Source organism: Streptococcus sp. 2154 (genome assembly GCF_013277255.1).
Classification (GTDB): domain Bacteria; phylum Bacillota; class Bacilli; order Lactobacillales; family Streptococcaceae; genus Streptococcus; species Streptococcus pseudopneumoniae.
In genome coordinates this window covers 1-57,671 of the sequence record NZ_VMMK01000028.1, presented here as the reverse complement: position 1 = coordinate 57,671, position 57,671 = coordinate 1, and the positions used below count along the sequence as shown (strand labels likewise).

55 protein-coding genes, 5 pseudogenes and 1 riboswitch (1 of these 61 running past the window's edge) are annotated in these 57,671 nt (G+C 37.9%); of the genes and pseudogenes, 11 read left to right on the top strand and 49 right to left on the bottom strand.

Features of this window, described 5'->3' with window-relative positions:
* From HT693_RS04785 to HT693_RS04690, 19 genes and pseudogenes are all read right to left on the bottom strand, one after another.
* A protein-coding gene (locus tag HT693_RS04785; RefSeq protein WP_001216175.1) for an iron ABC transporter permease crosses the window boundary here: on the bottom strand, positions 1 to 1,473 show its 5' portion. Its footprint begins 219 nt before the window's first position; the window shows 1,473 of its 1,692 coding nt (coding positions 1-1,473); its start codon is at positions 1,471 to 1,473; its stop codon lies off the left edge, out of view.
* Positions 1,474 to 1,484: 11 nt separating this feature from the next.
* A complete protein-coding gene (locus HT693_RS04780; protein WP_172924967.1) occupies positions 1,485 to 2,495 on the bottom strand; it encodes an ABC transporter ATP-binding protein in 1,011 nt (336 codons plus the stop codon).
* Positions 2,496 to 2,598: 103 nt separating this feature from the next.
* Positions 2,599 to 3,666, bottom strand: coding sequence for an extracellular solute-binding protein (locus tag HT693_RS04775; protein ID WP_023941553.1), 1,068 nt, complete (start codon positions 3,664 to 3,666; stop codon positions 2,599 to 2,601).
* Between the two features lie 24 nt (positions 3,667 to 3,690).
* Entirely contained in the window at positions 3,691 to 4,350 is a 660-nt protein-coding gene (locus HT693_RS04770; RefSeq protein ID WP_023941554.1) for a DUF1868 domain-containing protein, read from the bottom strand.
* 163 nt (positions 4,351 to 4,513) lie between these two features.
* Positions 4,514 to 5,524, bottom strand: a complete 1,011-nt coding sequence (galE, locus tag HT693_RS04765) for a UDP-glucose 4-epimerase GalE (protein ID WP_172924965.1) — start codon at positions 5,522 to 5,524, stop codon at positions 4,514 to 4,516.
* A gap of 12 nt (positions 5,525 to 5,536) precedes the next feature.
* Positions 5,537 to 7,012: a UDP-glucose--hexose-1-phosphate uridylyltransferase gene (gene galT / locus HT693_RS04760; protein ID WP_023932602.1), complete on the bottom strand. Its 1,476-nt coding sequence runs from the start codon at positions 7,010 to 7,012 to the stop codon at positions 5,537 to 5,539.
* A gap of 12 nt (positions 7,013 to 7,024) precedes the next feature.
* Positions 7,025 to 7,666, bottom strand: a complete 642-nt coding sequence (locus tag HT693_RS04755; protein WP_000945329.1) for a phosphate uptake regulator PhoU — start codon at positions 7,664 to 7,666, stop codon at positions 7,025 to 7,027.
* Between the two features lie 57 nt (positions 7,667 to 7,723).
* Complete coding sequence (locus HT693_RS11910) at positions 7,724 to 8,107, bottom strand: hypothetical protein (RefSeq protein ID WP_232036082.1); 384 nt, start codon at positions 8,105 to 8,107, stop codon at positions 7,724 to 7,726.
* A gap of 72 nt (positions 8,108 to 8,179) precedes the next feature.
* Positions 8,180 to 8,470 (bottom strand): annotated as a pseudogene (locus HT693_RS04745) (protein phosphatase 2C family protein); the annotation flags it as partial.
* Complete coding sequence (pfbA, locus tag HT693_RS04740; protein ID WP_172924964.1) at positions 8,454 to 10,580, bottom strand: multi-ligand-binding adhesin PfbA; 2,127 nt, start codon at positions 10,578 to 10,580, stop codon at positions 8,454 to 8,456. The gene pfbA and the pseudogene HT693_RS04745, both read right to left, overlap by 17 nt.
* Before the next feature lie 1,164 nt (positions 10,581 to 11,744).
* The gene (locus HT693_RS04730) at positions 11,745 to 12,971 is read right to left on the bottom strand and encodes a DegT/DnrJ/EryC1/StrS aminotransferase family protein (protein ID WP_172924962.1); all 1,227 of its coding nucleotides are present in this window, start codon (positions 12,969 to 12,971) and stop codon (positions 11,745 to 11,747) included.
* Between the two features lie 42 nt (positions 12,972 to 13,013).
* Positions 13,014 to 13,706 carry a sugar transferase gene (locus tag HT693_RS04725; RefSeq protein ID WP_000922205.1) on the bottom strand — a complete coding sequence of 231 codons (693 nt, stop codon included), beginning with the start codon at positions 13,704 to 13,706 and terminating at the stop codon, positions 13,014 to 13,016.
* Positions 13,707 to 13,889: 183 nt separating this feature from the next.
* The gene (locus tag HT693_RS04720; protein ID WP_001180122.1) at positions 13,890 to 15,632 is read right to left on the bottom strand and encodes an ABC transporter ATP-binding protein; all 1,743 of its coding nucleotides are present in this window, start codon (positions 15,630 to 15,632) and stop codon (positions 13,890 to 13,892) included.
* Positions 15,622 to 17,367 (bottom strand): ABC transporter transmembrane domain-containing protein, encoded by a 1,746-nt coding sequence (locus HT693_RS04715; RefSeq protein ID WP_000022577.1) that lies wholly within the window; start codon positions 17,365 to 17,367, stop codon positions 15,622 to 15,624. The genes HT693_RS04720 and HT693_RS04715 overlap by 11 nt, the downstream gene beginning before the upstream one ends.
* Before the next feature lie 54 nt (positions 17,368 to 17,421).
* Positions 17,422 to 18,053 (bottom strand): annotated as a pseudogene (locus tag HT693_RS04710) (DUF421 domain-containing protein).
* Positions 18,050 to 18,505: a DUF3290 family protein gene (locus tag HT693_RS04705; RefSeq protein WP_000675346.1), complete on the bottom strand. Its 456-nt coding sequence runs from the start codon at positions 18,503 to 18,505 to the stop codon at positions 18,050 to 18,052. Before HT693_RS04705 ends, HT693_RS04710 begins: the two are co-directional and overlap by 4 nt.
* A 126-nt stretch (positions 18,506 to 18,631) precedes the next feature.
* Positions 18,632 to 19,273, bottom strand: a complete 642-nt coding sequence (locus tag HT693_RS04700) for an SdpI family protein (protein ID WP_079247579.1) — start codon at positions 19,271 to 19,273, stop codon at positions 18,632 to 18,634.
* Positions 19,254 to 19,541 (bottom strand): autorepressor SdpR family transcription factor, encoded by a 288-nt coding sequence (locus HT693_RS04695; protein ID WP_050222921.1) that lies wholly within the window; start codon positions 19,539 to 19,541, stop codon positions 19,254 to 19,256. Before HT693_RS04695 ends, HT693_RS04700 begins: the two co-directional genes overlap by 20 nt.
* Positions 19,525 to 20,424, bottom strand: a complete 900-nt coding sequence (locus tag HT693_RS04690) for a type II CAAX endopeptidase family protein (RefSeq protein WP_172924960.1) — start codon at positions 20,422 to 20,424, stop codon at positions 19,525 to 19,527. The genes HT693_RS04695 and HT693_RS04690 overlap by 17 nt, the downstream gene beginning before the upstream one ends.
* Before the next feature lie 219 nt (positions 20,425 to 20,643).
* Between HT693_RS04690 and HT693_RS04685 the strand changes: the two genes are divergently transcribed.
* The 4 genes from HT693_RS04685 (at position 20,644) to HT693_RS04670 (ending at position 24,441) form a co-directional block, all read left to right on the top strand.
* Positions 20,644 to 21,471, top strand: a complete 828-nt coding sequence (locus HT693_RS04685; RefSeq protein ID WP_172924958.1) for an exodeoxyribonuclease III — start codon at positions 20,644 to 20,646, stop codon at positions 21,469 to 21,471.
* An 11-nt stretch (positions 21,472 to 21,482) separates the two neighbouring features.
* Positions 21,483 to 21,869: a VOC family protein gene (locus HT693_RS04680; RefSeq protein ID WP_050207413.1), complete on the top strand. Its 387-nt coding sequence runs from the start codon at positions 21,483 to 21,485 to the stop codon at positions 21,867 to 21,869.
* Between the two features lie 233 nt (positions 21,870 to 22,102).
* Positions 22,103 to 22,198, top strand: a riboswitch (purine riboswitch).
* A 399-nt stretch (positions 22,199 to 22,597) separates the two neighbouring features.
* On the top strand, positions 22,598 to 23,179 hold the full coding sequence (locus HT693_RS04675; RefSeq protein WP_172924956.1) for a xanthine phosphoribosyltransferase: 582 nt from the start codon (positions 22,598 to 22,600) through the stop codon (positions 23,177 to 23,179).
* The gene (locus tag HT693_RS04670; RefSeq protein WP_050207412.1) at positions 23,179 to 24,441 is read left to right on the top strand and encodes a nucleobase:cation symporter-2 family protein; all 1,263 of its coding nucleotides are present in this window, start codon (positions 23,179 to 23,181) and stop codon (positions 24,439 to 24,441) included. Before HT693_RS04675 ends, HT693_RS04670 begins: the two co-directional genes overlap by 1 nt.
* Positions 24,442 to 24,496: 55 nt before the next feature.
* Here HT693_RS04670 and HT693_RS04665 read toward each other — a convergent pair whose 3' ends face one another.
* Positions 24,497 to 25,987 carry a Sau3AI family type II restriction endonuclease gene (locus tag HT693_RS04665; RefSeq protein WP_172924954.1) on the bottom strand — a complete coding sequence of 497 codons (1,491 nt, stop codon included), beginning with the start codon at positions 25,985 to 25,987 and terminating at the stop codon, positions 24,497 to 24,499.
* A 116-nt stretch (positions 25,988 to 26,103) separates the two neighbouring features.
* Here HT693_RS04665 and dcm point away from each other — a divergent pair, with 116 nt between their 5' ends.
* Positions 26,104 to 27,369 carry a DNA (cytosine-5-)-methyltransferase gene (gene dcm, locus HT693_RS04660; RefSeq protein ID WP_172924953.1) on the top strand — a complete coding sequence of 422 codons (1,266 nt, stop codon included), beginning with the start codon at positions 26,104 to 26,106 and terminating at the stop codon, positions 27,367 to 27,369.
* A 63-nt stretch (positions 27,370 to 27,432) separates the two neighbouring features.
* Here dcm and HT693_RS11905 read toward each other — a convergent pair.
* The 21 genes and pseudogenes from HT693_RS11905 to HT693_RS04550 form a co-directional block, all read right to left on the bottom strand.
* A pseudogene (locus HT693_RS11905) lies at positions 27,433 to 27,813 on the bottom strand (DpnD/PcfM family protein); the annotation flags it as partial.
* Positions 27,809 to 28,571, bottom strand: a pseudogene (locus HT693_RS04645) (DpnI domain-containing protein). The pseudogenes HT693_RS04645 and HT693_RS11905, both read right to left, overlap by 5 nt.
* Before the next feature lie 139 nt (positions 28,572 to 28,710).
* Positions 28,711 to 29,049: pseudogene (locus HT693_RS11900) on the bottom strand (hypothetical protein); the annotation flags it as partial.
* 256 nt (positions 29,050 to 29,305) lie between these two features.
* A complete protein-coding gene (rbfA, locus tag HT693_RS04635; RefSeq protein WP_001273597.1) occupies positions 29,306 to 29,656 on the bottom strand; it encodes a 30S ribosome-binding factor RbfA in 351 nt (116 codons plus the stop codon).
* A 165-nt stretch (positions 29,657 to 29,821) separates the two neighbouring features.
* Entirely contained in the window at positions 29,822 to 32,623 is a 2,802-nt protein-coding gene (gene infB / locus HT693_RS04630) for a translation initiation factor IF-2 (RefSeq protein WP_023938704.1), read from the bottom strand.
* 16 nt (positions 32,624 to 32,639) lie between these two features.
* Positions 32,640 to 32,939, bottom strand: coding sequence for a YlxQ-related RNA-binding protein (locus HT693_RS04625; RefSeq protein WP_001041390.1), 300 nt, complete (start codon positions 32,937 to 32,939; stop codon positions 32,640 to 32,642).
* Positions 32,932 to 33,225 carry a YlxR family protein gene (locus HT693_RS04620; protein ID WP_000857562.1) on the bottom strand — a complete coding sequence of 98 codons (294 nt, stop codon included), beginning with the start codon at positions 33,223 to 33,225 and terminating at the stop codon, positions 32,932 to 32,934. The genes HT693_RS04625 and HT693_RS04620 overlap by 8 nt, the downstream gene beginning before the upstream one ends.
* Positions 33,226 to 33,246: 21 nt before the next feature.
* Positions 33,247 to 34,383: a transcription termination factor NusA gene (gene nusA, locus HT693_RS04615; protein WP_000032273.1), complete on the bottom strand. Its 1,137-nt coding sequence runs from the start codon at positions 34,381 to 34,383 to the stop codon at positions 33,247 to 33,249.
* A gap of 43 nt (positions 34,384 to 34,426) precedes the next feature.
* The gene (gene rimP, locus HT693_RS04610; RefSeq protein WP_007284956.1) at positions 34,427 to 34,906 is read right to left on the bottom strand and encodes a ribosome maturation factor RimP; all 480 of its coding nucleotides are present in this window, start codon (positions 34,904 to 34,906) and stop codon (positions 34,427 to 34,429) included.
* A gap of 125 nt (positions 34,907 to 35,031) precedes the next feature.
* Positions 35,032 to 35,667 carry a tRNA (guanosine(46)-N7)-methyltransferase TrmB gene (gene trmB / locus HT693_RS04605; RefSeq protein WP_138704688.1) on the bottom strand — a complete coding sequence of 212 codons (636 nt, stop codon included), beginning with the start codon at positions 35,665 to 35,667 and terminating at the stop codon, positions 35,032 to 35,034.
* Positions 35,664 to 36,458: a phosphotransferase family protein gene (locus HT693_RS04600; RefSeq protein WP_138704687.1), complete on the bottom strand. Its 795-nt coding sequence runs from the start codon at positions 36,456 to 36,458 to the stop codon at positions 35,664 to 35,666. The genes trmB and HT693_RS04600 overlap by 4 nt, the downstream gene beginning before the upstream one ends.
* A gap of 162 nt (positions 36,459 to 36,620) precedes the next feature.
* Positions 36,621 to 37,232, bottom strand: a complete 612-nt coding sequence (locus HT693_RS04595; protein ID WP_172924951.1) for a type II CAAX endopeptidase family protein — start codon at positions 37,230 to 37,232, stop codon at positions 36,621 to 36,623.
* 29 nt (positions 37,233 to 37,261) lie between these two features.
* Positions 37,262 to 37,510, bottom strand: coding sequence for an immunity protein BlpZ (blpZ, locus tag HT693_RS04590; RefSeq protein ID WP_119919873.1), 249 nt, complete (start codon positions 37,508 to 37,510; stop codon positions 37,262 to 37,264).
* A gap of 42 nt (positions 37,511 to 37,552) precedes the next feature.
* Positions 37,553 to 38,242: a CPBP family intramembrane glutamic endopeptidase gene (locus tag HT693_RS04585; protein WP_138704685.1), complete on the bottom strand. Its 690-nt coding sequence runs from the start codon at positions 38,240 to 38,242 to the stop codon at positions 37,553 to 37,555.
* A gap of 51 nt (positions 38,243 to 38,293) precedes the next feature.
* On the bottom strand, positions 38,294 to 38,677 hold the full coding sequence (locus HT693_RS04580; RefSeq protein ID WP_165778272.1) for an immunity protein: 384 nt from the start codon (positions 38,675 to 38,677) through the stop codon (positions 38,294 to 38,296).
* Between the two features lie 625 nt (positions 38,678 to 39,302).
* Complete coding sequence (locus HT693_RS04575) at positions 39,303 to 39,707, bottom strand: immunity protein (RefSeq protein ID WP_138704684.1); 405 nt, start codon at positions 39,705 to 39,707, stop codon at positions 39,303 to 39,305.
* Complete coding sequence (locus tag HT693_RS04570; RefSeq protein ID WP_049511538.1) at positions 39,704 to 39,868, bottom strand: hypothetical protein; 165 nt, start codon at positions 39,866 to 39,868, stop codon at positions 39,704 to 39,706. Before HT693_RS04570 ends, HT693_RS04575 begins: the two co-directional genes overlap by 4 nt.
* Positions 39,869 to 40,260: 392 nt before the next feature.
* Positions 40,261 to 40,380 (bottom strand): PncF family bacteriocin immunity protein, encoded by a 120-nt coding sequence (locus HT693_RS04565; RefSeq protein WP_001829206.1) that lies wholly within the window; start codon positions 40,378 to 40,380, stop codon positions 40,261 to 40,263.
* Positions 40,381 to 40,657: 277 nt separating this feature from the next.
* On the bottom strand, positions 40,658 to 41,014 hold the full coding sequence (locus tag HT693_RS04560; protein WP_100104319.1) for a hypothetical protein: 357 nt from the start codon (positions 41,012 to 41,014) through the stop codon (positions 40,658 to 40,660).
* 68 nt (positions 41,015 to 41,082) lie between these two features.
* Positions 41,083 to 42,432, bottom strand: coding sequence for a sensor histidine kinase (locus HT693_RS04555; protein WP_138704683.1), 1,350 nt, complete (start codon positions 42,430 to 42,432; stop codon positions 41,083 to 41,085).
* A gap of 13 nt (positions 42,433 to 42,445) precedes the next feature.
* Positions 42,446 to 43,183, bottom strand: coding sequence for a response regulator transcription factor (locus HT693_RS04550; RefSeq protein ID WP_172924949.1), 738 nt, complete (start codon positions 43,181 to 43,183; stop codon positions 42,446 to 42,448).
* A gap of 295 nt (positions 43,184 to 43,478) precedes the next feature.
* Here HT693_RS04550 and HT693_RS04545 point away from each other — a divergent pair, with 295 nt between their 5' ends.
* Positions 43,479 to 43,808 carry a helicase BlpT gene (locus tag HT693_RS04545; protein ID WP_119919866.1) on the top strand — a complete coding sequence of 110 codons (330 nt, stop codon included), beginning with the start codon at positions 43,479 to 43,481 and terminating at the stop codon, positions 43,806 to 43,808.
* Positions 43,809 to 43,868: 60 nt separating this feature from the next.
* On the opposite strand, the gene HT693_RS04540 is transcribed toward HT693_RS04545, so the two are convergent.
* Both HT693_RS04540 and HT693_RS04535 read right to left on the bottom strand, forming a co-directional pair.
* Positions 43,869 to 44,918 carry an ABC transporter permease gene (locus tag HT693_RS04540; protein ID WP_172924947.1) on the bottom strand — a complete coding sequence of 350 codons (1,050 nt, stop codon included), beginning with the start codon at positions 44,916 to 44,918 and terminating at the stop codon, positions 43,869 to 43,871.
* Positions 44,915 to 45,646 carry an ABC transporter ATP-binding protein gene (locus HT693_RS04535; protein WP_138704681.1) on the bottom strand — a complete coding sequence of 244 codons (732 nt, stop codon included), beginning with the start codon at positions 45,644 to 45,646 and terminating at the stop codon, positions 44,915 to 44,917. Before HT693_RS04535 ends, HT693_RS04540 begins: the two co-directional genes overlap by 4 nt.
* Before the next feature lie 67 nt (positions 45,647 to 45,713).
* On the opposite strand from HT693_RS04535, the gene HT693_RS04530 reads away from it, so the two are divergent.
* Positions 45,714 to 46,124, top strand: a complete 411-nt coding sequence (locus tag HT693_RS04530) for an HIT family protein (RefSeq protein ID WP_001278317.1) — start codon at positions 45,714 to 45,716, stop codon at positions 46,122 to 46,124.
* A gap of 9 nt (positions 46,125 to 46,133) precedes the next feature.
* Positions 46,134 to 46,421 carry a hypothetical protein gene (locus tag HT693_RS04525; RefSeq protein WP_064276243.1) on the top strand — a complete coding sequence of 96 codons (288 nt, stop codon included), beginning with the start codon at positions 46,134 to 46,136 and terminating at the stop codon, positions 46,419 to 46,421.
* A gap of 412 nt (positions 46,422 to 46,833) precedes the next feature.
* On the opposite strand, the gene dnaJ is transcribed toward HT693_RS04525, so the two are convergent.
* From dnaJ to HT693_RS04495, 6 genes are all read right to left on the bottom strand, one after another.
* Positions 46,834 to 47,973: a molecular chaperone DnaJ gene (gene dnaJ, locus HT693_RS04520; protein WP_138704680.1), complete on the bottom strand. Its 1,140-nt coding sequence runs from the start codon at positions 47,971 to 47,973 to the stop codon at positions 46,834 to 46,836.
* A gap of 216 nt (positions 47,974 to 48,189) precedes the next feature.
* Positions 48,190 to 48,603, bottom strand: coding sequence for a tRNA (guanine-N7)-methyltransferase (locus HT693_RS04515; RefSeq protein ID WP_138704679.1), 414 nt, complete (start codon positions 48,601 to 48,603; stop codon positions 48,190 to 48,192).
* Between the two features lies 1 nt (position 48,604).
* Entirely contained in the window at positions 48,605 to 50,428 is a 1,824-nt protein-coding gene (gene dnaK, locus HT693_RS04510) for a molecular chaperone DnaK (protein ID WP_000034669.1), read from the bottom strand.
* A 366-nt stretch (positions 50,429 to 50,794) separates the two neighbouring features.
* Entirely contained in the window at positions 50,795 to 51,319 is a 525-nt protein-coding gene (gene grpE, locus HT693_RS04505; protein WP_138704678.1) for a nucleotide exchange factor GrpE, read from the bottom strand.
* Between the two features lie 26 nt (positions 51,320 to 51,345).
* On the bottom strand, positions 51,346 to 52,380 hold the full coding sequence (gene hrcA, locus HT693_RS04500) for a heat-inducible transcriptional repressor HrcA (protein ID WP_138704034.1): 1,035 nt from the start codon (positions 52,378 to 52,380) through the stop codon (positions 51,346 to 51,348).
* A 160-nt stretch (positions 52,381 to 52,540) separates the two neighbouring features.
* Positions 52,541 to 53,053, bottom strand: a complete 513-nt coding sequence (locus HT693_RS04495; RefSeq protein WP_023932562.1) for a DUF2812 domain-containing protein — start codon at positions 53,051 to 53,053, stop codon at positions 52,541 to 52,543.
* A 607-nt stretch (positions 53,054 to 53,660) separates the two neighbouring features.
* Here HT693_RS04495 and HT693_RS04490 point away from each other — a divergent pair.
* The 3 genes from HT693_RS04490 to HT693_RS04480 all read left to right on the top strand — a co-directional run.
* The gene (locus HT693_RS04490; RefSeq protein WP_138704676.1) at positions 53,661 to 55,994 is read left to right on the top strand and encodes a DEAD/DEAH box helicase family protein; all 2,334 of its coding nucleotides are present in this window, start codon (positions 53,661 to 53,663) and stop codon (positions 55,992 to 55,994) included.
* Between the two features lie 12 nt (positions 55,995 to 56,006).
* Positions 56,007 to 57,470 (top strand): class I SAM-dependent DNA methyltransferase, encoded by a 1,464-nt coding sequence (locus HT693_RS04485; protein WP_172924945.1) that lies wholly within the window; start codon positions 56,007 to 56,009, stop codon positions 57,468 to 57,470.
* Positions 57,470 to 57,671 (top strand): type I restriction endonuclease (locus HT693_RS04480; RefSeq protein WP_172924943.1); only part of this gene is annotated, 202 nt, incomplete at its 3' end. The genes HT693_RS04485 and HT693_RS04480, both read left to right, overlap by 1 nt.

Sequence of the window (57,671 nt, the reverse complement as noted above, 5' to 3'; positions counted from 1 at the left end):
AATAACAGAGAGAACAACCGGTAAAATAAATGGAATGATAACCTTCATCATAGTATAAAAAGGTGAAGCACCCATACTTCTTGCTGCATCTTCCATCTCATCATCAACACTAAATAAAATAGCACGTACCATTCTATAAGAAAATGGGATTTTTACAACTATATATGCAATAAGTAGAATTACCAAACTACCTACCAAAATCTGATTCAAGACAAGAAATTGTGGCTGATTAAAAGTAAATAATAAACTTACTGCTAAAAGTGTACTTGGTAGTAACCAAGGAAGTAGAGCACCATATTCAAATAAGAAATCAAAACGAGATTTATGTTTTCTGACAACACGAGCAAATACAACTGCGAGAATTGTTGCTGTTGTCGCAGCAATAATAGAATAAATAAAGCTGACCAAGAATGGAGAGAATGCCGCACTATTACTAAAGAATAAGCGATAATTTTCTAAAGTAAAGTTTGATAATGTTAAGTTACCTGTTTGAATTGCAACTGGATCTGTAAATGAGTATAATACTATAAAAATTAGTGGAAGCATGAAAACTGTGAACAATCCATATGCTACAATGTGAGCAATGATATTCCAAGGCTTAGACGCAATTTTTTGTTTTTTAAGAGGCGCTTTAGTCTTAGAGATAGAAATATAATTTCCACCTTTTTCTATCTTATTCATGATAGTAAGCAAAATTGTAGTTGCAATACCTAAAATAATTGCAAGTAAGGCAGCTAAATCACGAGAATTCCCCATCCCTGCAAATGTAATAATCATTGGATTTATAGTTTGAAATTCTTTACCACCAACAATCATGGGTGCTGCTACTGCAGATAAACCACTAAGAAAAACCATAATAGTAAGTGCAAATAGAGTTGGAATTAAGGTTGGTAACACTACTTTTCGGAAAACAGTAAATGGTTTTGCTCCCATATTTCGAGCAGCCTCAATAGTGTGATAGTCAACGCTTCGAATTGTATTTGTTAAAAACAATGTATGATTAGCCGTTCCTGAAAATGTCATAATGAATAAGACTGCACCATACCCAATAAACCAGTTAGGGTCTAAAGAAGGGATAATATTTTGTAAAAATTTTGTAATCAATCCATAAGGACCATAGACAAATTTATATCCAGTCGCTAAAACCACTCCTCCATAAATTAAAGAGGTCATATAACCTAATTTTAAAATTTTAGCACCTTTAATATCAAAGTACTCTGTAAATAGAACACAAAGAATACCTACGACATTAACTGTAATAATGAGTGAAAATGCTAACTTAAAACTGTTCATAATACTCTGAAGTGCCCTCTGAGATTTTAGAACACGATGTACAGCATCAAGGGAAAATTCTCCTCCTTTTACAAATACATTCACTACTAGATCAAAGTTTGGATAAATAATAAATGTTACTAAGAACCAGATTAACCCTAAACGAATAAGCCAATCTTTTAAATTTAATTTATGACGCATACTGCACCTCCTTAAAATTGCAGAACGTCTGATGGAGTGATAAATAATTCCACACTTTCTCCGACAGATCTAATAACAGCCTGACTATCAATACTTGTTACATTAAGAATCTGACTTTCAGAAACTTTTATTGTATAGTGAATTGTAACTCCAGAAAACTCAACATCAATAATTGTCCCTTTTAGAGTGAAATCTTGTTCAGTTTCACGATTGAATCGAACTTTCTCTAATCGAATGTATCCTTTTTTATCTTCTAAGAAAACGCTTGTATTTTTCAATAATACTTCGTGGACTGTTTCATCGGTCAAAACATTAATATCTCCAATAAAATCACATACAAATTCAGTTTGAGAATTATGATAAATTTCTACTGGTGTACCGACCTGTTCGATGTATCCATTGTTAAAGACTGCAATTCTATCAGATAAAGTCAAGGCTTCCTCTTGATCATGAGTAACATATAAAGTAGTAATACCTAACTCTTTTTGAAGTCTTTTCAACTCTTTTCTCAAATCTACACGTAATTTTGCGTCAAGGTTTGACAATGGTTCATCTAGACAAAGAATTTTAGGTTCAAGAACCAGAGCACGAGCCAATGCTACCCTTTGTTGTTGACCCCCAAATAATTCTGATACATTACGCTGTAACTGTTGATCAGAGATCTTAATTTTTGCTGCTACTGCTGATACTTTAGCTTTAATAACATCTGGAGCTACCTTCTTAACTTTTAAACCAAATGCAATATTATCAAAAACAGTCATAGTTGGAAATAGCGCATAAGATTGAAATACAATACCAATTCCACGCTTTTCAGGTTCCAAATGAGTGACATCTGTTCCATTAACTTCAATACTTCCTGATGATGGATTTAGAAAACCTACCAAAGCTCTCAAAGTAGTTGATTTACCACATCCTGAAGGCCCAAGAAATGTAAAGAATTCCCCTTCATGTATATCTAAATTCAGATTATCAATTGCAACAAAATCACCATATTTAATTTGAATATTATCAAATTTAATCATCTCACTAACTCCCTCTATCACTAAAGCCAAAAGCCTCTCTTTATTTCTTCCATAAATTTAGAAATAATAGAGAGACTTGGACATAAAAAATAACTCTTATTTCTTATTTTACGTATTCTAATTCAGCTTTTTCTACCCATTCATCCAAATGCTTTCCAACAGCTTCCCAGTCAATATTTTGTGGTTTCACTTGATCAACAAATTTTTTCGTATCTTCAGGTAACTCTTTTAGGGCATCTTTATTGGCAGGAATAGATCCAAATTTTTTACTATATTCTACTTGAATTTCTGTTTGACCAAACCAATCAATAAATTCTTTAGCTAACGCTTGTTTTTTACTAGTGCTTAAAACCATAGTTTGTTCAGTTACAAATGGTACACCAATCTCAGGAGTCATAACTTTGAATTCAACATTTTGTTCTTTTTGTCCGATTAACGCTCCAGAACCCCAGATCATACCGTATTGAATTGGGCTTTCTTTATCTAACGCTTTAACAACTGAGCTTTCACCTTTTTGAAGAGTATAGGCATTTGCAAAGTATTCTTTTGCAACTTCCCAGCCCTTTTCCGATACTCCTAAATCACCTTTTTCATCAAGATAACGAACTAAGATACTTGCTAGAATTGCCCGTCCTGTACCACCTTGAAGACCATAAATTGAATATTTACCTTTATACTTACTACCTAATTCAGTCCAATCTTTAGGCATTTCTTTTACATCAGGCGCCCCAATTAAAACTAATGGTTGAACAATCACAGGATTATAATAATTATCTTTATCTGATAAAGATTGATCAATCTTATCTAACCATTTAGGCTTGTACTGTACTAGTAATTTTTGATCTCTAATTTTATTTGAATCAACAGCACCAATTCCAAATACCATATCTGCAACTGCATTATTCTTCTCAGCAATAACACGGTCTGCTAATTGAGCACCAGCGATATCAACCATTTTTATATTAAAACCAGCTTCTTTTGCTTTAGCAGTTAACCAATCACCACGACCATTTGAGACTGAGTTCGAATAGATTACTAATTCTTGACTTTTATCAGCTTTTTCTTCAGATGAAGAAGCAGTCGTAGAATTTGAACCTCCAGAGCAAGCAGCAAGTGTAGTAAGAGCAACTCCCGTTGCAAGTACAGTAGACCAAACTTTCATTTTTTTCATGATAAGTTCTCCTTTTTTATTATTTTATTTAAATTTTTCGTGATATGGAACAAATTGTCTCATATCTTCAAATACAGTATAGTCAATACGGTTTACAGTAATAGTTGAAATCTTCTCTAATAAGATTTCAGTTAATTCTGCTCTGACTTTAGTAAACTCTTCTTCCTCCTCTTCGGTTAGAGGAATCCGAAGATACCCAATTGAAATATGGAATTGATATCTATCATGATTAGGGAAACGAACACCTGCTTTTTCTGAGACATAAGTACGAATTTCTTCTAATCTCTTTGCAGAAGCTTCATCTGCAGGTTCAACTAGTATGTTTTGTTTTCCCATTTCAGTTATACGCATATGAATTTCTTCATCCAACAATGGAAAAATTTCAAGTTGTTTAGCAAAGTAATCATGTATTTCCTGTAAAGGTGTATCTAGAGGAAGATTACTGCTCCAAAACTCCGTTTCACGATTTTCATGGCACAACAATTCAATTACAGTCATGTGAATAGAATTCCTTGGAGTTAAAGTAAACTTATCGATAAATGGTAATTCTCTATAACGTGATTGAATAATATCAACAACTTCCATCAAATCTTGTTTAGTATAAAGATTTGCTACAACTGTATTCCCAGGGAAATGATTAAATTCCCCATTCTCTTTGAACTTAATTTTTGTTAAGTTTTTCATATAAAGACCTTCTTTTTTTATATTTGACATCGGTGTCACCATGTTTACATTATACAATGAAACCGTTTCCTTTGTCAAGCGCTGTCAAACATTTTTTTAATTTATCTTTCATTAAAAGGTTAAGTAATTTTTCCAAAATACAGCACTCATATAGACAGTATCATCAATTATAGCCATTGGGATTTTTTGATTGCCAATTCCATGTATCTCTACACATGTCTTCAATCGATTTTGTTGTTCTCCAATTTAATTCCTTATATGCTTTGTCTGCATTTGCATAACAAGTTGCAACGTCTCCTGAACGTCTTGGAACTATTTTATAAGGAATAGGGATCTTATTAACACTTTCAAATGTATTTACAAGTTGTAATACACTAGTGCCTTCTCCCGAGCCTAGGTTATAGATATAAACATCTGTTTTTTCAGATACTTTTTCTAAAGCTTTTATATGTCCTATTGCTAAATCTACTACATGGATATAATCACGCACACCAGTACCATCAAGCGTATCATAATCATTTCCGAACACACTTAGCTCTGACAGCTTACCTACCGCTATTTGTGCAATATAAGGCATCAAGTTGTTAGGAATTCCTGAGGGATCTTCCCCAATAAGCCCAGACTCATGAGCACCAATTGGATTGAAATAACGAAGCAACGCAATACTCCATTCTGAATCTGCCACATGAACATCTTTTAAAATTTGCTCAAGCATCACTTTCGTATACCCATAAGGATTTGTCGCACTTGTTTGCATCGTCTCAATTAGAGGTGACTGATTGTTAATTCCATATACAGTCGCACTTGAAGAAAAGACAATCTTTTTAACATTAAATTCTGACATCACTTCAACAAGTGCCAATGTACTCATAATATTATTTTTGTAGTACACCACAGGCTTTTGCACGGATTCTCCGACAGCTTTATAACCTGCAAAATGAATTGCAGCATCAATCGATTCTTGTTCAAATACCTTTCTCAATGCTTGTTTATCACAAACATCTAATTCGTAAAACACAGGACGTATTCCTGTAATTGCTTCAATACGGTCTAGCACCAAGATGCTAGAATTCGAAAGGTTGTCGACAATGATAACTTCCTTTCCTAAATTTAGTAATTCTACTACGGTATGGCTACCAATATAACCAGCTCCGCCTGTTACCAATATTGCCATTTGGGTTTCCTCCTAATTAATTCCAACCGACTTAACAAATCTCATAAACGCTTCATGTCCAGATGAAGTATTCTTATAAACACCTGCATCTTCTAGGACTCTCGCAAATGCTTGTCCTACTTCGTGTTGAACTACGCTATTAACCTCTTCTTTTTTAATGTTAGGATATTTTTCTTTCAATTGGTCGGCCCATTCTAAATGATAATCCGCAATTGCGTTTTCCTCTCCTAAAAGATATTTTCCAACTTCTTCTAACTCTGGTTTCAAACGAGGTGGTAATATCGCAAGTCCCATCACTTCGATTAATCCGATATTTTCCTTTTTAATATGTTGTACATCTTGATGAGGATGGAAAACACCATCTGGGTATTGTTCAGTAGTATGATTATCTCTTAGAACAATATCTAATTCATATCTCCCGTCCACTTTACGAGCAATAGGAGTCACCGTATGGTGTGGGACATCTTCAGTCATAGCAATGATGTCTACTTCTAAATCTGAATATTCTCTCCACTTATTTAAAATTTTAGTAGCTAAATCTAACAAGCGATTTTTATTTTCACTTTGTAACCTAATTACTGACATTGGCCATTTTACAATACCAGCATTAATATCCTCAAAGTCTTTAAAACGAAATTCACTCTCAAATTTTGCTTTTTCCATTGGGAAAATATATTTCCCTCCCTGATAGTGGTTATGACTAAGAATGGAGCCTCCTGAGATAGGAAGATCAGAATTTGAACCAGCAAAATATCCTGGCAAAATATCAACAATCTCCAATAATTGTTCAAATGTTTTAGAGGTAATAGCCATTGGTACATGTTGACTATTCAAAAATATCGCATGCTCATTAAAGTATGAGTAGGGAGAATACTGGAATCCCCATACTTCGTCACCAAGTTTCAACCGAATAATTCTATGATTCGAACGTGCTGGATAATTTATTCGCCCCTGATATCCTTCATTTTCCATACATAGTAAACATTTGGGATAATTAGTTGCTTTTACTAATTTTTCAGCAGCAATTGTTTTTGGATCTTTTTCGGGTTTTGACAAATTTATCGTAATCTCTAGCTCTCCATATTTAGTTGATGCTCTAAACTCAATATTCTTAGCAATAGCAGAAGTTTTAATATAATCACTATCTTTACTTAACTTATAAAACTCTTCAACTGCTTCTTGAGGTGATATATCATATGAACTCCAAAAAATATCATTTAATCGACTAGGTAAAGGAACTATGAAATTCATTAACTCTGCTCCTAAACATTCCTTTTCCTCGATTAAATCTTTAATTTTACCGTTTTTTAAGGCGATTTCCACTAAGTAATCTTTTATTTGTTTCAGGTCATTTTCATCGGAAATGCGATCAGTTCCCTCCTCACCTATTAACGCTAATACTCTATTTTTCACATATATTTTGTCAATTTCATTATACATTCCGTATTCAATTACTCTATCAACAAAATTATCAATAATTGTTTTCATATATTTTTCTTTCTAATTTATGTTCCCATATTTTCTATACATTATCCATTTATAAATTGCTTGCGTAGTATGAGCAATTTTATCAAGGTGATGAATAATATCTAAAGCACCAATTACTTCAGAAACATTCCCATCATCTTCAAATATGTAATTCATTATTTTCTTTTCAATATTTATACTAAGCTCTTCTATCTCATTCTGTTTTTGTATAACAACCATATCTAAACATCCAGATTGTTCCTCTCTATAACAAGATATAGCCCTATTCATATGCTGTCCGATAACTTCATGAAGTATTTTTATTTCTGAAATAATTTTCTTCAAATTTTCATTATTTTGAATAATCTGTAGATTTTTTAAAATTTCAACAATTCTATCCCCAATACGTTCAATGTCAGTTGATATTTTTATTACACTAATAATTCTTCTTAAGTCATATGAAACAGGATGTTGTAAACAAATTAACTCAAATCCTTTTTTATCAATATTTAGAACTGACTCATTTATGATTAAATCTTCTTTAATCAATTCTACTCGTTCTTCATTTGATAAATATTCAAATAACTTCTCGTATTTATCAAGCACAGATACCCAAATGGTCTCTAAATTATTTGATAATTCTATAATTTCATTTTCTAAATATAACCTTAACATTTAGGTACCTCTTCTTAACAAAGTTCAATAGTAACAATTAATATTTTAAACAATATATCAAACATCAATAACTAGAATACTTGCATCATCCTTCTTTCCATAGATTGGATCAATAGCAGAAGAATTAAATCTCATCTTAATTAACTCTTCAAAAGTCTTATTTTGATTATTTTGATAGAATTCATAAAAGCCATCACTCATTAAAACAATTTGTTCACTAGTAACATCTATTTGATTAATAATAGCATGGTCTAAAAATCTCTCATCCAACGAACCTATCCAGTACCCACTCGGTTGATTAGATAATTTTCTGATTTTTTGTAAAATAATTTTTTTATTTAAAGCACTATTTGTACCAATTGAATCTTTTATCTCATTTTTTCCTTTTTCAAATAAGTTATCTACTCTATGATCAGTTATTTCCATTTCGTTTACTAACATGACGCAGTCACCTAGCATCATATACTCCAACTTTTTTTCTGAAAGTTTAGCAAATATAAAAGCAAATGTTGGTAAGCGATAATACTCTGTTAATTCATATGAGTTTAAACCGATTTCATCTTTACCCTCGAATAAAGCAGTTTCAAATATTTATTTAAGAGTTTTTGATTCTTTACAATTAACCGACAAACTTTCTGATAAAATATGTACAACTTCTGAGACTGAATAACCTATCTCCTCTTTAGAATTATATAAATCTGTAGCTCCATCGATAATCCAAAAATACTGATTTTGTGAACCTACAGTATCCTCATTTTCTACAGAACTTCCTTGTATCGAACAAATTTTATTTATCTTTACCATAATACTTCAACCCTTTTAGTGTCAAAAGTAAACCAATTCCTGTCACTGTTAAGAATAGTTCCATAATCTTGTTCGAACCAGTCTTTGGTAATTTTTGTTTTACATCTACTATTTCTTTAGATTTATTAATATGATTTTCAGTTTCTCTGCCATCTCCAACTATTTTATAGTTTACTTCTTCTGTCTTATTATCTTGTTTATTGTCGATCTTGTCATTCATTTGTCTATTATCTTTACTTGAGTTAAACTCTCCGTTCTTCTGGTTACTATCAATTACATTATTTGAATTAGATTGTTTTTCCTCTTTGTTTTTTTCTTTTTCGTTTTTATCACTTAAATTATTTGTTACAATTTTGTAAAGCCCATTCTCCGTTACAATATTGAAATTACCATCGCTATCACGTATAACAGGTTCTTTCTCATTTGCATTAGATTTGATGAATGATATATACTTACCGGATAAATTATAAAATTGGTTATTTAAAACGGTTATTTTACCCTTTGAATCCTCAATAACAATTCCTTCTTTACCACCGAATATACTATTCTCTGAGACTACTAAATTATCACTAACTCGTAATAATTCAATATTTGGTTGTTCTGTTTCCTTAGAATTATTATTAATTACATTTTTTGTTACAGTAATATCTGATACTTTTCCTAAATATTCTGCACTATCTTTTGCAACTCGTATCGCTTTTGTTTTAGGATCGGCAATATTAAATATATTTTCGGCGATAACCACCTGTTTATTTAAATCTAATAGGTCTTTAGTGTTTTTATAGCTATAAGCATTTACTAAAGCTGCTCCGCTTTCTCGATAATGTACACTCTCTCCTTTAACTTTCTTATCAAAGCGATTTCCTTTGATTAATACATCAGTGAATCCTGTAAAACGTACACCTGCATACATCATGTTATCAAAATGATTATTTAAAATTTTAATATTAGAGGGGTTCTGTGTCGACAATGTTTGATAGTGTGTGCCAATTGCTGTTACTAATTCCCCAGATTTATCACTTTTGCCAAAATAGGAATTTTGAATAGTCACATTTTCAGATTTTTTCCCATCATCATTCAAGGCATAAGGAAAACCTTTTCTAGTTAATGGTTCAATCTGAATGCTCTCCTTACTTATGATTTGCCCATCCTTCATCGTTTTGGGTAAGGCTTGCCCAAGAAAACGAGAATTATCAACTAATACATTTTTCGAACCTGCAATTTGAATAGCATGCCCTTGATAACTATCCTTGAATGTTACATTTTTTATAGTTACGTTATTTGAATTCCCAATAGCAAATGCACCTGAAGAATTTATAAGTGGTAGATTTTTTGCTTTAGTTCCTTCTTCATTCAAAGCACCGTTCATATCAATAGTACCACCAGAATAACTAATATCTTCTGTTGGGCCCCATTCTACTTGCGCACCATCATCCGTAAATAAACCTGTCATAAAAACAATAGAAGGGTGATTCTTAATATTTATACCATTTAGAATGGTAGCTTTCTCATTCAATTCTAAGTGTGTATGACTTTTAAAAAAAACAATTTCTTTTACTAAATAAGTTCCTTCCGGAAAATATACATTTCCTCCACCTAGCCCTTGAGCTGCAGCATCTATTGCATCTTGAATTGCTTGTCGATCATCATTAACCCCGTCACCTATTGCTCCATAATCTTTAACATTTAAAGCAGTATCTTCAAATTCTTTTTTGATAATTCTGTCACTTATAACATCTTCCTTATAACTCTTATTTTCATTAGTAGATGTTACTGTAGATTCAACTGTTCTGTTGTCTAATTGTGAATTAGAACGAATAGTACCATTAGAGCTGATACTATTAACACTTAACGAATTATCTAAACCATTAGTGGTTGAATTAGAGGCAATCATTTCAGCAGAACGATTCTGATTAACAGTTGGTGAATTATCTAAATCATTAGTAATTGCATTAGAAGACTCTTTTGTAGCCATCGGTGAAGAACTAGTAACAACTTCATCCGATAAAATACCTTGGCTTCCCAAAATTGAAATTGCCAATAGTACCGAGCAAGTCCCCACCTTTAATTTACGAATACTGAATACCTCATTAGGAACAAAATATTTCATCAGAACCTCCAATTTTTTTACTATTTTTTAACAATTGATTATTACTTTTCTTAAAATAGATAGAATGACACCGCTGTCATTATCTTTATCATATATTTTCCAAATTGAATTGTCAAGGAATAACACAAGAAAATATTAAAATTTATACTCTTCGGAAATCTCTTCAAACTAGGTCAGTGCCGCCTTGCCCTAAGTCTAGGTTACTGACTTGGTCAGTTCTATAGTAGATTGAAACTAGAATAGTACACCTCTACTTATAAAACATTGTTAGAAATCGATTTGACTATCCCGATCGATTTGTCCTATTCTTATTTCATTTTACTATATCTACAACCTCAAAGCAGGGTTTTGAGCTATCTATGGCCAACTTCCTAGTTTGCTCTTTAGCCTTCCATTCAAAAGTGATGCTATCTTTCTTAGCTTGAATATAAAATATCCCATTTACTATATTTAAATTTATTGATATGTTGTAAATTATAAATGAAAGAACAAATACCTTGTCATACAAGCATTCGCCAGGGATATTTACCTGAATATCGCTCATATGGCGGATTGAAACTAAAACACTACAATATATTTCTTAAATAGACCTTCTATAAAAGCTAGATTTAACCTCGATAAAAATAGATGCAGTGCTTCTAAAATACTGGAATAGGGCATATAGGTAATCGTAGACAAGTGTTTTATAGATTGTCTCGCAGGAGATCTAATGATGTATAGCAAGCATCACTAAACATATAGAATATCTGTATTATTATAATATCAACATGCTATAAATTCTATCATGCAAAAGAATGACTAGAACATGAAAGACAGGCACAAAACTTTGAACAATATTCTGAAAACAAAAAAAAGACGCGAGTTTCCACAATCTCACTCATGGAAACTCACGTCTTTCAAAAAATAGGGTGAATTGAAAACTAGAACAAGACACTAGATTTTCTAAATGATGTCTAGTAAGGATTCTAAATGCTACACTAAATTGCTCACATCTTATTTCAAACCACGGGACTCCCACAAGAAAGGAAAATCCTATAAAAATTCTCTCTCTGAGGAGAAAGGAGCCTCAACTACAGGTGTAAACTATTATCAATTGAAAACAACAGTTTTTACACTCAATTAGACTTTTTAGGGACAGGATCACTTTCGCTTGACTGTAGTTTGTCATTTTTTTGATAAAGTTAGCACTTTTTCAGAAACTGTTTTGAAAGTCTCAATGATATAGTCCACTTCTTCATCGCTTAATTTAGTGTGAAGAGGGAGCGTAATTTCATTTTCAAAGAAGGCATAGGCTCTTGGATAATTCGCCATATCAAAGCCAAGATTCTTATAGGCTGTCAAGAGCGGAAGCGGTTTGTAGTGTACGTTACTTGCAATTCCTGCTTTAGCTAATTCTTGGATGATAAGATTGCGTTCTTCTAGGCTTGCTCCTTTTACACGGGTGATGTAGAGGTGGCGTGAAGATTCGACAGTTTCAGTCTTGTGTGCCAAAGGATGGATGCGAGAACCTGCAAAACCACTATCATAGCGGTCCACAATGTCCTTACGGCGTTCCAACAAACTTGGATAGCGGTTCAATTGTACCAAACCAAGTGAAGCCATGATATCGGTCATGTTGCACTTATAGGCTGGTGTAACGATATCGTATTCCCATGACCCCAGTTGCATCTTGGCAAGAGCATCCTTAGTTTGCCCGTGAAGGGAAAGGATTTGGAATTCCTTGTACATCTCTTCGTCATCAATCACTGGATTGATTTTCCAAGTAGCACTTCCACCTTCTGCCGTTGTAAAGTTCTTAACGGCATGGAATGAGAAGGAAGTAAAGTCAGCGATAGAACCAGAAGGTTGTCCTTTATAAGTAGATCCCAAAGCGTGGGCACTATCAGAGACAATGACAATACGGTTAAAGGCCTTTTGCCACTTGCTTGAAGCGGTAAAGAAGTCACGTTTTTTCTCCACGACTTGGAACAAACGGTCATAATCGCAAACAATCCCTGCGAGCTCTACTGGGATAATCACCTTAGTTTTCTCAGTGATAGCTTTCTCAAGCAAGTCATAGTCCATCTCAAACGTATCTGCTTGGATATCCACCATGACAGGGGTTGCTCCCACGTGCGTAATGACACTACATGAAGCCGTATAGGTCATGGCTGGAACGATGACTTCATCACCAGGTCCCACTTCCAAAACGCGTAAAATCAACTCCAGAGCGGCTGTCGCAGAGTTGAGACAAACAGTCTTAGGTGTCTGTGTGTAAAGAGACAAGCGGCGCTCCAGTTCTTTTGTTTTAGGACCTGTTGTGATCCAACCAGAACGCAGGGTATCCGCTACTTCAGCAATTTCTGCTTCTGTGATATCAGGCGGTGAAAATGGAATATTGTAATTTGGCATTGATTTGCTCCTTTTATCTGTACTCATTTTCTTATGACTACTTTATTTTAGTACCTCAAACACGGTTTGAAACATGATTTTGATGTCCCCAAGGAAACTAAACTCTCGGAGATAGGCGAGGTTATAGCGCATCTTTTCAGGAAGAACATGCTCCACATAGGCCTGATCAACTGACAGACCTTTCTCCGTCATTTGACTGATGATGGTGTCCTCATCCTTGTAGTTGATGCTGGCTGGAGAGGTAATCCCTGCTTGCAAGAGCAAGGTTGCCATCATTTCAGGGCTATACTGCTCTGTATAACGTGGCACTTCAGGTCGTGTACCGACAAAGGACATCTCACCTTTCAGGACATTGACCAACTGAGGCAGTTCGTCCAAACGGACACGTCGGATGAAATTTCCAACCTTGGTAATGCGGCTATCGTTAGCAGAAGTCACCAGACTTCCTTTTTTATCCGCATCCGTCACCATGGTACGGAACTTCCAAATCTTGAACCGACGGTTGTACTGGGTCACACGCTCTTGCTTGTAAATCACTGGCCCCTTGCTATCCAACTTGATCCAAATGCTCAAGATGAGAAAGATGGGAGAGGTCAGAACCAGTAAGACCAAGGCCAAAACCCAGTCCAAGCAACGCTTGAAAATCAGCGAACCCTTCCTTTTAGAGACAAGCTGGTAGTAAGACTCAACCTCACTTGATTTCATTTCCACGGGCAAGTCTTCCCATTTCAGCATGCTGTTTCTCCTTTGTTTTTATTATACTATTTGTCAACATTTTTCATTATACCACAAAATGGAAAAGGCGGTGAAAGAAATCTGTAATTTGAAAGATTTCCTTCTGGTACTCAATGAAAATCAAAGTACAGCTTTTAGGTTGCAGATAAAGCTGACCTGGTTTTAAGAGATTTTCAAAAAATATTAAGACATAGCTCCTGCCTGCAAGCTATACATCTTGTGATAGGTCCCTCCCAAGGCCAAGAGTTCCTCATGTGTTCCACTCTCAATAATGCGCCCCTTGTCCAAAACATAGATGCAGTTGGCGTCTTGAATAGTAGAAAGGCGGTGAGCGATAGCAATAGTTGTTCGGCCCTGTCTCATCTTCGCCAGAGAAGCTTGAACCAAGCTTTCTGTTTCAGAGTCAATATTGGCGGTCGCTTCATCCAAAATCAGGATTTTAGGCTGGCTGGCAACTGTTCTGGCAAAGGCAAGAAGCTGTCGCTGACCAGTTGAAAAACTCGATCCACGCTCAGACACAGGGGAGTCGTACCCCTTAGGAAGTTCTTGAATAAAGGAATCTGCATCCACAAAGGCTGCCGCAGCCTGAACCTGATCATCACTGATTTCTTGGTACATGGCGATATTGGACTTAATAGTTCCATGATAGAGAAAGGGTTCCTGCAAGACCAAACCGATGTTTTTTCTCAGCTCTTCTTGACTGAAATCCCTGATATCCACATCATCCAAGAGAACTCTCCCTGACTGGAATTCATAAAAGCGCATGAGAACATTTATAATCGAAGATTTCCCCGAACCTGTATGACCTACAAAGGCAATGGTTTCACCCTTGTTGACCGAAAAAGAAATATCATCCAGAATAGGATGTTTGCCATCATATGAGAAACACACATGTTCAAAACGAATATTGCCTTCTTCAACCTCAACCTGACTATTTTCTTGAAGAGGCTCATAGGTTGCCTCGTCAATCAAGGCAAAGACACGGCCTGCAGACACCATAGACGTTTGCAGGGTTGAAAAGTTTTGCGTTACTTCAATCAGAGGATCAAAGAGACGATTGATGTACTGGATAAAAGCATACATAGTCCCGACCGTTATCCCGATAGAAAGACCACGGTAGCCAAAATAGGCCATTAAGACAGTATAACCTAGGAGTTTCAACAAACTCATAGCAGGGCGCAACAAGAGGGCATCAAAGGCTACAGAGCGGTTGGCATAGACCAAGTGTTCTTGGTTAATCTCATCAAATTCTGCCTGCTGGCGCTTTTCTTGATTAAAGACCTGGATAATCCTAATTCCTTCGATATTTTCTACCAGCTTACTATTGATATCTGACAAGAGACTTCTGGTTTTCTCGATAATCTTGACTGATTTTTTACGATAGAGATTGACCAAAAGGAAAATCAAAGGGAGAAAGAGCAGGACTAATGCTGTCAAACGAAAATCCAACACCAACATGGTATAAAGGGTTGTCAAAAAGATAAAAATTGCTGAGATAAAACTGGATAAAATCCCCGAAAACATATCACTGATTGTCTCGGTATCATTAGTCAAACGAGAGACGATAGAGCCTGCTGGCGTCTTGTCAAAATAAGACATGCCTAGCTTCTCCATATTGGCAAAGGCATCGCGACGAATATCCCTCACAATACTGTAAGACACCCGTACAAAGAGAAGATTTCCGACATACTGAACCAGAGTTTGCAGGATATAGAGACCATAGTAGGCCAGCAACACTGTCACAGCGAGTTGATTGAGATTGCTGAGATACTGGTCGATAAAGTGGGAAGCCACAAGGGGAATGACACTTTTAATGACCGTAGTCGCTAGGAGAAAGCTGAGTGCCAAAAAGGTCAGAAGACCATAAGGCTTGAGATAAGATATCAAGCGCTTCAATACAGCCCATTGTTCTTGTTTATTCTGCATCTTCTTCTCCCTTCATTTCCAGCTGCTGAGACTGGTAGGTTTGGGCATACCAGCCATCCAAAGCTAGCAAGTCTTCGTGCCTGCCTCGTTCGATGATTTGACCATTTTGCAGGACTAAAATCAAATCTGCATGGACAACTGCACTGAGGCGATGAGCCGTAATAATGGTTGTCTTGTCCTTTCGCGTCTCCTTAAGGTTGTCGATAATCGCATACTCTGTCTTGGCATCCACGGCCGACAAAGAATCATCCAAAATCAAGATATCAGGGTCTAAAATCATAGCCCGACTCATAGCCAGACGCTGCTTTTGCCCACCAGAAAGACTGACTCCCTTTTCACCAATCAACGTATCAAATCCCTGTGACATGGCTACAATGTCTTGGTAAACTTGAGCTAGCTTAGTCGCTTCCTCGACCGCTGAAATGGGCAAGTTAGGATTGCCAAAGCGAATATTGTCTAAAATCGAAGTCGCAAAGAGGAACTGGTCCTGAGGGACGTAGCCCATAAGACTACGAAGGTCTGTCAAACGATAATCGCGAATATCGTGACCATTTAGATAAATAGCTCCCTTATCCACATCGTACTCACGCAAGAGGAGTTTAATCAAGGATGTTTTCCCAGAGCCTGTCTGCCCAACCAAGCCCAGAGTTTGCCCTTTTTCCAAACTAAAGTGAATATCCATTAGCGTTTCCTCGTTTTCAAAAGCAAAGTTATCAATAGCATACTCCAAGCGCCCGTTTTCAATACCATCCAGAGGAAACTCGGAGTCTTTTACAGATGATTCCTGAGACAAAAGATTCTCAATCCGCTGGTAAGAAACCTTTCCTCGCTGAGTGATATTAAAGAGGAAACCAATAGCCATGAGAGGCCAGACCATCATATCCAAATAACTAATAAAAGTGACCAAATTTCCAACTGTAATCTGCCCCTCCCGAACCATCAAAGAGCCGACTAAGAGTGTTAAAACATAGGATAATCCAACAAACAAGAAAACCATTGGGTCAAAGAGTCTATCGTATTTCATGGTTTGGAGATTCTTTTGGAAGGTTAATTCATTGACTGCCTGAAAGGACTCCAGCTCATCTGCCTGATAACCAAAAGACTTGGTCACTTTGATACCTGATACAGACTCCTGAACCTTGTTATTGAGTTCAGAAAAGGCATCCTGTGACTCTCCAAAGACCTTATGAGTCTTTCTTCCCAAACGACTGGTCGCATATGCCATAAAAGGCAGGGGTAAAATTGCAACTAGAGTCATCTGCCAGGAAATGCTAAAGAGCATGGTCAGCAAAGTCACTAAAGCTGTAATAGAGGCATCCACCGCAGATATAACACCACCACCTGCAAGACTCGTCAAAGAATTGATATCATTGGTTGCGTGTGCCATCAAGTCCCCCGTCCGATAGGTTTGATAAAAGGCTGGAGACATCTTTGTAAAATGCTCAAACAAGCGAGACCTCATAATCTGCCCCAGACGGTAGGATGTCCCAAGAATATACATACGCCAAACATAGCGCAGATAGTACATACCAAAGGCCGCAAGAAGCAAGTAAAATAGGTAAATAAGTAGTTCATTCTGAATTAATTGCCCCGATGTGATAGCATCAATGATCCGCCCCATGACCATTGGGGGAATGAGGTTAAGGACAGAAACCAAGACCAAGGCCACAATTCCGACTAGATAACGGCGTTTTTCTAGCTTAAAAAACCACCAGAGTTTTTGAATAATGGACATAAAATTCCTTTCTAGTTCCAAATGGAAACCTGAGACTCCGACCCCAGGTTTTTCTTATTCATAGGTTACAACTGTAACGTCACCTTTGTCATACTCAGCGATAAAGATATTGGCTACATTGTCATGCCCTTGTTTGCCGAGATTATCAATCAACCACTCTTCGCTACAGCCAAGCGATTCCAAGACTTCTACTTGGATAACACCATCAGTCACAATTAGATACTTAGGATTTTCATCTCCCATTTGGACCACGATGAGTTGGTCATTTTGCTCCTGCACAGCTCGTTCAACTTGCTTCATCTGGAAAATCCCTTGGCTACGAAGTTTGAGGGTTACATCCACCCCAAACAAATCAACCGAACGACAGGCTTCTAGGTCAATCTTCTCATGTTTGATGAGGAGAGTTGGCTTACCATCAATCAAACATTTCACAAAACGAATATTATGAAGCCACTTGAGGGTCAAAACCAAAATAGTCCACATCAGTAAAATCACCTCGTACTGCAAAATGCTGATAGAACTATTGTAAATCACACCACCAATGATAGCACAGAGAACATAATTCTGAATTTAATCTGTCGCAGAGTTAGGTGCTAAGTTCCCCTTTCCTGTCACATTGATAACAAAACAAGTGAGAAGAGCCCCAAGGCCAGTTCGATTACAATTTCCATACAGTTGAGTGTCACTTGTTTACCTTCACCAATTCAATAACGTCTGTTTGATGCAATTCTAATTTCTTTAAAAGATACTTGTCTAATTCGCTCCCGTTCATAGCACGATAGACATTTGAACCTACCTTGACAAGCGCTCCATCAGTGGTAACTGAAGTATTTACGTAAACTTCTGATTTATCCACTCCCAAGTCTTTGGAAACGACCTCTATAAAATGAAGTGAAGTTTGAAATTGGTTGTTAGAGGCTTGATTGGTCTGGTATTTTGAAATTGTCACCAAAAGCATGGCTACTAAAGTCAAGGCTAAAATCATGACCAATTCCCGAAACTTAGTCCCCTTTTTATCTCGATAAGCTTTAAAAGCAAAAAAACCTGTGATAGCTAGGAGAATAATCCCAAAGCCAATCATGATTCCATTTTGCTGACTGATTTGGCTAAGAACATATTCATATGAGTAAAATTTCATTTATTTTCACGCCTTTTCATAAAATCATTCTTCATTATAAATGAAAGAGGGTGATTTTTCAAACCATACGTTGGGGAAACAGACATATCAGACCAACTTCTCAAACTAATGACTCCAGTAGCTATTTCAAGATTCTAATTTTGATAATTGATAAGAATAGACACTAGGAATTATCACTACAAAGAAAAGTGTCAAGAAGAATACCCAGTAAACATATAGTTGCACAAAGGAATTTAGAAACAATAACAATCCTCCGAATACCCAAATTTTCCCAGCTAGGCGATGCGTTTTTCTCCAGTTTTTATCATTCTCCAAGGTCCACGGAAGTCGAATACCGATTATATAATTTCGGTGTGTTTTTGGTAGATAATTTCCAATTACGATCATCACGACTCCCATAAAAATCTGAGCTAGAATCCCGCTCATCATGGAATAACCCAAAGATTCTCCGAAGATAGAAATCATTAATAGACAAGATACAAAAGGAATAATCCAGTAAATCAAAACTTGTATTTTTGAACTGATATTGCTAGATTTAGGATCCTTAATCATTAAAAATAGAAGCAACCAATGCATCAAAAGCATGAGAGTCGGTAATCCAAAGATAGCAGACATTTTATGATTGTAGCCATCTGCTTGACCCAGTAGATTAAAATGAGTGGGTATCTCCTCTGGTAATTGATTCCAGAAAACACAACCTACAAGGGAAGGTAGTAGGATGAGAATGCTCGTAAATAATACCAATTTCTTATTGATTTTTATCTTCATCAAAATGATCTCCTTTCAGATCTGCTAACCAAACCATTATATCCTCTAAAACCGATGTATTTAACTCATAATAAATAAAGTTTTTTTCTTTCATTTCATGAATCAAATCCGCTGCTTTCAAAATCGTGAGATGGTGTGAAATAGTTGCACTAGTCAACTCGAATTGACTGGCAATTTCTCCTGCAGGTAATCTACCTGTTTTGAGTAAATTCAAAATCTCTCTCCTAACTGAATGAGATAAGGCTTTAAAGCTATTTGCAAAACTCATAATGCCTCCTTTCCCTTTGTAATATTAGTAGGGCTAGGACTAAGCAAGGTAGAACTGATAGCATTCCTGTCGGTGATGGGTCTAAAATCAAGAGGCTTGAAACTTTTTCTCCTGGTAATTGAAAGAGTAACCCAATACCTGCAGTTGCATTGATTGCCCCATGAAATAGGACTGAAGCCCAGATAGAGCCTGTCTTTTCCAACAACCAGCTTAACAATATTCCTAGGCTAAAACAAAATAGAAACATGGCGACAACTCCTAAAACGGGATAAGAAAAATAAGATAGTCCATAATTATAGCCTTGCAAATTGATTGGTAGATGCCAAAGACTCCAAATGAGACCAAGCAAGACATGAGTCTGGACTCTTGAAAAGCGTCCTCTTAGCACTGGGTAAAGATAGCCACGCCAACCAATTTCCTCCCCTAATGCAAAGAAACTATTAAGAAAAGGAGCGTAAGTCAAACTAGCTAGGATTTGAATCAAAGCCAAGAAAGATAAGGGAATGGCTGATTGAGAGACACCTTTTTCTTGTAAAATAGCTTGAATAGATTCAAAACCAAGGCTGAAATTGCTAGGAAATACAAGAAAATAAAGTCCCGCTCCTAAAAAACTGATAACTGCTGGTAACCAGATAGCTAGTAAGTAAAAGCGCCAGTTGCTCTTGAAATTTACAACTAATTTAGATTTGATTCCACTAGGCTGATTCGTGATTTTCCCTAAAATAAAGACTGCAAGTGCAGGCATCCACATGGCTACAATACTAGCAAGTTGACTCCATGGAGAATTTAGACCAACACTACTTAGCCATAGTGACAACCATATTATCCAAGCAAGGGCATAAGTCAAGACCACAAAAAGAAGGATTGATCTCTTATTTGACATATATGTAACTTCACTTTCTATTTAGATATTTTTCTAAATAACATTATACACCTTTCTATTCTAAACACAAGAGCTATTTAGATTTTTTTCTAAATAGTTTAGGGAATTTTTATTTTCTCAGGATAAAGTCTAAAGAGTGATTTTTCAAACCATACGTTGGGGAAATAGACCTTTTTTTGGTATAATAAAATCTATAATCTGAATGAAAAAGGTAACTTTATGAAACTTATCTCATGGAATATTGATTCCCTAAACGCTGCCCTAACTAGTGATTCAGCTCGTGCCAAATTGTCCCAAGAAGTCCTACAAACCTTGGTCGCTGAAAATGCTGATATCATTGCTATCCAAGAAACCAAGCTTTCTGCCAAGGGTCCTACAAAGAGACATCTGGAAATTTTAGAAGAGCTCTTCCCAGGCTACAAAAACATGTGGCGCTCTTCCCAAGAGCCTGCCCGTAAAGGCTATGCTGGAACCATGTTCCTTTATAAGAAAGAACTCACACCCACTGTCACTTTCCCAGAAATCGGTGCCCCTTCTACCATGGACTTGGAAGGCCGCATCATCACTTTGGAATTTGATAAATTTTTCGTGACCCAGGTTTACACACCAAATGCTGGTGATGGTCTCAAACGCTTGGAAGAACGCCAAGTCTGGGATGTCAAATATGCTGAGTACTTGGCTGAACTAGACAAAGAAAAACCAGTTCTTGCGACCGGTGACTACAATGTAGCCCACAATGAAATCGACCTTGCAAATCCTGCTAGCAACCGCCGTTCACCAGGATTTACCGACGAGGAACGTGCTGGATTTACCAACCTTTTGGCAACAGGATTTACCGATACTTTCCGTCATGTTCACGGCGATGTTCCAGAACGCTACACTTGGTGGGCACAACGCAGCAAGACTTCTAAAATCAACAATACAGGCTGGAGAATCGACTACTGGCTCACAAGTAACCGCATCGCTGACAAGGTGACCAAGTCAGACATGATTGACTCAGGAGCTCGCCAAGACCACACACCGATTGTCTTGGAAATTGAACTCTAAGGAGAAAACGAATGGACTATCAAGCTGTCATTCCTGAACTTGTAGTATCTGACATCGAAAAATCACGCCACTTCTACTGCGACCTGCTAGGATTCTCTGTCGAATACGAGCGTCCAGAGGAGAAATTTCTCTTCCTCTCGCTTGAAGACTGCCAACTTATGCTAGAAGAAGGCAGCGCAGAAGAATTAGCTCAGCTGACCTATCCATTCGGGCGCGGTGTCAATATTTCCTTTGGCATTACAGATGTTCCTCAGCTCCACCAAAAACTTCTGGAAGCTAACTATCCTATTCATCGTCCTTTGACTAAAAGAGAATTTCGAGTGGGAGATAGCTTTATTTACCCTCATGAATTTGCGATTTTGGATCCTGATGGTTATTTTTTAAGATTTAGCGAGTAGAATAATAAAGATTGGGAAAAAATCTTTAAAGTTAGAGAAAGGCATATTGTCAAGTCTTGAAAAATCTTGATAATATGCCTTTTATAATGGAAAAATCTTCTAAATGTTAGCCAATAAGTTGATTTTTGCCCATTTTTATTACATTTGTTCGTTTTTTAAACTAAAACACTAACAAAACAGTTGATTTCTAAAGTGATTTGGTGTAAAATAAAAACATTGGCTCAAGCCTATTTAAAATTGAATATCATGTTACTTGTTTATGTCGTGAATTGGCACGACGTTTCTACAAGGTGCCGGAACACCTAACAATAAGTAAGTCAGCAGTGAGATATGACCGTTTTTGCCATGCCTATTTGGGGGACTTACTTAGAGATTAAGTAGGTCTTTTTTGAATATTTTTAATATTTCCCTTAATTAGTGCGGACGGGAGGTGAAATTATCCTGTGAATAATTTCAGGAATCCAGGGAATTTCATCCCTAATTTTTGAGCCCCTAGCTCTTTCATTTCTAGGCTTAGGCTAAAATAGTTCCCCAAACTATTTTACTCTCAAAAATCCCGTCATAGACAATAACAAGATTATTGTCTATGATACCACTACAACGGGAAATATTTGATAAGACTCGCTTCGCTCGTAATAGTTTTATCAAATATATAGTATTAGCAAAAGGGATCACTATAGAAACATTTAAACAACAAGTAAATTAACTTTTAGACTTTAGGAGGTCTTATGAAATTATTAGAAGAGCGCATCCTCAAGGATGGGCATATCTTGGGTGATAACATCCTCAAGGTAGATTCCTTTTTAACCCACCAAGTTGACTTTAGCTTGATGCAAGAGATTGGTAAGGTTTTTGCGGAAAAATTTGCTGCTGCTGGCATTACTAAGGTTGTGACCATTGAAGCGTCAGGCATTGCCCCAGCCCTTTTTACAGCTGAAGCCTTAAACATTCCCATGATTTTCGCTAAAAAAGCTAAAAACATCACTATGAATGAAGGCATCTTAACTGCCCAAGTCTACTCCTTTACCAAGCAGGTAACCAGCACCGTTTCTATCGCTGGAAAATTCCTCTCACCAGAGGACAAGGTATTGATTATCGACGATTTCCTTGCTAACGGCCAAGCTGCTAAAGGCTTGATTCAGATCATCGAACAGGCTGGAGCCACAGTCGAAGCTATCGGTATCGTAATTGAAAAATCTTTCCAAGATGGCCGTGATTTGCTTGAAAAAGCAGGTTACCCTGTTCTATCACTCGCTCGTTTGGATCGTTTTGAAAATGGTCAAGTCGTATTTAAGGAGGCAGATCTCTAATGCAAACTCAAGAAAAACATTCGCAAGCAGCCGTTCTTGGCTTGCAGCACTTACTAGCCATGTACTCAGGATCCATCCTGGTTCCCATCATGATTGCGACAGCCCTTGGCTATTCAACGGAGCAGTTGACCTACCTGATTTCCACAGATATCTTCATGTGTGGTGTGGCAACCTTCCTCCAACTCCAACTCAACAAACACTTTGGTATTGGGCTACCAGTCGTTCTTGGAGTCGCCTTTCAGTCGGTCGCTCCCTTGATTATGATTGGGCAAAGCCATGGTAGTGGTGCTATGTTTGGTGCCCTTATCGCATCTGGGATTTACGTGGTTCTTGTTTCAGGCATCTTCTCAAAAGTGGCCAATCTCTTCCCATCTATCGTAACAGGATCTGTTATTACCACGATTGGTTTAACCTTGATTCCTGTCGCTATTGGAAATATGGGAAATAACGTTCCAGAGCCAACTGGTCAAAGTCTCTTGCTTGCAGCTATCACTGTTCTGATTATCCTCTTGATTAACATCTTTACCAAAGGATTTATCAAGTCTATCTCTATTTTGATTGGTCTGGTTGTTGGAACTACCATTGCTGCTAGCATGGGCTTGGTTGACTTCTCGCCTGTTGCGGCAGCACCACTTGTCCATGTCCCAACTCCCCTCTACTTTGGGATGCCAACCTTTGAAATCTCATCTATTGTCATGATGTGTATCATCGCAACGGTTTCTATGGTTGAGTCAACTGGTGTTTATCTGGCCTTGTCTGATATCACAAAGGATCCAATCGACAGCACGCGCCTTCGCAACGGTTACCGCGCAGAAGGTTTGGCCGTACTTCTCGGAGGAATCTTTAACACCTTCCCTTACACCGGATTTTCACAAAACGTTGGTTTGGTTAAATTGTCAGGTATCAAGACTCGCCTGCCAATCTACTACGCAGCTGGTTTCCTGGTTCTCCTTGGACTCCTTCCTAAGTTTGGCGCCCTTGCCCAAATCATTCCGAGCCCTGTCCTCGGTGGTGCCATGCTGGTGATGTTTGGTTTTGTATCCATTCAAGGAATGCAAATCCTCGCCCGTGTTGACTTTGCTAACAATGAACATAACTTCCTTATCGCAGCTGTATCCATCGCTGCAGGTGTCGGACTCAACAATAGTAATCTCTTCATCAGCATGCCGACAGCCTTCCAAATGTTCTTCTCAAACGGAATCGTCGTAGCTAGCCTACTCGCCATTGTACTCAATGCTGTATTAAATCATAAAAAGCAATAAGAAAAAGAGGTGCGAGCCTCTTTTTTTGTTTATCACAAATTGATTATAAATACTATCAATCCCAATTCCCATCTAATATTTCTTTTATAAACTTCTTAGGCATCCAAAAGGAGTGTTTTGTAATCCTACGTCCATCTGGAAGTTCATCTGTATCAGATAATGAGCCTTTCCCAACAAATTTTCCTTTTTCAATTTCATAGTAAGCATTGGTAGCATGTAATTTCGTAAATAGAATTCTATTTATCTTACTTTGAGGGAAATTAGTTGAAACTTTATTACCATTTTGAGTTAATTTAACTCCGTCAAAAATAATTTGTCTAGTTTCCTGCCACACTCTTTCGATTTCTTCTAATTGTCTATCCTGAAATCCCCAAAATTTGATAGAATCTAATACAAATAGCTTAGGTTCAATTTCCTTAAAAATAACGAAGAGGAATCGTTTATTATAAATTTCATTATAAACATGTGATGATTCCCAACTATCTGTTTCTGCTAATTCTTTAAAACAATAAGTTTTAAATGGAGAGTCTTCCTTAGGTAAATTATTCTTATCTACTCGAATAACTCTCAAATTCATGTTTGCTTTTTGAAATTCTTTGGTCTTATCCAAATCCCCTGTCAAGCCTAAAATTTTTCTAATCAGAGTACTATTCTTACCTTTTGCCTTGGGATTCACTTCAAATCTATCATATAACTTTTGTTCAGAGAAACCTTTGTAGGAAAGAATCTTCTCTGCAATAACCTCAGTAAATGACTTTTTTTCACCCCTAAAATTAGCCAAAACACTTTCTTGATCTGATTGGTTAAAGATTTTATGATTAATCAGATAGGTCATATAACTTGATTTTAATTCCCAAGCTCTTTGTTTTGCTAATTCATGACTAAATGGTTGCTGTCTTAAATCCTTTCCTTTACCTGCACCTTTTGTACAAGTTGATAAATAGTTTCCATCTGATTCTGATAATTCATGTGCCCTTCCATTTTTGATTTTATCTGTAATCTTCTGATAGTCTTCAAGGATGACTGCCATATCCTCCTCAAACCATTCATATAAAAATATTTTTTCAATGACATAGTCCTTCATTGTTTGATTGGGAATTAAGCCATTGTAAAACAATAACAAAATCTTTGCACATTTTTTCCATAAATGAGTGAAGTAAAAATCCTCTAAATTTTCCTCCATATAGTTTAGTATTGTTAATACAAGTCGTTCTTTTGCACTAAGTGTCCCATTTTTGTTTATCTTAAAAGGAGTAACTTTTAACTCTACACCTATTTTTTCAAAGTCAGCTTCCGAGTCACTATTTGGCTGGTAACCATAGAAATATTTTTCAATATAATTTCCATACTGCCCTTTTGACTTCATACTAATTGCTTTATCTTGTACCTCAGAGACTACTCTATCATTATAATCGTCATATGATTTATAAAGCGAACGATTATACTCTTCCATAACATCGGAAAATTTTCTATTTAATAGTTTGTTAGAATATTCAATAACACTATCGATATCTTCATCGTTATAGTTAAATAAGTTTTGATCCATTTTCTTCTCCTATCTTTTATATTATATCAAATTAAACTAAAGCAAACATTAATACTTGATCAATCATTGAAAATAGTATATAATGGATTAAACTGTAAAAAAATGAAGGAGAAAAGATGAAAGTTCTCGAACTATTTGCTGGAGTTGGCGGTTTTCGGATAGGATTAGAAAATGCCGATAAGCAACTCTTTAAAACAAAATGGGCAAACCAATGGGAACCATCTCGTAAATCTCAAGACGCATTTGAGGTCTATGATTATCACTTCCCCAATAGCGAAAACATCAATATTAGTATCTCTGATGTAACAGACGAACAATTTTCCAAAATGGATGCCGATATGATTGTCGGTGGTTTTCCTTGCCAAGATTACTCTGTTGCGCGTAGCAAGAAAGATGAAAAAGGTATTGAAGGAAAAAAAGGAGTTTTATTTTGGGAAATCATTAGAGCAACTGAAATCATTAAACCCAAATACTTAATTCTGGAAAACGTGGATAGGCTTTTAAAAGCGCCCTCAAAACAGAGAGGACGTGATTTTGCAATCATGCTAACAGCTTTTAATAACCTTGGATATTCTGTAGAGTGGAGAGTTATTAATGCTGCTGAGTATGGAAGAAGCCAACGAAGACGTCGTGTATTCTTTTTCGTATATCGAAATGATACAGTCTTTGCCCAAAAAAATGACAATCTTTACGAAAAAAATGAAGAAATCTTTGAAGATAATAGGTATGATGACTATATTTTCAATCAAGGTCTATTTGCAAAACAATTTCCTATTAAACCTATAGCAGTTAAAAATCGTCATGTGTTTTATGAGTTACCAAATGATATAGTTGAAGTTTCAGATACTTTTACTGGTACTGTTTGGAATACAGGAATTATGAGACGTGGAAAGTACTATTCTATTGATACAGAACCTAATTACAATGGTAATCCTATCACTCTAGGAGAAATTCTTCAAGATGAGTCTGAAGTACCTGAAAAATATTTTTTAACTGATCAGTCAAAATTGGAAAAATTTCAATATCTTAGAGGACCTAAAAAAATTGAACGAACATCCTCTGACGGACATCAATACATCTATTCAGAAGGAGGAATGTCCCCTTATGATGATTTAAACCTTCCTGGACGAACAATGCTTACATCCGAAGGAACGGTTAATCGTTCTACACATTTATTATTTGTAAATAATAAATATAGATTAATTACCCCCATTGAAGCTGAACGACTTCAGGATTTCCCAGATGATTGGACAGCTAAAAAGAAATTATCTGATGGTTCTATTGTAGAGGTATCTGATAAAATGAGAATGTTTTTTATGGGAAATGCTTTGGTTACTGAGATTGTAAAAGAAATTGCTAAATTTATTAAAAAAATTGATTAATTTATCTGAAACTAAAAAAGAGGTGCGAGCCTCTTTTTTGTGTGACAAAATAAAAACATCTATCTAATCATATATGCTAGTGTCATAGTTCTGAAAATCATCTGAATCAAGAACAATTTCACAACTCTTATACTTTTCTCTTACAAGTCGTTCGGCTTCATCTGGATTTTCAGCTTCTATACTTACTAAACGTGATAAAGTTTCTGTAATTTCTACTGTATACTTTTTCAGTTTTAAATTGCTTTCCAATCATTCACTTATTAGCAATAATCTATATAGTTTTGGGCTTTCCAACCACTCTGCTAATTCATCTCCATATTCCCAGCTATATTTTTTATTCAATAAAAAAAGTTGTTTCTCATCACCAAACTCCATATTTTCAGACAACCACCTCACACAATCAGGGTCTGATAAAGTATAAACCATTACACATAAGTTTTCATAATTTCCGATACTTTCCTCTACCTTTAAATTCTATTATTTCTTTGTCTCTTAATATTTGAAGCTGTTGCCTAATCTTTTCTTGGATATGATTGTTCTTAACAAAGATATTTTTTAGGTCACTTTCAAAACGATACATATCTTCAAAGGTAAATTCTGAACCCTCTATCTTATCTATACAATTTAGAATTTCTATTGTCCAACCTCTTACTGAAAGAGAGTTCTTCCTTAAAAATAAACTTTGCTTAAATTCTTTTGTAACTTTTTCTGGATCTCTAACTTGTCCATTTTTCACAAAAAATATTCTTCCTTTAGAAAGTACTTGTGATAAATCAATGTTACAACCAATCCAACCTGCTCGTCTAGCAGTTGGCGCAAGTGGCTTCCTTTGAATAATTGATTTCGGTGTAACAAATTGCTTCGGAAGGACAAGAAAATTATTTACCTCAAAATTTTTTGTATAAGTTAAAAAAGAAATTAGGATTATTATCTACCTGCACACGCTCCATCATCGTTGCATAAGCACCATCATTGATTGTTGATGAAAAATTTCCTTTTTTGCTCTTTAGTTCAAACTCCTCACTACAATGATTACAGTAAAAATCTGCTACAGGTCTATTATTTTCAAAATGATTTAAAGGATTTTTCCCACAATTAGGGCAATAAGACTGACGATAAACCCAATCCTCCATTAAGATACGTGTCTTCTGACTATTACTTTTATAGGTTTCTACTAGTTCTAAATTAAATTGTAATTCCATTTAAAAATTCCTCACTAATATGAGAATTCACTCGATATAAGCAATTAAAATCTACTATAACTAGTATACCACATATATGTACCTATTACATTTGTATTTCATCATTCTCTTTTATATTTCCTTCTCACATATCTCATAAAATATACCCTAGTTCTTGAGCTAATTTTAAAGAAAAAGCATAAAATTGAGCTATATTCGCTGGTATGGTAATTGCCATGGCAAGTCCACCTGGTAATCCTGCAACAACAGAAGTCCCACTCGCTAATAGAACATTATCCCTAATACAGGCATTAGCCACTCGATCTAAGATTTCTTAAGATAAGAGAGACGTTGGGCCTTGTTCTAATAAGGTAGGAATGTCCTGTGAATCTAATTCTTTGGAAAACTTATCCACTAAAAACTTCGAACGATCAACCTTAACAACTGGTAGTTTTACCACTTGTTGTAATACTTGCATAGCTAAGTCTTGTTCAGCCATATAAATACCTCTTTCTCTTGTATCTTTATCTCATAATATCACACTATCTAAATTTTATAAATCTTTTTAATAATTTTTAATACTCTTCGAAAATCAAATTCAAACTACGTCAGCTTCACCTTGCCCTACTCCAGTACAGCCTGCGGCTAGTTTCCTAGTTTGCTCTTTGATTTTCATTGAGTATAAGTCTAGAAAGATTCCCCCATCATGTTTTATTGCCTTTTTCTCCACCAAAAAAGAGGGTTGCCCCTCTTCTTTAGTTCTTATCCAGATTGCGTAGCATCTCGTCAATCTTGTTTCCATACTCGATGGACTCGTCTTTGACGAAGGTCAAATCTGGGATTTTGTACAATTTCAAATTGCGACCAAGTTCACGTTTGATGGTACCAGTTGCTTTTTCAAGCCCGATTTGGACTTTTTGGATATCCGAAGCAAGGTTACTCAAAATGGTGTAATAAACCTTGGCAACAGACAAGTCACCCAGCATCTGAACATCTGTGATGGTCACACCTTGGACACGTGGATCACGGACTTTCTTTTGCAAAATCTCATTGACTTCACGCTTGATTTCCATGCCCACACGATCTGTACGGAAATGATTTGCCATGATATTCCTTTCTCTACTTTGAACCAAAAGCTAGGCCAGCAGACCTAGCTATTTTTATTAGATAGAGGAACTAGAGCCATTTGAATCTAGGAAACAAGCCTTAGATAGAACTGAAGTTCATCAAGGCGCTGTTGACGACGAGTCAAATGAGCTATCGTTTCTCTATTATCTCTTGATTTCTTCCATGACATAGGCCTCAATCACATCATCCATCTTAATATCATTGTAGCCGTCGATCATCAATCCACCTTCACGGCCGTTTGTAACTTCCTTAACGTCGTCTTTATAGTGTTTCAAGCTTGCGAGTTCACCATCATAGATAACGACACCATCACGGATAACACGGACTTTAGAGTCACGGGCAACCTTACCGTTGATAACCATAAATCCACCGATAGTTCCCACTTTAGACACCTTGAAGGTTTCACGGATAACCGCTTCACCAATAACTTTTTCTTCAAATTCTGGATCAAGCATCCCTTTCATAGCTTCTTCCATCTCTTCGATAACCTTGTAGATAATGCTGTGAAGACGGATTTCCACATCGTCAGCTTCTGCCTGTTGACGAGCTTGTGGTGTAGGGCGTACGTTGAAACCAACGATAAAGGCATTTGAAGCTTCGGCAAGGGTCACGTCTGATTCGTTGATAGCACCGACCGCTGAGTGGACGATGGTCACTTTGACACCTTCCACATCGATTTTCTGAAGTGATGCAGAAAGGGCTTCAACTGAACCTTGTACGTCAGCCTTAATGATAACGTTAACAGACTTGAGTTCACCAGCTTTAAGGGTATCAAAGAGGTTTTCAAGGCTAACACGTTGGGTAGCTTGACGTTGTTTCATGAGGGCACGTTTGGCACGCTCTTCACCTGCTGCACGCGCAGATTTTTCATCTTCGTAGACAGCAAAGTGGTCACCCGCCATTGGCGCTTCGTTCAAACCTGTGATTGAAACTGGCGTTGATGGACCTGCTACCTTAACACGACGACCAAGGTCATTGGTCATAGCACGGACACGACCGAAGGTATTTCCGACAACGATTGGGTCTTGAACATTCAAGGTACCTTGTTGAACAAGAAGGGTTGCGACCGCACCTTTTCCTTTATCCAAGCGCGCTTCGATAACTGTACCGATAGCACGCACTGTTGGGTCTGCCTTGAGTTCTTGAATTTCAGCTACAAGAAGGACTGTTTCCAACAATTCTTCGATGTTTTGGTTGAATTTAGCTGAGATTTCAACAAATTCAGAATCTCCACCCCAAGCAGTTGACATAACTCCATGCTCTGCCAATTCACCGATAACGCGTTCTGGGTTAGCACCTGGTTTATCAATCTTGTTGATAGCTACGATGATTGGAACATTGGCCGCTTTTGAGTGGTTGATGGCTTCGATAGTCTGAGGCATAACCCCGTCATCTGCCGCTACGACCAAAATCGTAATATCGGTAACAGAAGCACCACGCGCACGCATAGATGTAAAGGCCGCGTGTCCCGGTGTATCAAGGAAAGTAATCTTCTTGCCATTTTCCACGATTTGGTAGGCACCGATATGCTGAGTGATACCACCTGCTTCACCTGTCGCAACACGAGAATTACGAAGGGTATCTAGGAGTGTTGTTTTACCGTGGTCAACGTGTCCCATGATAGTTACAACTGGTGGACGCTCAACCAATTCATTTTCATTGAGATAACCATCTTCGACAAAGAAACGTTCGATGTCAGCATTATCCACTTCAACCTTTTGTTTGGCTTCGATACCGTAATCCACCATGAGGAGTTCGATGGTTTCCCCATCCAAGGATTGGTTTTGTGTGGCCATGACACCCATCATAAAGAGTTTCTTAACGATTTCAGCTGGTTCACGTTTGATACGTTTTGCGATTTCCGCAACGGTCATACCATCTGTATACTCAAATTCTGTTGGCAATTCATGGAATTTACGCTCTGTAACAGGTTTTGGAGTCTGATTACGGTTGTTCTTGTTATTGCCTTTTTTGTTCTTTTTGTTGTTATTCCAGTTACTATTCTTTTGATTTCTCACTTGATTTTGACTACTTCGATTCTTTTGTTGTTTTCTAGGACCATCTTCTTCGTGATCATAATCGTCACGATTTTTGTCTGGTCGAGCTTGTTTCTTACGACGTGTATCCACTGGCGCTTCTTTAGCTACAGGAGCAAGTTCAACCACTGCTTGAACTTGCTGTTCTTGTTGCGCTTGTTCAGCTAACTTAGCCGCTTCTTCAAAGATTTCCTCTGGTTCCTTGCGTTTGTTAGCTTGAGCCAAGGCTTCTTTAGCAGCCTGATACTGCTTGAAACGTTCCTCACTTGAACGTGCATATTCAGCATTTTGCTCTGCTTTTAGGGCTGCTGCACGGGCTTTAAAGTCAACACGTGGAGCCGCTTGATTTGGACGTTTATCCTCTTGTTGACGGCGTTCATTTCCTCGATTTTGCTGACCTTGCTGTTTCTTAGCTTGATCATTAAAGCGACGATTATCGCGGTTGCCTTGACCTTGTTTTCCACCATTGCGACCGTCGTTTTTCTGACGGTTTCCGTTTTGTTGTTGGTCACGGTTATTGCCCTTATTTTGCTTGCGTCGTTCTGCCTGTTCTTTGGCACGAGCTTCACGCTCAGCCTTGAAATTACGACTTTGCGGTTTAGCTGCTACTTTTTCTGTTTTCGGAGCGACTGGCTCAGCAGGTTTTGCCTCTTCCTTAGCTACAGCTGGTTTAGCTGGCTCAGATTTTTCGGCTTTCTTTTCTGCACTTACTTTTGGTGCTGCAGGTTTTGCTTCTACTTTCGGAGCAGCTGCAGGCTTAAAGCTGGCAGCAATTTTTGCAGCGACAGCTTCTTCCACACTTGATGAGTGGCTTTTCACATCCAAGCCCAACTCTTTTGCACGCGCTACAACTTCTTTACTTTCTTTTCCAAGTTCTTTTGCGATTTCGTACAATCTTTTCTTAGACAAATCATGTCCTCCTCTTCTATTCCATAAGAGACCTCATTTTCTTTGTAAATCCAGCATCTGTTACAGCCAAAACCTTTCTCGATTTCCCGACTGCTATGCTTAATTCCAGTGTTGAAAACACGGTTACAATTTCCACTTGATAATAATGACTTTTATCTTGAATCTTCTTGGTCAGATTGGGTCCAGCATCATGAGCTAGAAAGACCAACTTGGCCTTGCCGTCTTGAATGGCCTTGACCACCAATTCTTCACCCGATATAATCCGCCCTGCTCGCTGAGCAAGTCCCAAGAGATTACTTATCTTTTGCTTATTCAAGTCCTAACTCTCTTCTTTTCACTTTGTGATCCACATAAGCGATCAACTCGTCATAAAAGCTTTCTTCCACTTCCATGCTAAAGCTGCGGTTAAAGACCTTCTTCTTTTTCGCCTCTAGGGCTTCTGCATTGTCTAGTTTGATATAAGCGCCGCGGCCATTGGCCTTGCCCGTAGGATCAATAAAGACTTGTCCTTCCTTGTTCTTGACAATGCGGAGCAAATCACGCTTATCAATCACTTCGTTAGACACAACAGACTTGCGCAAAGGGATTTTTCTTGTTTTCATCTTTCCCTCCTCTAGCAGCTTTTATTCTTCTACAGTATCGTTTTCTACTTCCAACTCTACTGAAGCAGCGTCTTCCATGGCTTCAAATTCGCTAGCAGACTTGATATCGATACGGTAACCAGTCAAGTGAGCCGCCAAGCGCACGTTTTGTCCACGACGACCAATGGCAAGAGAAAGCTTGTTATCTGGAACAACCACCAAGGCACGTTTGCTGTCGTTTTCATCAAAGATAACTTGGTCAACCTCAGCAGGAGCGATGGCATTGTAGATAAATTCAGCTGGATCTGCTACCCACTCGATAACATCGATATTTTCTTCGATTGGTACCATGCGGTCATTTTTAGCATCGTAACGAGCTGGGTGGAATTTGCTAGTAATCTTCTTGATATTAGCACCACCACGTCCAACGATTGTACCGATAGCATCCACGTTTGGATTGTGGCTACGAACAGCAACCTTCGTACGGTCACCTGCTTCACGAGCCACGCTCATGATTTCAACAGTTCCATCATAAACTTCTGGAATTTCTTGCTCCATCAAACGTTTGATCATTTCTGGATGGCTACGGCTAACAAAGACGTTCACACCACGAGGGTTGTCTTCAACCTTGTAAACATAAACTTCGATACGATCATGAGAAGCAAAAACTTCTCCAGGAATTTGGTCTTGTTTTGACAATTGGGCTTCGATGCTACCAAGGTTGACATAGATAAAGCGGTTGTCAAAGCGTTCTACTGTACCAGACATGATTTCTTGCTCATGTTCTTTGTAAGTATTGTAAGTGATGGCACGTGTTTGCTTGCGCATTTTTTCCATGATGGTTTGTTTGGCAGATTGGGCTGCTACACGACCAAACTCAGCTGGTGCTTCTTCAAACTTGATTTTGTCTCCAAGTTCATAAGCTGAATTAATGGCAAGAGCATCTTTCAAGCTGATTTCCAAACGGCTATCAAATACTTCATCAACAACTTCACGGACAGTATAAACTGTAAAGTCACCTGTTTTTTCGTTGAAGTCAATAGCTACGCTGTCTGACTGACCATAGCGTCTGCGATAAGCGGAACGAAGCGACTCTACTACTGCGTCGATGATGTCTTCTTTTTTGATTCCCTTGTCTTCTTCCAAAATGCGGAAGGCCTCTAGCATTTCTTTACTCATGTTTTCTTCACTTTTGAATCCTCAAAAGCTATCCTTTCTTTTTCTATAATTTAACTGCTAAACGTGCTTTTGATACTAAACTGTATGGAATTTGGACGGTTTTCTTACGCGTCTTGTCCATATATTCCATAGTCAACTCGTCCTCTTCGAAGGCCAACAAGGTTCCTTCAAAGACCTTTTGCTTATCGATGGCTTGGTAGAGCCCGACATGGATGTATTCCCCAACTGCTCCAGCAACGGCATCCTTGGTTTTTAAAGGACGTTCCAAACCTGGACTGGTGATTTCTAGGAAATATTGTTCTGGGAAGGGATCTGGCTTGATGGTATCTAGGACAGGACTGATCATTTCTGTCAAGTCTGCCGTGTCGTTCAAGGTAATTCCTTCAGGTTTATCTACAAAAATACTGAGAATCATGTCACTGCCAATCTTTCCATACTCGATATCCACGAGCTCGAAAGGAGCTTCTATGACAGGTTCTACAACTTCTCTGACTAATTCTACGATTGTTGCGATTGCGTCCACCTCCTCATAAGCAAGAGGCGAAGATATTTCCCCGCCTCACTTTTCATATTCTTACTCTTAGTATATCACATTTGCTAACTTATGTAAAGCAAAAGCACTTATACAGCCTGATTTCAGGCTATTTCTTAAAATTCTACCTCAACTCGGTAGATAACTTGCCCCTTGTTGGAGAATTTTTGCTCGTATTCTGTCATGACATTGCCTTCAAAATCACTGGCATGCAAATCTAACCAGACACCATTGAGTTTCATGCCATATTGAGAAAAGCTCACTAAACTGTACTCAAACAAGCCACGGTTATCCGTCTTGAAATGAATTTCTCCATTTTCAGGCAAGATACGTTTGAAGGTATCCAAGAAGGTCTTGTAGGTCAAACGACGCTTTTCATGGCGTTTTTTCGGCCATGGATCTGAAAAGTTCAGATACAAGCGATCAATCTCACCGTCTTCAAAGTAGTCAGTTAAGTCAGAACCATCTACCCACAAGAGCTTGATGTTAGGCACTCCAACTTCAAGCACCTTGTCCAAAGCGTAGCTCAAAACAGACTTTTGAATATCAATCCCGATATAGTTGATGTCAGGGTTTTGCTTGGCCATACCTGAAACAAAGGCACCCTTTCCACTTCCAACTTCCACATGAATGGGATTATCATTGCCAAACAAGTCCCGCCATTTTGCCTTGGCTTCCAAGGGATTGAGGACCACATACTGGGGATTTGCCTCTAGTAATTCTGTCGCCCCTTTACGATTTCTAACTCTCATCTTCTCTTTCCATACTTGTCTCGGAAGTGACGCAAGCCATGAATCTCCCGATTGACATTTTCTAAATCTTGGTTCATATAATACTTGGAAATCTGGCTCAAATAAGACAATTGACCATACCAATACAATTTACTTAATACCGTTTGATTGTACTTATAGCCGTAGTAGGTCAACCATTCCTTCCACTGATGTTCTGGAATATAATGGCAGAGCATATGGGCCACATCAAACATGCGGTCGGTCAAACGAACCGAATCCCAATCCACCAAATAAATCAAGCCACTGTCTATCTCAATCCAATTACTATGTCGTACATCTCCATGGACAATGGTCGCATGGTCCTCTCTAAATCCTGGAATAGTCTGACGTAAATCAGCCATCACTTCACTGATAAAATGATTTTTACGCAAGGCATCTGGAGCCGTCTCCTGCCAAGACTGTAGTAAATCTACAGGTGTTTCCATGGCATAGCCCAAACGACTCAATTGTGTCATCAACGGACGTGAGCGATGAAGACGGGTTAAAATATTGACGATTTGTTTACGATTCATATCATAGGGGGTCAATATCTTGCCTGTCAACCATTCTTGAGCACACATATCACGTCCATCTGCCAAACGGCGACTCCATAATAATTGTGGAGCAATTTGTTCTCTAGCTAGACCAGGTAGGATTGGAGACGTGTTCATTTTTACAAAGATACGCTTCCCATCAGGATAGCTACCCATATAAGCCTTGCCACTTTTCCCAGGTATGGGAGTCAGTGTTAGCTCATTATCACCCAAATCCATTTTTTTCCTCCGTATAAAGTTTCCTTACTATTCTACTAGTTTTTGGCCTATTCGTCAACCGCTCCACACCTGATTCTCAAAGAAAAGCATCTGGATTGGCTTGGGCTATCATTCTAGAAATAAAAAGGCAAGCACCGTCTTCTGCTTACCTTTTCATAATTTTTATAAATAATATAAGAGTGGCCAACTGTTGTAAAACATGTGGACAAGAGTAGAAACCCATAAGTTTTGGCTCTTTTTATAAGCAAAACCCAGGAACAAACCCCCAAGTAGATAAAAAATAAACGAAGGGACATTAGAAGGTTCATGCATGAAAGAAAAGAGAGAGGAAGTTAGCACAAGCCCTAACCAAGAATTGTCAAAAAACGCACCTTGAAGAAGTCCTCTGAAAATGAGTTCCTCCTGGATGGGGCCAAAAACTGAGGAAGTCAAAATCAAAGACAGGGAAATTCCTCTGCTGACTTCCGCCAAGTGTTGAACTCCTGCGCCAGAAGAAACAGCAAAGAAATGAATATAAACCAGCGTCTCAAGCACACTTAGAAGAAAGATTGCAATGAAAAGCAAAAGTTCTTTCTTGTTTAACATCCCAAAAGAAATCATTTCAAACTTTCTAGCATAAGCAACACTCAGCGAGGTTACTAGAAGACTTACAAGAATCAATGCAAATTCATTTTGAAAAAAGTCCCCATGGTTAATCGTATAAGGAACTGTAATGACGATTAGTAGTACTAAAAATCCAAAGCACAAGGCATGAAATTTATCAAAAAACTCCATAAAATTATCCTCCTCACCAAACAGACTTCCTACGCGTCATCCTTTAGCTCTAGTCTTTCCAAAACAAACCATTTTAGTAGCCAAAATCCGACCACATAACTAGCCCCTAAGAAGATAGCCATTAAAGATAGCATGGGATTCAGGAAATAAAAGACCACAACAGATACAAAGGTTAGCACAAAAACATTAAAGGCAATGGTGTCAGAAGCCAAGACTAGAATATAAGGTGTCAACCAATCTAAGGTTTTTGAATCTAGGAAAAATAAGTGTTTATACATGATAACCTCCTCTATGGCTGAAAAGCAAGCCTTTTGGTTTTTCTACCCCAAGACCCTATGTAGAAAAGTGAGCAAAAATGGTAATGTTGCGAAAATATTATTGATTACATGCACCGCATAGGAAGGATAAATGCTCTTGGTATGGCGGGTCAAACTAGCAAAGATGATGCCAGATGTTGCAAAGATGAAGATATCTAACAAACTAGGCAGGCTTGAAAAATGAGGAAGAGCAAATAAAATTGACGGAAGAAGCAAATCAAGGCCAAATCTCGAATGCTTAAAAAAGGCGTGTTGCAGTAATCCTCTATAGATTAGCTCTTCCATAAGTGGAGTCAGGAAGAACAAAGTTATATAGATACCTAGCTCAGCAAAGTTGGTCCCACTATAACCGATCAATACAGCCCAACCTTCAGCAGTTGACTGAACATGTTTAGCTGTCTGAACGTTAAAAGAGATCTGGAGCACTACCACTAATACTGTCAAAATCGAATACCAAAGCCATTTTTTTCTTGGAATGTGAAAGAGATAGCCGTGCCCTGTCTTAACCAGAATCCAAATCATGACCCCACTAAATAGCAGACTCAAGAGATTTTGAATCCAGACGAAATTGCCAATCTGGGAAGAAAATTGCCAATAATTTTGAACAATAAGCGTCATCTGAGAAAGACCAAATACGAAAAATAAGTAAGAGAAAACTGCACTTATTTTGAATAGAAGTTGATACTTTTTCATAGAAATCCTCCCCACTATGACCTCCCCTTGTCAGGCTCTACTGCTGTAAGATTAAGAAGACAGCTTGTTCTTTTTAAGGCTAACCTGACTACTAGATAATAGATACATTAAGGCATTAAAGACAATGAAAATATGTCCATAGAATAAAATCAATCTCGCATCCAAACCAAGATACAGTTTGACCATCAAAAAGATGAGCCAAAGAATTTGAAACCATAGCGTTTTTCCAAAAATAAATTTAAAGCGGTTTTGAATGTCTGCTTCCTTAATCTTTACCGCCAACCCTTTATTGGCAAGAAGGAAAATTCCTGCTTCAAATAATCCACTGTAGAGAACAATCCAACCTATCGATACATTAGAGATTTGTAAAAATGTCCCTAAAAGAATATCCAACATACTACTCAAGAAAATAACAAGAAATAATCTGTATTTCATATTAAATACCTCCATTCATTTATTTCACTAACAATTTAATAGAGCCTTCTACTCAAATATCCTGTCAGAAAAGAATAGAAAGCTACTTTTAATACTTCAAGCCCCAAATGAGCAGAAGCGTGATAAACAAGTAGAGAATACACCTATATAAGCGATTAGTTGTTGATAGAATTCTGTTTCTGAAATACCTCTATACAAACAAATAATAGACATAAAACCTGTCAAGCCGATGAACATGAGTTGATTGGTTCTAGGACTAACCAAATCATCATTTACGTATATTTAAGAGCATCTCTTTTATGTTAGTGTATATTAACACTAAAAAACAAGTTAGGCCAATAATATTTAAAATGAACAATAACGGGGTTAAGTCTCTAAAAAAATTATCCACTGACTCTACAAGAAATACTATACATATTATAGTCGAAACTATCTTTTTCTTATCCATAATTATTTACTCCTTTCCTAACAAATCCAACTTATCAATCAAGAGCGATTTTTAACAGAATGTAGCAGCACCTGTTGTAACTTTGACAATTTCAGTATAGCACTATTTGTTAAAGTTTTTCATCCAAATCTTGAATTGTCATCGAGACATCTTGAATTGCAAAAACTTCATTAGCCTCTACTTTTTATAATACTTCAAGCCCCAAATAAGCAGAAGCATGATAATCAAGCAGAGAATAGCACCAATGTAGGCAATTAGTTGCTGATAGGATTCTCCTGCTGTGATACCTCTATACAAACAGATAATAGACATAAAGCCTGTCAAGCCGATGAACATGAGTTGATTGGTTCTAGGACTAACCAAATCATCATCTTCAAACTCTCTTATCCTCATCTCCCTAGTGAGGTAAACAGTAACCAAAATCGAAGCCAAGTTAATAACCACTAAAAGAAATTGGAAAACCAAGGAAAAATTTAAAAACTGACGAGATAGAAATAGATAAGTAGAGACAAGCAAGGGCAACTGACCTAAGAACAATCTCGCAAGGAAGATGTTCCGTTTTTTAGCAAGAAAAGTTTTCATTTCTTTGCTCCTTTCTTTTTAGTTAAAGCAAGATAAATCATAACCGCAATCATATAGGCTATAGTATAAAATAGCTGATACCAAGCACTCTCCCTAAGCGGATATAGAAAGATGGACATGATTAGATACAAGATGAAAATGACAAGTATTTTTTTCTTCATAAGATTTCCTCCTAAATGTTTGTTGAGCTAGAACCTTTACACTATTAGTATAGCACTTATTTTGACCTTGGATCACTCAAATCACGAATGGTCATCAAAACATCTTGAATTGTAAAAAATTTAAAAAGCAAGCATGAAAAACATACTTTCCTCTTTATATTGTATTGATACCAACTTGTTTGTAGACTTTTCATCCTGCTATCACATATCATTTTGACAGGCGAAACAAAATTAAAGAAACTCCCCTGTAAATTAATACTCTTCGAAAATCAAATTCAAACTACGTCAGCTTCACCTTGCCCTACTCCAGTACAGCCTGCGGCTAGTTTCCTAGTTTGCTCTTTGATTTTCATTGAGTATAAGCTAGCAAATACAGGGGAGAAATTTATTTTTTAGGGGGTACTATCTGTATCCTTTTTGGGAGATTTTGAAAATATTTTTCTAATTAAATCATCCATATAAGGACCAAATATACCAACTACTAAACCAATAATAAAACTTTTAAAATCCATAATTACCTCCAAGTACACAAGCTCAAGTCTTTAAGCAACCATAATAGCCAATTGTAACATTGTTTTTGCATTCACGAGGAATACCTCTTTTTACTTTCGTCCTATTACAACCTTAATAAGGTTAGTATACTACTATTTTTTAAAATTTGCCATCCAAATCATAAATGGTCATCAAAACATCTTGAATTGTAAAAAATTTAAAAAGCAAGCACAGAAACCATGCTTGCCTTATGAAAACTTGATAACATAAAGATCCAAAATCGAAAGCTACTCACTCTTACTTCCGTCTGTTCTCATATATTCTCATGATTGCAACAAGAATAGCAGCTGTCCCACTTGCCAAAGCGATAAGGGTAATGATAATGTTGAGGATTTCAGGCGTACTCCCTATTCTGTTGATAAGACGGAGTAGGGATATAACTGTCAACTGAATCAGGAGTATTGATTCTACTCTTATCAATGAAGTCAGTTGGTTTTCAACTGCATATAAAAAGGCTGGTAGCAAAACACAGGCTATAGCAATCACAAACAGATTGCTCCCTGTTTCTTCTCCCTTGTTCACTACAAATAGCATGAGAAGATTCGATGCTATAATCAACGTAGAACAGATGATAAAAAAGGATTTCTTATTCATATAGGATACCTCATAAACTATAGTATTTTAATCGATGACTGCAGACAGTACTTCTTTCCACAAATCTTCTAATCATCAACCGACATCGAGTGAATCGTTAAAACCTGACGAAAGACTTGATTTTGACAGGTGGTATTTAAACTAGTATTAGGATAAGTTTCCACAAGCTTCATAACGGTATAGAGACCAACTCCTCTCTCCTCTCCTTTAGAGCTTGCTCCAAAGGAGAAGATTTCAGAAATATCTATTCTCTCTTCTTTGATGGAATTTTCGATGATGAAGGTCTCCTGTGCTCCATTTTTTAAAAAGGCGATTGAAACGTGAGGTTGACCAACCTCTACACTGGCTTCAATAGCATTGTCACAAAGGATAGACACAATGGTTAGAAAATCAAGTAGTCTCATCCCCTCGACCTGAATCTCCTCAGGAACTTCGACATTAAAGACAATATCCTTTTCTCTAGCTTTTATAAATTTTCCTGCTAGAAGACTTTTGAGGCCTTTATCACGAATATTCACCAATCGGCCCAGATCATATTTATTGTCCTGCAATTTCTGACTAGAATCCTTTAAGACCGAGTCGTAGACCTCTTTTATCTGCTCCATATCCTCCTCTTCAATACCCAGACGTAAACTGGTCAAGAGGTTGGTGTAGTCATGACGAAAACTCCGTACTTCCTTGTAAAGTTCCTCTATATGCCGACTATAGCGTTCCATATCTCTGTAGCGCAAGGCCTGCTCTTGGTTCAGTTTTTCCTGAAGTTTTTCCTTCAAATATGTATCTAGCTTCTTGACAATTCCCATAAAAAAGAGGAGGTAAAACACTAGAATCAAATGGCGAACAATCTTTGATTGGATAACTTGTTCATATTCAAAGAAAGACAAAGTTTCCATGACTAGAAAGTAAGCCCCCATTATCCAGTTAATCGTAGTCAGAGATTTTTGAAAATCTTTATCTAGACTCTCCCTTCTCAAGCTAGTGAAATCATAGTCCAACCATTTCAAAAAGACTAATACTATGGAGCAAACGAATAGCATAATCAACAAAAAGACAGGATTTCCATCTCCATCTACAATCCCTTTCCCAAAAAACGGAAACACAAAATAGGAGACACTTCTGTAAAAGATATCCATCAATACAATTGGAAAGAGACCATAAAAGAAAAGGAGTCTTTTAGAAAGTCCTCTTAACAATAAGAAAGACAAGCTGAGGCCGAACAAGGGTTCTATAAAGTATGACAGATAGTCAGTCAAGACTAAATAATTAAAAGTTGTAACAATTGCTGCTAGAAGAAATTTTAGAAGAAAGGCCTTAAAAATTCTATCGAAAGTGAGACTAATTCCATCTACCTTAAAGAACATGATAATTTCTAGCCCAATAATAACTAGTGTATACAATATAATCCAAATATTATACATAAGCTCTCCTAACTCAATGTAAGTTATTGATGGCCTCAGACACTTCTCTGACCTTATAACGCGCAATCATACAGCTTCCTCCATTGGGAAAGAAAAGGAGTTTTTCTTTCTTATCCAAACGAACCACATTGGCTGGATTGATGAGAAAAGAGCGATGGCACTGCAAGAGACGGGGTTCCTGCTTGAAAACCTCCTCTAAACTCGCTGTAAATTCCAGCCTATCTGTCTTGGTATAGAGAATAACACGATGGGCTCTGGGCGACGTTTCGAGATAGTAGACCTCTTTAAAAGGATACTGGAATTGAGCAAATTTTGATTTAAAATAAAAGCAATCTTCCGCCAGACTTTTACTATCTTGACTATTGGCATAGAGGAGGGCTGTCTCAATCCGAGATTCAAATTCCTCTGCCGACAAGGCCTTGTCAATGTAGTCCAAAGCAGACACTTGGTAGCGAAAAGACAGGGGCATAAACTCTGAGTGAGTCGTCACAAAGACAATCAGGGCATAAGGATCCCGATCCCGAATCTTTCTAGCCACTTCCAGACCCTTCATCTCCTCATTTCGAATCTCAATGTCCAAAAAGAATAGCTGATGGGCTCCCTTCTCATGCACCTCTGCCAGCAGTTGAGCTGGCTTACCAAAAACTTCAAAAGAACTCGGAGTGATATGATGTTCCTTCAAAAGTTTCTCAATCGTCGTTTCAATTCTAGTCTGTTGGGAAAAATCATCTTCTAAAACAAATATTCTCATCTTCTTACTCTCCTTCTTTCGATTTCTTCCTAAAAAGAGAATAGCAAAAATACTATGATACAAGCCCACCAAATCCTAAACAGGCCTTCAACACTCCTGAAGGGTAGCTTGTCCCTCAAATAAGCATGATAATCTTACCACTATTTTATCATAAAATCTTAACAGGACCATTCAGGAAATTTCAAGGGCAATTAAAGATTTGATGGTGAAAAAGGAGATAAAAGTGATAAACTGACAGTATCAAAACACAGTTGCTAGAATCAAAACTGGCACCCAGATTAAAGGAGGAATTCTCATGACAGATACAGACCCTATCAAAAGAGCTCAGACTTTGATTACTGACTTAAACAAAGCCTATCAAGCATGCAAACGGGCAACCGCTGACGACGTCCGCTTTCAGGAGCAACTAAACTCTATTCTTGGCTTTCTAGCGAAAGCTGAGACAGTGGATAATCGAGTCTTGATTGAACTGGAAAAATTTTACCAGACTTCCAGTCTTCTCATGGGACTCAGCGCCCTCGATCCAGATGCTCCAACTCGCGCCGCTTGGCGGGCCTATGACCGCTTCCACTTTGACCAAGTCAAGACCAAGTTGAGTCTCTACGGACCAACCATTATCCTGTAGAAAATAAAAGAAGTTGAGACAAACTGAACTCAACTTCTTTTTAGTGTCATATAGGCAATGTTAGTCCTGCATCTGACGTTTTACCTGATAAGGTAGGTACAAGACTAGTAAAACCAAACCAGCTCCCAGTAAGGCTAGAAGGGCTAGTTTTTCTTGGAAGGTAATCAACCCAACAACTAATTCCACTACTAAGACCAAACTGGTCAATCCTCTGACCACTGCCTGCAAGCCTTTTTCCTTTTGCCCCTTGTCCAGCGGAAAGAGTTGGGTCAAATACTGGTAGTCAAAGGCATGATAGAGGGCCAGCAACTGGAAGAGCAAGAGGTAGTTAAAGAGAACTACCACTGCTGTCGCAATCCAAGCTTGCTCAATAAAAACCTGCGCCAGCAAGGAAAGTAAGAGCAAACGGAGACTGAGCGCAAAGAGGTCTCCATTTCGCAGATAAGAACGCAGATAGAGATTTTGCCAAATCTTTCCAGGCACCTTCTGAACAACCTTTAGGATAAAGTCCAGATAGGCACTACGCTTGACGCTGTTTGAAATTCCCTTGACCTGGGTAAAGAGGGCAAAGAAACGAAGCAAGACTTGCTTACGCTTGCTTTCTTGGGAAATGACATAGTCCCAGTCCAGTCCAGTTTCCGTGAAAAATTTGCTGGCCTTTTGACGAAAGAGGAAATATTTACCTAACCCAAACAAAAGCACATAGACCAGAAAAACTGGTAAGCCATAACCCATGGCTAAAAATAAGGGCGCAAATAACAGCAAGAAAAGGGTCTGGACAAAGAGCCAAAAGACTAGGGAAATGCCAGTTTGACGCTTGAGATGGAGTTTGATTTCCTCTTCTCCGACTAAGAGAAAGAGCTTGTCTGGAGCCTCCATATAGGTGGCAATTCCACCCCAAAGCAACAGTAAAACAGAGGTAATTCCTACAAACAAAAGGATAGGCCAATGATTTTCAGGAAAATCTTGCAAGAGTTGACTGTACTGGTAGGCTAAAAAGCCCAGCAGAACAAGCAGGAACAAGACAAAGTGGTCATTGAGAACATAGCGCAGATAACCGACACACTCCTTACGAAAAGCCTGCTTTCTTTTTAAAAACAAGTCTTTCATAGCTCCTCCTCTTTGGTCAGAGCCAAGTAAATATCATTCAAACTAGCCTCAGGCATGTTAAAGGCTTCGCGCAGTTGCAGGAGATTTCCCTTGGCACGCACCTCTCCCTTATGAAGAATAACAAAGGCATCACACATCTTCTCCGCCGAATCTAATACGTGAGTACTCATGAGAATGGACTTGCCCTTTTGCTTTTCCACTTCCAAAAGCTGAATCAAGTCCGCAATCGCCAACGGATCGAGACCAAGGAAAGGCTCATCCACGATAAAAAGACTCGGATCCACCACAAAAGCACAAATAATCATGACTTTCTGCTTCATCCCTTTTGAAAAATGAACAGGGAACCAATCTAATTTCTGATCCAGACGGAACATTTTTAACAAAGGTTCTACTCGCTCAAAAGCCACCTTTTGCTCAATACTATAAGCCATAGCAACCGTTTCGATATGCTCTCTGAGGGTCAATTCCTCATACAAGCTAGGTGTCTCAGGAATGTAGCCAATTTGCTTGCGGTAACTTGTCGCATCTTCTTGCAGGGTCAAGCCGTTGATATTGATGGAGCCACTATAAGGTGTCAACAGACCGATAATCTCATTAATAGTCGTCGATTTCCCAGCACCATTGAGACCAATCAAACCGACCAGCTGCCCGCTTTCAACAGTAAAGGACACATCTTTCAAGACAGGGACATGAACATAGCCACCTGTCAGGTTTTTAATTTCTAACATATTTTCTCCAAATCTGGTATAATGTAGCTATATTATATCAAAATTCAATACAGTAGAGGTAGATTTTATGTCAGATTGCATTTTTTGTAAAATCATCGCAGGGGAAATTCCTGCTTCAAAAGTATATGAAGATGAGCAGGTTCTTGCCTTTCTTGATATCTCTCAGGTGACACCAGGCCACACCTTGGTCGTACCCAAAGAACACTATCGCAATCTTTTGGAAATGGACGCTACTAGCGCCAGCCAACTCTTTGCCCAAGTGCCAAAAGTGGCTCAAAAAGTCATGAAAGCTACCAAAGCTGCTGGTATGAATATCATTGCCAACTGTGAAGAAATCGCTGGTCAAACAGTCTTTCATACTCACGTTCACCTCGTGCCTCGCTACAGTGCAGACGATGACCTCAAGATTGATTTTATCGCCCACGAACCAGACTTTGACAAACTCGCTCAAGTCGCTGAAACCATCAAAAACGCCTAAGGAGTTGCTATGAAATTATCCAATCTACTGCTATTTGCAGGAGCTGCAGCCGGAAGTTATCTGGTCACAAAAAATCGCCAAACCATCACAGATGAAATCTTGAATACAACTGACCGCGTTCAAGCTATCAAGGACGATGTAGATATTATCCAAAATAGCCTGCAAATCATCGACCAACAAAAAGAACTCATCAAGGAATATCAAGAAGACCTGACTTACAAGTTTAAAGTCTTGGAAAAGGATATCCAGACTAGACTAGCTGTCATCAAAGAAACACAGGAAATCGAAGATAAGTAAAAAGAGCTGAGTGGCTCTTTTTAAAAGGTAAACAAGTCATATCCCATCAACTATACATCATAATTTAGGCAACTCATTCATCGTTGCACCACTAAATCGAAGACTTTCCGCCGTACTGAAAACGATTCTGGGATAAAGGTCTAACCTTAAATATAAAAAGCGAACAAAACGAGTTATCTGACACTCAGAATTCTGTCTTGTTCGCTTTTTTATCTAATCTATCGGTTTTTAAAATTTATAATAAAGAATTCCTAAAATCAAAATCTTTTTGTCTCAGACTCGTCCGGAAACTTTGAGACCTAGGCTCAAAGTTTAGGTATGTAACTTCGAAGAAGGTCGCTACCATCCGTCATTACTTAAGGAAAGTCTTAAAAAATCTATAAACAAAAAGAGCCCGACGGCTCTTTTTGCTTTATTCTCCTTCAAAGGCATCTTTAATATGGTCAAAGAAGCCCTTTTTCTTTGGATTGACTTTCAAATCGCCTGCAGCTGCGAATTCTTTCAAAGCTGCTTTTTGGCGGTCGTTCAAGCCTGTCGGTGTTACGACATTAACAGTAACGTATTGGTCACCAACTGCACCGCCACGAAGGCTCGGAGCTCCTTTGCCATGTAGGCGGAATTTCTTACCAGTCTGAGTTCCCTCTGGGATAACTAATTCAACATCACCGTGAACCGTTGGGATATCAACTGTATCACCAAGAGCTGCTTGGACAAAGTTGAGGTTGAGATTGTAGAAGATAGTGGTTCCTTCACGTTCAAACTTGTCGCTGGCTTCCACAGAAACCACTACATACAAGTCACCATAAGATCCACCGTTAAATCCAGCTTCACCTTGACCAGCTAGGCGAATTTGTTGACCAGTTTCCACACCAGCAGGGATTTTTACATGTACACTATGGGCTTGTTTTTCATGACCTGTTCCGTGACATGTTGTACATGGATCTTTGATTTCTTTTCCGCGACCGTGACAGACATCACAGGTTACTTGGCGACGCATCATACCAAGCGGAGTCTGCGTATCGACATTAATGACACCAGCGCCATGACAGCGTCCACAAGTGACTGGACTGGTTCCTGGCTTAGCACCTGAGCCATTACATGTACGACAGCTTGCTTCACGGTTGTATTTAACTTCTTTTTCAGCTCCAAAAATAGCTTCTTCAAAGGTCAAGTTCACACGATACTGGAGGTCATCCCCTTGGCGAGGAGCATTTGGATTGCGTGAAGCACCGCCTCCGCCGAAGAAACTTGAGAAAATGTCCTCAAAACCACCGAAGCCACCTGCCCCATTGAAACCGCCAGCTCCACCACCGAAGCCTCCAAATCCACCATTGGCGCCTGCAGCACCATATTGGTCATAGGCAGCACGTTTTTGGTCGTCACTCAAAGTCTCATAGGCTTCCTGAACTTCCTTGTACTTTTCCTCAGCACCAAGCTCCTTGTTGATATCTGGGTGATATTTTTTGGAAAGCTTACGATAAGCCTTTTTGATTTCGTCTGCCGAAGCGTTTTTGGACACCCCCAGACGATCATAAAATTCAGTATTGTTCATACAAGATACCAAGACCGTAAAATTCGACTGAAAAATAGGAAATCTGACGCTGGAGCGATGCTCCTAGACAGATTTATCTTTTTTCCGAGAATTTAGGTCGGGTTCAATTCCTTTCTTTATATATTGACAAGACAAACCCCAAACAAATGAGATTCCGTCCCTTTTTATCGAAAAACAGAGGCTGGGTTGCAACCTCTGCAAATAAGTAAATTAACTTTATTTTGATTTTAAATATCCTATAAGTACAGAAATATTTATATATTTTTGTCTCTTCTTAGTATTTGCTATAAAATTCCAATAGATTAGAAGGAATACACCGACAACCCAAATCATGCCCATTATAAACGATATTATAAATTCTGGTTTTTGTATTGTTACTGATACTAGTGATGATACTAGTGATGATACTAACGCTGACAACAATACTGAAGTAACAAAATTCCTTACCGCTTCATCATTTTTGACACAACTATCATGTTCAGCTAATACAGTTTCTCTATATCTAGCCAAATATACTGCTGGAATATTATCTATAAAATCTTTTGCAGACTCATAACTATCAGCTTTATTACAGAAATCATTATAAACTTTTCGTGTATTTTTTAGATATTCTTCAGCCAATACACTCATCTTACTTTTCAGTAAACTCTCCGTCTACGACGTCATCGCCTGCGTTTCCTGTTGCTTGTGTGCCTTCTGCTCCTGCTTGAGCTTGTTGCGCTGCTGCTGCTTGTTCGTAGAGTTTAACAGCAAGTCCTTGAGCTTTTTCGTTCAATGCTTCAAGTTTTGCTTTCATATCGTCCAAGTTGTTGTCTTCTTGAGCTTTTTTAAGGTCATCAAGGGCAGATTGGGCAGCGTCACGTTCTGCGTCGAATCCTTTGCCTTCAGTTTCCTTGATTGTCTTTTCAGTCGCAAAGATCGCTTGGTCTACTTCGTTACGAAGGTCAACTTCTTCTTTACGTTTCTTATCTGCTTCAGCGTTAGCTTCTGCATCTTTCATCATGCGGTCAATTTCTTCGTCAGTCAAACCTGAGTTAGATTGGATCACAATAGTTTGTTCTTTTTGAGTTCCAAGGTCTTTAGCTTTAACAGACACGATACCGTTCTTGTCGATGTCAAATGTTACTTCGATTTGAGGAATTCCACGAGGTGCAGCTGGGATATCGGTCAATTGGAAACGTCCAAGAGTCTTGTTATCTGCTGCCATTGGGCGTTCACCTTGAAGAACGTGGATATCAACGGCTGGTTGGTTGTCTGCTGCAGTTGAGAAGACTTGTGATTTAGATGTTGGAATTGTTGTGTTGCGGTCAATGAGTTTTGTGAAGACTCCACCCATTGTTTCAATACCAAGTGACAATGGTGTTACGTCAAGAAGGACAACGTCTTTAACGTCACCAGTGATGACACCACCTTGGATAGCAGCACCCATAGCCACAACTTCATCAGGGTTTACTGATTTGTTTGGTTCTTTACCAGTTTCAGCCTTAACAGCTTCAACAACGGCTGGGATACGAGTTGAACCACCAACAAGGATAACTTCGTCGATTTCTGACAAGCTCAAACCTGCATCTGAAAGGGCTTGACGAACTGGAACCTTTGTGCGTTCTACAAGGTCACGAGTCAAATCGTCAAATTTCGCACGAGTCAAAGTCATTTCCAAGTGAAGAGGTCCAGCCTCGCCTGCAGTGATGAATGGTAAGCTGATTTGAGTTGAAGTTACACCAGAAAGGTCTTTCTTCGCTTTTTCAGCTGCATCTTTCAAACGTTGCATTGCCATCTTGTCAGTAGACAAGTCAATACCGTTTTCTTTTTTGAATTCTGCTACCAAGTGGTCGATGATTTTTTGGTCAAAGTCATCACCACCAAGTTTGTTGTCCCCTGCAGTTGACAATACGTCGAAGACACCGTCACCCAATTCAAGGATAGAAACGTCGAATGTACCACCACCAAGGTCAAATACCAAGATTTTTTCTTCTTTATCAGTCTTGTCCAAACCGTAAGCAAGGGCTGCTGCAGTTGGTTCGTTGACAATACGTTCTACTTCAAGACCAGCAATTTTACCAGCGTCTTTTGTTGCTTGACGTTGAGCGTCGTTGAAGTAAGCAGGAACTGTGATAACTGCTTTGGTTACTTTTTCACCAAGATAGTCTTCAGCGTATCCTTTCAAGTATTGAAGAATCATAGCTGAGATTTCTTGTGGAGTGTATTCTTTTCCATTAGCAGAAACTTTTTCAGAAGTTCCCATTTTAGATTTGATAGAGATAACTGTATCTGGGTTTGTAACTGCTTGACGTTTCGCAGCGTCACCAACAATGATTTCTCCGTTTTTGAATGAGACTACAGATGGAGTTGTGCGGTTTCCTTCTGGGTTTGCGATGATTTTACTTTCAGTTCCTTCAAGAACTGCTACTGCTGAGTTTGTTGTACCTAAGTCAATACCGATAATTTTAGACATGTGTTTTTCTCCTTGTTAGTTAATTTTCTTTTTTTATATTTCCCTTAAGTGGTGGGGACGTGAGCAACTCCCTTCGGGATTTCATCACTTATTTTTGAGCCTATTGTCTCAAAAATCCCCTGTTTCAGTAGCAAAAGCTACTGAAACTTTTACCACGGCGGGAAATATCTTCCTTGCAAGCCTCCGGCTTGCCTCTTATCTTTCTTCATAGTTTATTGTCGTTTCGGACAAGTTTTCTATTATGTAAATTGCGACACGAGAAGTCGAAATCGATTTTATTTCGACGACGAGTTAATAAGGAGGCTAGGCAAACGCCATAGCGATTGCCGTTTTCTGATGAGTTGCTTTAGCTACCGTCAGAATTGCCTAGTTGTAAACAACTACCATGGCTGGGCGTAGGATGCGATCATAGAGTTTGTAGCCTTTTTGGAAAACTTGGGCGATGGTATCTGCCGGGTGTTCATCGTCTGCTGGGAGAGTTTGGATGGCCATATGGTAGTTATGGTCAAATTTACCGTCAGCTGCGATTTCTTTGATTCCTTCTTCTTTCAAAGCGTGAATCAAGCTTTCTTGCACCATCCCCAAGCCCTTCTTCACATCATCTGTCAAACCTTCAACTGCAAGTGCACGCTCAAGGTTGTCAAGAGATGGTAAGATTGCTTTTGCCAAGTCCTGGCTACGATAACGTTGCAAGTTTTGACGTTCTTCATTGGCACGGCGTTGGATATTTTGCATTTCTGCATGAGCGCGAAGGTATTTGTTTTCGAACTCATCTGCACGTTCATTTGCCAAGTCCAACTCAGACTTTTCAGGAGTTGTTTCTTCAGCTGTTTCCACAACTTCCTCTTCTTGAACTTCTTCTACTTCTTCCTTTTTTATATCTTGGGCCATGTTCGCCTCCTTTAATGATTTCAATCTTAATGTACTTCGTAATGATTACTGCTGAGGTAGCGGTAAAAATCTGTCAACTTCATGGTCAAAACACGGTTGACCACATTGACTTGATTGATTAGCTGTTGGTAATCCAGATTAACTGGACCGATAATGGCTAGAATTCCAACTCCCCGATAAGGAATAAGGAACTTACTACTAATCACTGCTAGGTCAGCTAAACAGGATTCTTGACCGTCTGCAACACGAACATTTTGCATCTGATCCTCACGCAACCCCTCACGAATCTCCAAGGCCACCTTTTGCGGTTGGTCAAAGAACTGATAGGCTGCCAGATTGGCAAAATTCAAGAGATTGACCTTGCCCGCCATCACAATGTTTTCGTTGAACATTTCCTTAAAGATGTGTTCAAAGAGATCGATGACATTATCCGTTGTTGTAAAGTAACGCTGGATAATCTGCGGAATCTCCGTCCGAATCTTGTAGTGAATATCTAGAACGGTGTGACCGAGGAAACGTTCTCGAATGATTGCCTTCAGTTTCAGCAAATCTTCCTGCAAGAAGTTCCTTGGAATCAGAAACTGACTGGTAACCGTTCGCGACTCGTCTAGGGTAAATACTGCCAAGGCTGTATGTTGCCCCAAAACAACGATATCAAAGGCTGTCAACCACTGCCTGCTGGGCTCAACATCCAGTGCCACTACCGTACAGCCACTCAAGTCTGTCAGTAGATTAGCAGCCTCTTGCAGAATATCCTCCAATTTGAAGAATTCCTGATCAAAGGCTTTGACAATCTCATATACCTCATTTTCAGCTAGTCGGTCAAAATCCAGTGAGTGTTTCACATAGTACTGAAAACCAGCAACACTTGGCATCCGACCACTTGAAGTATGAGCCTTCTCAAGCAAACCTTGCTTTTCTAGAGCCGCCATGTCATTACGAATGGTAGCACTGCTAGAGTTAATAGACTCTTGCAAGGCTTTGGATCCGACAGGTTCGTGCGTTTTGGTAAAGATGTCAATAATCAGATTTAAAATATCCTGCTGACGCTCTGTAACCATCTCATCACTCCTCTCTGTCTGATCGATTAGCACTCGATACATTCAAGTGCTAACTTATGATTCTATTATACACCCTTAAAAGAGAATGTCAAGATAAAAATTCAAAAAATTAGCACTCTTTTATCAAGAGTGCTAAAAATCAGTCTGAAGACCTAGAACCTTACCTTCCATCTACTTGGTATTTCCTTTTAAGTCTAAAAAAACCATGGATTAGATAAGAAATCATAAAGGCATATAGAGCAAAAATGACAAAGAAAGATTGCGACAGTTCTTCCCGAAACAAACTCATACAAACAACAAAACCTCCTAAGAAAGTAGCTGCACATGAACGAAGTCTATATCGCATAACTTCCCACCTGAGATTATTACTCATATAGACTTGATCCTCTGAAAGTATATCAGAAGCCGATTTACGAAGAATCGAACAAAAACCTGCTCCTATCAATTCCCAACCTCTATTTCTAAAATCTTGCAGTTCATGCTTATATTTTTTAAGAAATCTAGAATCATAGATACGGTAGATGACATCGTCTGGTTGACATTGGTCAAGATAGAACAAACCAAAACGACCCGTTCTATATCTCCAACCTTTCAAATGCATCTCATGCAAATACTCTTCTTCCTTGTCCAAATCAACAATGGTGAAAATCCGAAATTCTACTCTGCTATTCATTGTCTTACCCCAAAATTAGAAAACATGCCTAGCGTTATTTATTAGATAATTCTTTCCATTTTTGACTCAATCTCCAAAAAATATAAGAAATCTGAACCGCAAAAACTATCAATAAAACCCAATCTATTATGAAACTCAAAAATACTCCCCAACTGAAAGAACTACCTCCAGTGACAAACTTTGAGAAAATCGGTAGTAGAGCTAAAAAGAGAAGCAAAATAGGAAGCATCCGCATTGTTAAAATCCTTTTGGCATAAAAAAATCTTTATTTAAACGAAAATATTATAGCAAAATTTACGCCAGTTTTTGAACGGCTGATGTAGATATTTTATACTTTCAAAATGTTTAAATGTGATTATTTATTTTTGAAAAATAGCTCACCAGCCCGACTGAAAGTGCTTATAGAATGATAATAAGTCGCCTGCCGAAAACAGCGGAAAATAGCGGTGTTATGCGGAGATAATCTGACGCGATGCGAAAGTATATTGCATACTTATTTTCAACAATTTAGCAGAGTATTTTTATAAGTGTGATATAATAGAAGTATAATTTGTTCTGATAGTTTATTTTATGGAGAAGTAGATTTTTAGAATGCGGAGGGTTCAATATGGTTGAGTTTATAAAGTCTAAGAAAGAAATGAGTGAGGAGGATATTAAAGCAAATTTCATCACTCCTGCTATTGTATCCAAAGGATGGAAAAATGGTGAGCATATCGCTTACGAAGAATACTTCACTGATGGTCGAATTGAAGTTAGAGGAGATAAGGCTCGTCGTAAAGAAGGAAAAAAATCAGACTATTCACTGTATTACCAATTTGGAACTCGAATTGCAATTGTTGAGGCAAAGGATAATAAACACAGCGTTCGAGCAGGATTACAACAAGCTATTGAATATGGAGAGATTTTAGATGTTCCATTTGTTTATTCTTCGAATGGTGATGGCTTTATTGAACACGACCGTATCACGAGAGAAGAACGTGAGCTGGAGTTAGACGAATTCCCTACTTGTGAAGAATTATTTTCTCGTATGACGAAGGAAAAAGGATTGACTTACGAAATTACAGAAGCTATCTCAACTCCATACTATACAGACGCCTTCTCAATGAAAACGCCACGCTATTATCAGCAAATAGCTATCAACCGTACTATTGAAACAGTTGCCAGAGGACAAAAACGAGTAATGTTTGTGATGGCAACAGGAACGGGGAAAACGTTCATGGCTTTTCAAATTATTCATCGCCTTCGAAAAGCTGGTTTGGCTAAACGAGTTTTATTCTTAGCAGATAGAAACATCTTAGTAGACCAAACGATGGCTGAAGACTTTAAGCCATTCGAAAAGGTAATGACGAAAATTACACCAAAACTTTTGACTGCTCCAGAAAAATTAAATTCTTTTGAAATTTATCTAGGGCTTTATCAGCAACTAACTGGTGAAGATGGAACTGAAACACATTATCAAAAGTTTGACAAAGACTTCTTTGATTTAGTCATAATTGATGAAGCGCACCGTGGCTCAGCTAAGGAAGACAGTAACTGGCGTAAGGTGATTGATTATTTCAGTTCTGCGACACAGATTGGGATGACCGCTACTCCTAAAGAAACCAAGAATGCTTCCAATACGGAATACTTTGGTGAGCCAATCTATACTTATAGTTTAAAACAGGGAATCGAGGATGGTTTTTTGGCTCCATATCGTGTTATGAGGATTAATTTAGATGTGGATGTGGATGGTTATCGTCCAGAAACTGGAAAAGTTGATGCTAACGGACAATTAATAGAAGATAGGTACTACGGCAGGAAAGATTTTGACAAAACCATTGTCATTGATGATAGAACGCAAAGAGTTGCCAAGTTTGTTTCTGATTATATGAAGCAAAACAATGCACGATTTGATAAAACAATTGTTTTTTGTGTTGATATTGACCATGCCGAGCGAATGCGTGCTGCACTTGTAAAAGAGAATCTAGACTTAGTCCAAGAAGACTATCGTTATGTCATGCAAGTAACTGGTGACAACGCTGAAGGAAAAGCTCAACTGGATAACTTTATGGATGTCAATTCTAATTTTCCCGCTATTGTAACAACATCTAAATTATTAACGACAGGAGTTAATGCTAAAACATGTCGTTTGATTGTTTTAGACTCTAATATCCAATCCATGACTGAATTTAAACAAATTATTGGTCGTGGCACACGTCTTTATCCTCAAAAAGGGAAAGAATTTTTTACGATTATTGATTTTCGCAATGTTACCAATTTGTTTGCTGACCCTGATTTTGATGGTGAACCAGTGAAGGTTCTGGAAACGGGCGCAAAAACAAACAATGGTACTACACCTGGTTTTGTAAACGAAGGTGGTGACCCAGTAGAAAAATATATCGTTACAGACAAGCAGGTTACCATTCTTAATTCTACTGTTCAAGTATTGGACGAAAACGGGAAACTGATTACCGAAAGCCTGACCGACTACACTCGAAAGAATATCTTAGGTAGCTACGCCACTTTGAACGATTTTATCACAGTTTGGCATACGGCGGATAAAAAGAAGCTTATCTTAGATGAACTTTATAAAAAAGGAGTTTATCTAGATGCTATTCGAGAGTCGGAGGGAATATCAGAACAAGAAATCGATGATTTTGATTTACTCCTAAAACTTGCCTATGGTCAAAAAGAATTAACCAAAACGGAACGTATCAATAAACTCAAACAAAGCGGATATTTATATAAATATAGTGAGGAAGCGCGTGCTGTTTTGGAAATTTTACTGGACAAATACATGGATAAAGGTATTGGAGAACTCGAAAGTATTGAAACATTAAAACTTCCAGAATTTCAGATATATGGTGGAACCTTCAAAATCATCAATACTTATTTTGGAGATAAAAAACGATATTTACAAGCAATTAAAGAATTAGAGCAAGAGCTATTTACAGTAGCTTAATGAAAGGAAAGTATGTCAATTACATCATTTGTAAAAAGAATTCAAGATATCACTCGAAACGATGCTGGTGTTAATGGTGATGCTCAACGTATTGAACAAATGTCTTGGTTATTATTCTTAAAAATTTATGATAGCCGTGAAATGGTTTGGGAATTAGAAGAAGACGAGTATGAGTCAATTATCCCAGAGGAATTAAAATGGCGGAATTGGGCTCATGCTCAAAATGGGGAGCGGGTATTGACAGGCGATGAATTACTTGATTTTGTCAATAACAAGTTATTCAAAGAGTTGAAAGAGCTTGAAATAACTTCAAATATGCCTATTCGAAAAACGATTGTTAAATCAGCTTTTGAAGATGCGAACAACTATATGAAAAATGGCGTCTTGTTACGCCAAGTCATCAATGTTATTGATGAAGTTGATTTCAATAGCCCTGAAGATCGTCATTCGTTTAATGATATTTACGAAAAAATTCTTAAAGATATTCAAAATGCTGGGAACTCAGGAGAATTTTATACGCCACGTGCAGCGACTGATTTTATTGCCGAAGTTCTTGACCCAAAACTTGGAGAATCAATGGCAGACCTTGCTTGCGGAACAGGAGGATTCTTGACTTCGACTCTGAACCGTTTAAGTAGTCAACGTAAAACTAGTGAAGATACCAAAAAATATAATACAGCTGTTTTTGGTATTGAAAAGAAAGCATTTCCTCATCTTTTAGCAGTTACAAATCTGTTTCTTCACGAAATTGATGATCCTAAAATTGTTCATGGAAATACTTTGGAGAAAAATGTTCGTGAATATACGGATGATGAAAAATTTGACATTATTATGATGAATCCACCTTTTGGAGGGTCAGAATTAGAAACAATAAAAAATAACTTTCCAGCAGAATTACGGAGTTCTGAAACGGCTGATTTATTTATGGCTGTCATTATGTATCGTTTGAAAGAAAATGGTCGTGTTGGAGTTATTTTACCTGATGGTTTTCTATTTGGTGAAGGTGTAAAAACTCGCTTGAAACAAAAACTGGTAGATGAGTTCAACTTGCATACGATTATTAGGTTGCCTCATAGTGTCTTTGCACCGTATACAGGAATCCATACGAACATTCTTTTCTTTGATAAAACAAAGAAAACAGAAGAAACTTGGTTTTATCGTTTAGATATGCCAGATGGTTATAAAAATTTCTCGAAAACTAAGCCGATAAAGTCAGAACACTTCAATCCTGTTCGTGACTGGTGGGAAAATCGTGAAGAGATTCTGGAAGGTAAGTTCTACAAATCTAAATCATTTACACCTAGTGAATTGGCTGAGTTGAATTATAATTTAGACCAGTGTGGTTTTCCAAAAGAGGAAGAGGAAATCTTAGATCCCTTTGAGTTGATTCAGAATTATCAATCGGAAAGAGCGGCTTTAAATCATAAAATTGATAATGTATTAGCTGATATTTTGCAGTTGTTGGAGGATAAATAATGACACCAGAGCAACTTAAAGCAAGTATCCTTCAAAGAGCAATGGAAGGGAAATTAGTGCCGCAAAATCCCAATGACGAACCTGCAAGTGAATTGTTAAAGCGAATTAAAGCTGAAAAAGAAAAACTTATCAGTGAAGGAAAAATCAAACGAGATAAAAAGGAAACCGAGATATTTCGTAGTGATGATGGGAAACATTATG

Bases quoted from the DNA above. Each gene is read 5' to 3' on its own strand.
- HT693_RS04530 (WP_001278317.1), top strand. From the start codon at position 45,714: ATGTCAGATTGCATTTTTTGTAAAATCATCGCAGGGGAAATTCCTGCT.
- HT693_RS04600 (WP_138704687.1), bottom strand. From the start codon at position 36,458: ATGGATTTGGGTGATAATGAGCTAACACTGACTCCCATACCTGGGAAA.
- HT693_RS04580 (WP_165778272.1), bottom strand. From the start codon at position 38,677: ATGAAATACAGATTATTTCTTGTTATTTTCTTGAGTAGTATGTTGGAT.
- dnaJ (WP_138704680.1), bottom strand. From the start codon at position 47,973: ATGAACAATACTGAATTTTATGATCGTCTGGGGGTGTCCAAAAACGCT.
- HT693_RS04555 (WP_138704683.1), bottom strand. From the start codon at position 42,432: ATGTATAATATTTGGATTATATTGTATACACTAGTTATTATTGGGCTA.
- HT693_RS04525 (WP_064276243.1), top strand. From the start codon at position 46,134: ATGAAATTATCCAATCTACTGCTATTTGCAGGAGCTGCAGCCGGAAGT.
- nusA (WP_000032273.1), bottom strand. From the start codon at position 34,383: ATGAGTAAAGAAATGCTAGAGGCCTTCCGCATTTTGGAAGAAGACAAG.
- HT693_RS04620 (WP_000857562.1), bottom strand. From the start codon at position 33,225: ATGAAAACAAGAAAAATCCCTTTGCGCAAGTCTGTTGTGTCTAACGAA.
- grpE (WP_138704678.1), bottom strand. From the start codon at position 51,319: ATGGCCCAAGATATAAAAAAGGAAGAAGTAGAAGAAGTTCAAGAAGAG.
- HT693_RS11910 (WP_232036082.1), bottom strand. From the start codon at position 8,107: ATGTTAGTAAACGAAATGGAAATAACTGATCATAGAGTAGATAACTTA.
- trmB (WP_138704688.1), bottom strand. From the start codon at position 35,667: ATGAGAGTTAGAAATCGTAAAGGGGCGACAGAATTACTAGAGGCAAAT.
- galT (WP_023932602.1), bottom strand. From the start codon at position 7,012: ATGAAAACAATTATTGATAATTTTGTTGATAGAGTAATTGAATACGGA.
- HT693_RS04755 (WP_000945329.1), bottom strand. From the start codon at position 7,666: ATGTTAAGGTTATATTTAGAAAATGAAATTATAGAATTATCAAATAAT.
- HT693_RS04585 (WP_138704685.1), bottom strand. From the start codon at position 38,242: ATGAAAAAGTATCAACTTCTATTCAAAATAAGTGCAGTTTTCTCTTAC.
- HT693_RS04705 (WP_000675346.1), bottom strand. From the start codon at position 18,505: ATGAAATTTTACTCATATGAATATGTTCTTAGCCAAATCAGTCAGCAA.
- HT693_RS04695 (WP_050222921.1), bottom strand. From the start codon at position 19,541: ATGAGTTTTGCAAATAGCTTTAAAGCCTTATCTCATTCAGTTAGGAGA.
- HT693_RS04685 (WP_172924958.1), top strand. From the start codon at position 20,644: ATGAAACTTATCTCATGGAATATTGATTCCCTAAACGCTGCCCTAACT.
- HT693_RS04565 (WP_001829206.1), bottom strand. From the start codon at position 40,380: ATGGATTTTAAAAGTTTTATTATTGGTTTAGTAGTTGGTATATTTGGT.
- dnaK (WP_000034669.1), bottom strand. From the start codon at position 50,428: ATGTCTAAAATTATCGGTATTGACTTAGGTACAACAAACTCAGCAGTA.
- HT693_RS04535 (WP_138704681.1), bottom strand. From the start codon at position 45,646: ATGTTAGAAATTAAAAACCTGACAGGTGGCTATGTTCATGTCCCTGTC.
- HT693_RS04670 (WP_050207412.1), top strand. From the start codon at position 23,179: ATGCAAACTCAAGAAAAACATTCGCAAGCAGCCGTTCTTGGCTTGCAG.
- HT693_RS04700 (WP_079247579.1), bottom strand. From the start codon at position 19,273: ATGAAGATAAAAATCAATAAGAAATTGGTATTATTTACGAGCATTCTC.
- HT693_RS04490 (WP_138704676.1), top strand. From the start codon at position 53,661: ATGGTTGAGTTTATAAAGTCTAAGAAAGAAATGAGTGAGGAGGATATT.
- HT693_RS04595 (WP_172924951.1), bottom strand. From the start codon at position 37,232: ATGGAGTTTTTTGATAAATTTCATGCCTTGTGCTTTGGATTTTTAGTA.
- pfbA (WP_172924964.1), bottom strand. From the start codon at position 10,580: ATGAAATATTTTGTTCCTAATGAGGTATTCAGTATTCGTAAATTAAAG.
- HT693_RS04720 (WP_001180122.1), bottom strand. From the start codon at position 15,632: ATGCAGAATAAACAAGAACAATGGGCTGTATTGAAGCGCTTGATATCT.
- HT693_RS04730 (WP_172924962.1), bottom strand. From the start codon at position 12,971: ATGCCAAATTACAATATTCCATTTTCACCGCCTGATATCACAGAAGCA.
- HT693_RS04690 (WP_172924960.1), bottom strand. From the start codon at position 20,424: ATGTCAAATAAGAGATCAATCCTTCTTTTTGTGGTCTTGACTTATGCC.
- HT693_RS04560 (WP_100104319.1), bottom strand. From the start codon at position 41,014: ATGAATAAGAAATCCTTTTTTATCATCTGTTCTACGTTGATTATAGCA.
- HT693_RS04485 (WP_172924945.1), top strand. From the start codon at position 56,007: ATGTCAATTACATCATTTGTAAAAAGAATTCAAGATATCACTCGAAAC.
- HT693_RS04725 (WP_000922205.1), bottom strand. From the start codon at position 13,706: ATGCTGAAATGGGAAGACTTGCCCGTGGAAATGAAATCAAGTGAGGTT.
- HT693_RS04715 (WP_000022577.1), bottom strand. From the start codon at position 17,367: ATGTCCATTATTCAAAAACTCTGGTGGTTTTTTAAGCTAGAAAAACGC.
- rbfA (WP_001273597.1), bottom strand. From the start codon at position 29,656: ATGGCAAATCATTTCCGTACAGATCGTGTGGGCATGGAAATCAAGCGT.
- HT693_RS04550 (WP_172924949.1), bottom strand. From the start codon at position 43,183: ATGAGAATATTTGTTTTAGAAGATGATTTTTCCCAACAGACTAGAATT.
- HT693_RS04680 (WP_050207413.1), top strand. From the start codon at position 21,483: ATGGACTATCAAGCTGTCATTCCTGAACTTGTAGTATCTGACATCGAA.
- HT693_RS04515 (WP_138704679.1), bottom strand. From the start codon at position 48,603: ATGAGTGTATTGGCTGAAGAATATCTAAAAAATACACGAAAAGTTTAT.
- galE (WP_172924965.1), bottom strand. From the start codon at position 5,524: ATGGCAATATTGGTAACAGGCGGAGCTGGTTATATTGGTAGCCATACC.
- HT693_RS04570 (WP_049511538.1), bottom strand. From the start codon at position 39,868: ATGAAGAAAAAAATACTTGTCATTTTCATCTTGTATCTAATCATGTCC.
- dcm (WP_172924953.1), top strand. From the start codon at position 26,104: ATGAAAGTTCTCGAACTATTTGCTGGAGTTGGCGGTTTTCGGATAGGA.
- HT693_RS04665 (WP_172924954.1), bottom strand. From the start codon at position 25,987: ATGGATCAAAACTTATTTAACTATAACGATGAAGATATCGATAGTGTT.
- HT693_RS04775 (WP_023941553.1), bottom strand. From the start codon at position 3,666: ATGAAAAAAATGAAAGTTTGGTCTACTGTACTTGCAACGGGAGTTGCT.
- HT693_RS04575 (WP_138704684.1), bottom strand. From the start codon at position 39,707: ATGAAAACTTTTCTTGCTAAAAAACGGAACATCTTCCTTGCGAGATTG.
- hrcA (WP_138704034.1), bottom strand. From the start codon at position 52,380: ATGGTTACAGAGCGTCAGCAGGATATTTTAAATCTGATTATTGACATC.
- HT693_RS04495 (WP_023932562.1), bottom strand. From the start codon at position 53,053: ATGAATAGCAGAGTAGAATTTCGGATTTTCACCATTGTTGATTTGGAC.
- blpZ (WP_119919873.1), bottom strand. From the start codon at position 37,510: ATGTATAAACACTTATTTTTCCTAGATTCAAAAACCTTAGATTGGTTG.
- HT693_RS04545 (WP_119919866.1), top strand. From the start codon at position 43,479: ATGACAGATACAGACCCTATCAAAAGAGCTCAGACTTTGATTACTGAC.
- HT693_RS04675 (WP_172924956.1), top strand. From the start codon at position 22,598: ATGAAATTATTAGAAGAGCGCATCCTCAAGGATGGGCATATCTTGGGT.
- HT693_RS04780 (WP_172924967.1), bottom strand. From the start codon at position 2,495: ATGATTAAATTTGATAATATTCAAATTAAATATGGTGATTTTGTTGCA.
- HT693_RS04540 (WP_172924947.1), bottom strand. From the start codon at position 44,918: ATGAAAGACTTGTTTTTAAAAAGAAAGCAGGCTTTTCGTAAGGAGTGT.
- HT693_RS04770 (WP_023941554.1), bottom strand. From the start codon at position 4,350: ATGAAAAACTTAACAAAAATTAAGTTCAAAGAGAATGGGGAATTTAAT.